The following is a 49,971-nucleotide window of genomic DNA, read 5'->3' as shown; positions in this document are numbered from 1 at the left end:
AACAGTCGGGGATTACAAAGTTAATTACACCACATACGTTTAGACACTCGTTCGCGACTCATCTTTTGCAATCAGGAGCAGACATTCGCACAGTCCAAAGTCAACTGGGTCATTCAGACGTTAAAACCACTCAGATTTATACTCATGTTTTACAGCAAGGCGCAAACGGTGTTGTTAGCCCTTTGAGCAAAATTTTCTAGCTTATTTTGGGGCATTTTCGATTTAGGAATGGCAGCGTATCGATTACGATCGCTGCCATTTTAGTATGATACTTTAATACTCAGTATGAATCTTTATTACTTGGTATGAGACTTTATTACTCTCTCACAGTTATCCATCAACGATTACGTTGCTTGGAATTTATACTTGTTACTTTATCGCCTTTAAAGGTGACAGATACCAAGTATTCGCCGCCAATATCACCTTGCAATCGATAAGACCAAATTTCGGTTTTCTTACCAGCAAAGCCATCTCCTTTGTCTACACCGATGCTTTGCACATCCTTCATTAACGGCTCACCCAGCTTATCAAGTATTTCTATTTTATTCATACCAGTATAAACCAGGTCGCCATCCGCCAAACGGAAGCTTTGCCCAGCAAGCGCCATAGCGCTGCAAAAAATCAGCAATAAGTAGATGACGTTTTTCATACACTCTCCTTGTAGATAAAAATCAGCATAAAAAAAGCCCGTATAAGAATAGCTTATACAGGCTTTTTTTATCTAGGATCAATTACAGAGCGGCTTCAAGCTCAGGTAATACCTCGAATAGATCCGCAACCAGACCATAGTCGGCCACCTGGAAGATAGGTGCATCCGGGTCTTTGTTGATGGCCACAATCACCTTAGAGTCTTTCATACCTGCCAGGTGTTGAATGGCACCACTAATACCCACGGCAATGTAAAGGTTAGGAGCAACGATTTTACCCGTTTGACCAACCTGCATATCGTTAGGTACGAAACCTGCGTCTACCGCGGCGCGAGAAGCACCAATGGCGGCACCTAGCTTATCGGCAATACCTTCAAGCAGTTTGAAGTTCTCACCGTTTTGCATACCACGACCACCCGAGATGATCACATCGGCAGCGGTAAGTTCAGGGCGCTCAGACTCGGTCTGCTCTTTTGATACAAATGCGCTGTTGCTAGAGGCAATCACATCAGCAATGGCTTCAATCGGTGCGCCGCCGCCCTGCTCGGCAATATCAAAGGCACTGGCACGTACGGTGATGATGTGCTGAGACTCCAACGACTTAACCGTAGCAATGGCATTACCGGCATAAATCGGACGCTTAAAGGTTTCGGCATCGATTACGTCAATAATGTCCGATACCTGTGCTTTATCCAGTAACGCGGCAACACGTGGCATCATGTTTTTGCCTGTGGTGGTGGCGCTGGCGAAGATATGGCTGTAATCAGCGCTTAGCTTAACCACTAGGTCGGCACAATTTTCCGCAAGTTGATGCGCGTACTCAGCGCTGTCGGCTACCAGAACGCGGCTTACGCCACTGATAGTGCTTGCTCTTGAGCCGCAGCCTCCAAGCCTTCACCAATCAGAAGTAGGTCGATATCGGCGCCAACTTTAGCGGCCGCATGCACTGTTTTTGCCGTTTCCGGCTTTAGTTGACCGTATTCGTGTTCAGCAATAACTAATGATTTCATGACACCACCTTCGCTTCATTCTTCAACTTACTGACCAGGGTTGCTACGTCTTCAACGATCACACCACCTTGGCGCTGACTTGGCTCTTCAACGCTTACCAATTGCACGCGAGGGGTAAGATCAACACCCATGTCGGCTGCATTTTTAACATCCAACGGCTTACGTTTAGCCTTCATGATGTTAGGTAAAGATGCATAACGAGGCTCGTTCAAACGCAGATCCGTTGTCACTATCGCCGGCAGTGTGAGTGCCACGGTTTGCAGACCACCGTCTACTTCACGGGTCACATTCACCTTTCCGTCGTTTAATTCTACTTTTGAGGCGAAGGTGCCTTGCGGCCAACCGCGCAGTGCTGCCAGCATTTGACCTGTTTGGTTATTATCGGCATCAATACTTTGCTTACCTAAAATCACCAAATCTGGCTGCTGTTCGTCAATGACCTTATCAAGCAACTTGGCCACATGCAGTGAGTCCAGCTTATCTTCAGTTTCGATATGAATAGCGCTATCAGCACCCAAGGCTAATGCGGTACGCAGTTGCTCTTGAGCGGATTTATCACCAATAGTGACGGCCACTACTTCAGTCGCTTTACCCGCTTCTTTTAAACGTATGGCCTCTTCGATGGCAATTTCACAAAATGGGTTCATCGCCATTTTTACATTGGCCAAATCCACATCACTTTTATCGGCCTTAACGCGTACTTTTACGTTGTAATCGATTACACGTTTAATGGGCACTAATACTTTCATATATGCTCCTAATAGAGACGCAGGAAGGTGGGAATACGGCTAAAACCCGCATAATCACTATTTTGACACCACAACCTGACGTTAACGTAAACTTATTTATTTTGATGAAATCAGCGTACTTCCTGTTGACGTAAACGTCAACCTAAAATAACCTTGGAGCACTATCTTTTGTGTAACGATTAATTTGCATTTCGTAACACTTTGACCGTCATCAATAGCAGGGGATTATTATGGTAGAACGTGAGACCATGGAATTTGACGTGGTGATCGTAGGCGCAGGGCCTAGCGGCCTTGCCAGCGCCATTAAACTTGCGCAGCTTGCACAAGAACAACAACAAGAATTAATGATATGCGTGGTAGAGAAAGGCTCGGAAGTCGGTGCCCATATTCTCTCCGGCGCCGTATTTGAAACCAAGGCCCTTGACGAGCTGTTGCCAAATTGGAAGGAGCTAGGCGCTCCGGTAACCACAGCAGTGACCGAAGATGAGATCTATTGGTTCAACGACGAGAAAAGCGCCAAGTCCCTGCCCCACTTTATGGTTCCTAAAACCTTCCATAATAATGGTAACTACATTGTTTCCATGGGTAACGTTTGTCGCTTTTTGGCCGAGCAAGCCGAGCAGCTTGGGGTAGAAATTTTCCCTGGCTTTAGTGCCCATGACCTTATTATCGAAGACGATACGGTTAAAGGCATTATTACCGGCGATATGGGTCTGGACAAAGACGGCAACGAAAAGCCGGGCTATATGCCGGGCATGGAACTGCGCGCCAAGTACACCATCTTTGCCGAAGGCTGCCGTGGTCACCTGGGCAAGCAGTTAATCAATCAATTCGCCCTGGATGCGAACAGCTCGGTGCAGCATTATGGTATCGGCTTTAAAGAAATCTGGCAGATAGATGCGGATAAACACCACGAAGGTAAAGTAATCCATGGTACGGGTTGGCCTTTATCCGGTGATACCAGCGGCGGTGCATTTATGTATCATGCCGAAGAAAACCAGGTCGTGGTTGGTTTAATCGTGGATTTGAACTATTCAAACCCACACCTAAGTCCATTTGATGAATTCCAGCGCATGAAGCATCATCCGGTGTTTGCCGATGTCCTTAGCGGCGGTAAGCGCCTGGCTTATGGTGCCCGCGCCATTGCCAAAGGCGGTTTGCATTCTTTACCTAAGATGCACTTCCCTGGCGGTTTATTGGTAGGCTGTGATGCCGGTACCCTGAACTTTGCCAAGATCAAGGGTAATCACACGGCGATGAAATCTGGCATGCTAGCCGCAGAGAGCATATTTGCAGCCCTGCAAGCGGGTCAAGAACACACAGAACTGACGGATTTTGCCGAGCGTTTTAAAGCGTCCTGGTTGTATGATGAGTTATACCGCTCGCGTAACTTTGGTCCGGCCATGCACAAGCTGGGTAAGTTCTTTGGCGGTGCTTATAACACCCTAGATCAAAACCTGTTTGCCGGTAAATTACCCTTCACCTTTAAGGATAATACGCCGGATTACGCCACCTTGTTACCGGCTGCTCAGGCGCCAAAAATCGACTATCCAAAACCGGATGGTCAGCTAAGCTTCGATAAATTGTCGTCGGTATTTTTATCCAATACCAATCACGAAGAATCGCAGCCTTGTCATCTTAAACTTAAAGATGCCAGTATCCCTATCAAGGTGAACCTGGCCCGTTATGATGAACCGGCACAGCGTTATTGCCCGGCGGGTGTTTACGAAGTGGATAGCACCGAAGGCGAGCCTAAATTTGTGATCAATGCGCAAAACTGTGTGCACTGTAAAACCTGTGATATTAAAGACCCGAGTCAAAATATCACCTGGGTAACACCAGAAGGCGCTGGCGGTCCAAACTATCCAAATATGTAATACCAATTCACTTAAATAGCTAATCATTCTAGCGGGCTAAATATCATGCTCACGGCGTTGGAATTTTTCGATGTAGAATAACTACATAAGAAAAATTCCGCCTTGTGATCATCTCATTTATCCAGCGCTATCTCTGATCACATACCTAACAGAATTGGTATAAACCTTTTCTACATCCTAAGTTGCAACTGGGGCGTCAGCCCCTTTTTTGTGCCCAAATTCAAACATTTACTATACTATTAATAAGCACTTACGCAGTCGAGGAAGAACAATGCCACAACAATCAGTGACCTTTCGCTTTTTAGCCGAGCCCACCGACGTCAACTTTGGCGGCAAGGTGCATGGCGGTGTGGTAATGAAATGGATAGATCAGGCCGGTTACGCCTGTGCCGCTGGTTGGAGCGGTCATTATTGTGTGACCGTGTCAGTGGCCGGGGTCAAATTCAGCCGCCCTGTACTTGTTGGCCAACTGATTGAGGTTGAGGCCTGTATCGCCCACACCGGCAAAACCAGTATGCAAATATTTATTCAGGTGCGCTGTGGCGACCCAAAAACCCAGCACATGGTGGAAACCAATCATTGCGTGATCAGCTTTGTCGCCATGGATCAAGCCGGCTACCCGGTAGAAGTCCCCGAGTTTGTCGCCAAAACCACAGAGCAAAAACGCCTCGAAGCCTATGCCATACGGATGAAAGAAATCGCCATAGAAACGGAAAACCTGCTGCAGCAAACCACGGACAAGGGTTAACCCTCAGGGTCCGCCCTCAGGGCTAGCCTTAATATTGTCGCTGGCACCTAAGGCTCGCGCCAGCCCTTGAATTTAACCGGCGCCGCCGATACACTGGCGCGCTTATTTAACACCTAATAGTATTGCCGTGACCACATCTTTTGCCATCGACGCCATAGGCCATATCCGCTCACCCTATAAACAAAAGTTTGCCATTCCCAGGCAGCCACGCTTAGTGGATACCGCTCGCGCCCAGTTGGTGCTGACGGGCGAGTTTAATCACGAAGAATTTGTGCGCGGCATTGAAGAATTCACCCATATCTGGGTGTTGTTTCGCTTTCATGAAACCGCAGATAAAGGCTATTCGGCCTTGGTGCGCCCGCCCCGTTTAGGCGGTAATGCGCGCAAAGGTGTGTTTGCCACCCGCGCCACCTTTCGCCCCAATGCCATAGGCATGAGTGCGGTGGAGCTGCTTGGTGTTGATTATGCAAACGGCCAAGTCACATTACAGCTCGGTGGCGTCGACCTGCTTGATGGCACTCCGGTGCTGGATATTAAGCCCTACCTGCCTTATTCCGACGCTCTGCCCGATGCCAGCGCCGGTTTTGCCGACACCCGCCCGCAAACTCAGATGACGGTCAGTTTTTCCGAGCAGGCTCTGGCCTTTATCGCTACCCTTGATCCGGCGTTGCAACTAGAAACCTTTATTACCCAAGTGTTGCAGCAGGACCCACGTCCGGCCTATAAGAAAAACAAAGAAGGGACGCAAAGTTACGGCATGACCTTGTATGATTTTAATATTCGCTGGCAGGTTGACGGCGAGCATAATCATGTCGAGCAAATATCGCCACTTTAGCGCTTTGCCCACGGGCGCAGCGCTGCTAAACTAGCGCCCATATCTATTTACTAATAACAAAACGGAACCTTCATGCGTACCAGTCAGTATTTACTTGCGACCCTGAAAGAAACGCCTTCAGATGCCGAGGTGGTAAGCCACCAGCTTATGCTTCGCGCCGGGATGATCCGCAAATTGGCCTCGGGCCTGTACACCTGGCTTCCGACCGGGGTAAAAGTACTTAAGAAAGTAGAAAACATTGTTCGTGAAGAAATGAACAAGGCCGGCGCCATCGAAATGCTGATGCCCATTATCCAACCCGCCGAGCTATGGCAGGAGTCGGGTCGTTGGGAGCAATATGGCCCCGAGCTACTACGTATTGAAGACCGTCATAATCGCCCGTTTGCCTTGGGTCCGACACACGAAGAAGTGATCACAGATTGCATTCGTCGTGAAGTAAGCAGCTATAAGCAGTTACCTATCACCCTGTATCAAATTCAAACCAAGGTGCGCGATGAAATTCGCCCGCGCTTTGGCATCATGCGCTCACGCGAGTTTATGATGAAAGACGCCTACTCTTTCCACCTAGGCGAAGAATGTTTGGCGCAGACCTATGAAAAGCTGCACCAGGCTTACTGTAATATCTTCGACCGTTTGGGTCTGGATTACCGCCCTGTATTGGCCGATACCGGCTCTATCGGCGGCAGCTTCTCGCATGAGTTCCACGTACTGGCCGAGTCTGGTGAAGACGCCATCGCCTTTAGTGACGGCAGTGATTACGCCGCCAACATCGAAAAGGCAGAGGCCTTGGCTCCTGTTGATGCACGCCCTGAGCCAAGTAAAGAGCTGCAAAAGTTCGACACCCCTAATGCCAAAACCATTGCCGAGCTAAAAGAGCACTATGGTGTTAAACCACACCGCGGCGTTAAAACCCTGTTCGTTTACGGCGAAGAAAACGAGCAAGGCGAGCGTGGTCTGGTAGCCCTAGTATTGCGTGGCGACCATGAACTGAACGAATTGAAAGCCGAAAAGCTGGCCGGTGTGTTCTCACCGCTGGAAATGGCCAAAGAAGAAGACATAGTAGCCACCGTTGGCGCTCGTCCTGGTTCACTTGGACCGGTAGGCCTTACTGTGCCAATCATTGTTGACCGCAGTGCGGCAGTAATGGCTGACTTTGTTGCCGGTGCCAACAGCGATGATGTGCACTACAGCGGCATCAACTGGGACCGCGATGTAACTGGCTATGAAGTTGCCGACATCCGTAACGTGGTTGAAGGCGATCCAAGCCCTTGTGGTCAGGGTACCCTGAGCATTAAGCGCGGTATCGAAGTGGGTCATATCTTCCAGCTTGGAACCAAATACTCAGAAGCAATGAATGCCGGCGTGTTGGGTGAAGACGGTAAAAACCAAATCATGACCATGGGTTGTTACGGTATCGGCGTTAGCCGAGTGGTCGCCGCTGCCATCGAGCAGAATAACGACCAGTACGGCATTATCTGGCCTAAGAATATCGCCCCGTTCGAGGTTGCCATTGTGCCTATGAATATGCACAAGTCACACCGTATTCCTGATATTGCCGAGCGTTTTTATAGCGAGCTGCAACAAGCGGGTGTGGATGTGTTGTTCGACGACCGTAAAGAGCGCCCGGGCGTAATGTTTAACGACATGGAATTGCTAGGTGTACCTTATACCCTGGTTATTGGCGAGCGTAACCTAGATAACGACGAAGTTGAGCTGAAAAACCGCCGTACCGGTGAGAAAACCATGCTTAAAATCGACGATGCGGTGGCCGCTATTGTTGCCCAGCTGCAACAAGACTAGGTCGCAAGGCGCAACTAAGTAAGCAAAAGAAAAGCCAGTCTCAGGACTGGCTTTTTTAATGTCATTGATAGTCTCGATAAAACTCCCACATATCGACCTTGGTGCCATCATCCAAGACACAATACTGTCGCCGATTAGCAGCTCTACCTTCACTTAGGTAATGTCCGCCCTGCTCAACGCAAAAGCGTATCGCTGGATTGCCCATATCGCCCGGCTGCAATTCGGTGGCTGGCTGCTGCTCGCAAGCGGCAACAACACACAGTGACACTAGCATTATAACTACACGCATCTGTGCCTCCTTAATCCTTGGTATTACCACATCAAATTTTGCAGCTAACGCAAATTGACTAACTCCTGTTATTTATTTCTTATTGCTTTAATACCGATACATCGGGTGCCAATGCCGTTACACGAATTTGCACTCGATAAAACTGAGCCCCTTCTTCGGGCACCTTGATATTAAACACATGACTTTTAAGATCCGTACCTTGATAATAGCTTAAACGTAACTGTTCGCCATGGTAGCTGTGCGCCGGGAATCCCGTGCCGCACTGGGCTGCAGTATCAACATGAGTGCAACTGACATGAGCCGTGCTGCCTTCTAACACCGCCAGCTTAACGTCCCTCAATGCCACCCCGGTGCGGTTAATAAAGTCGACACCGACAAATGCGTCGCCGCTACTTACAGTGGACTTGCATCCTCCGAGAAAGAACAACAATAGCAGCACCAGCATTGTCATGGATTGTTCTTTTTTTAGACTTCTTATTGTCATTCGCGCCTCCTAGGCTGGATTCTATTACTCTGGGATGAACCTGATTATGGATACGAATAAGCGCACCTACTACCGAGCCGTTTTTATATCAGATGTACACTTGGGCTACAAAGACTGTAAGGCTCAATATCTATTGGACTTCTTAAACAGCATAAAGTGCGACCGACTTTATTTAGTCGGTGATATTGTCGACCTTTGGTCGATGAAACGTCGCTTTTTCTGGCATCCCAGCCATTACCATGTGCTTGAAGCCCTAAAAGCCAAAGCCGATGAAGGCACTCGCGTTATTTATGTGCCGGGCAACCATGATGAAACCTTTCGCCGTTACGACCAGGACACCCTTATGGGGGTGGAAGTGCATCGTCAGTTTGTGCATACCACGGATGACGGCAAGCGCTTTTTAATTCTCCATGGGGATGATTTCGACTCGGCGACCCGCTACAACAGGCTGATCCGAGTCGCAGGCGATGCCGCCTATGACTTTTTGCTGTTTTTAAATCGCTGGCATAACCGTTTTCGCCGCCTCTATGGTGGTAATTACTGGTCACTGGCATCTTGGATCAAGGCGCGGGTTCATAAGGCGCAGGCGGCGATAACCGCGTTTGAAAATGCCGCTATCCATGAAGCTAAGCGCCAAGGGTACGACGGAATCGTGTGCGGCCATATACATCAGCCGCAACTACGTGTCAGCGATGGCATCATTTATTGTAATGACGGCGATTGGATAGAAAACTGCACTGCCCTAGTCGAAAACGAGCATGGTCGCATGGAGCTGCTACACTGGTCTGATACACAGCATGTGGTGGCAACCAACACCCTTGCTGAAGTGAACAGTAAGGCGGCTTAAATTAACCTTACCTTGGCCTGATTTGATCCGTCAAAAATGGCCAAGGTTGCATCTCACGGCTAATTAACGTACTAATAATTGTTCACTATAACGACAATAATGGAAGTGAATCTATGTCTGACGAGCAATTATCCACGCAAAAAAGCGTGGCCGGAGACGCCAAGCTGGATACTGCGTTTTTCGGTCACCCAAAAGGTCTGCAAACCCTGTTCTTTACCGAGATGTGGGAGCGCATGAGTTATTACGGCATGCGCGCCATGTTGGTACTATTTATGACCGCCTCCTTGCAACAAGAAGGCCTGGCCTTCACCGTCGCCTCCGCCGCCGCTATTTATGGCTTATACACGGGGGCTGTGTACTTTTTAGGCCTGCCCGGTGGCTGGATCTCAGATCGCCTCCTCGGCGGACAAAAAACAGTGTGGTACGGCGGCATTATTATTATGTGCGGCCATATTATTCTCGCCATTCCCCACCCCAGTTCCTTCTTTATTGGCTTGATTTTTGTAGCCACAGGTACCGGTCTCTTAAAACCGAATATCAGCGCCATGGTCGGCCAGCTTTATCAAACCGAAGATGAACGCCGTGACAGTGGCTACGCCATTTACTACATGGGCATCAATATCGGCTCCATGATAGGGTACGGCGTATGCGGCTACTTTATGGAAAATGTCGGCTGGCATTGGGCCTTTGGTGCGGCCGCCGTGGGCATGGCCTTAGGTCTGGTGCAATACCGAATGAGCCAGGGCTATATTGCCGGCATTAATGACAAGCCCGCCAATCCACTGTCGGCCAAAGGCGCGTCCTTGGCCTGGACCATCATAGGCGCCTTTATCACTATTGTCGCACTCACGGTTGTCGCCGGTTATCAGGGCTGGTTGGTGATCAATCCGGTTGCCTTAGCCGGCTCAGTGGCTATCGTCTTTACCATCACCTTCTTTATTTATTTTGGCCATATCTATTTTATGGGTGAGCTCAGCGACAGTGAAAAACAGCGGATGTGGGCGCTGTTTTTGGTGTGTGTGGCCTCTGCCTGTTTTTGGTCTGGTTTTGAGCAAGCGGGCTCATCGCTTAACTTATTCGCCCGTGACTACACTGACAGAATGTTAGGCACGTTTGAAATCCCTACCGCCTGGTTCCAATCGGCCAACTCGATTTTCATTATTATTTTGTCGCCGTTTTTCGCCGCCCTGTGGATTAATATGGCCAAACGCATGATCACCCCTTCCTACAGTGTAAAATGCGCCGTAGGCTTGATTATCATGGCATCGGGTTTCTTAGTGATGTTTTTTGCCGCGCAATACGCCGCAGACGGCTTAAAAGTGGCGCCTTACTGGCTTATTACCACCTACTTCCTGCACACCGTGGGGGAACTCTGTTTAAGTCCGGTGGCCCTCAGTGCCGTAAGTCGCCTCTCGCCAGCCCGCTATGTTGGCCAAATGATGGGGGTCTTCGTACTGACCTATTCCATCGGCAATATTATCTCGGGCTTATTGGCCGGTTCTTTCGACCCGGAAAATGTCCAGCAAATCCCAGGCTTATACATGCAAATCGCGCTATTTAGCATAGGGGTGGGTATTGTTCTGGTGCTGATTAACTTTAAAGCCAAGTTTTGGGAGCGCGCCAACGGCGGTAACGAGCCCATGCTTGATGACAACCCCAGTGAACAGCCCGCAGAGCAAAAAGTGTAATTAATAACCAATCTAACTAGGCCTCTGAATTCAGAGGCCTTTTTCATTGCAAAAGCAAGCAAGGCGCGGTTTAGTGGCCCAACCAGTCACATAAAAATACACTCTGTTACGCATAAGTATGAATTGTTTTGGCATATTAGGTATCATTGCCCCGAATTTTTATGCAGTATCAGGTAGTAGTATATGAACTCCTCTCACCAAGTCCTTGGCGCCAGCGCCTCGGCAACAGCAAGTTCATGGAATCGTCATGACACCCATTGGCTGCTTAGCCTTTTTGGCACCGCCGTCGGCGCGGGTATTTTATTCTTACCCATCAATGTAGGCTTAGGAGGGTTTTGGCCCTTAGTGATTATGGCGTTGGCCGCCTTCCCCATGACCTACCTAGCACACCGAGGCTTGGCCCGCTTCGTGCTCTCGTCAAAGAAGGATGACAGTGATTTTACCGATGTGGTGCAGGAACACTTTGGTGCCACCGCAGGGCGCCTTATCTCCCTACTCTATTTTCTATCCATCTTCCCGATTCTGTTGATCTATGGCGTAGGCCTGACCAATACGGTGGATGACTTTATCGTCAATCAGCTCGGTATGGACTCACCGCCGCGTGCAGTGCTCTCAGGTGTCCTGGTGGCGGCCATGGTAGCTGTGATGTTAGGCGGCGAGAAGCTGATGTTGCGGGCCTTCGCATTTTTGGTTTACCCCCTAGTGGCGGTATTGTTCGGCCTATCCCTGTACCTTATTCCCAACTGGCAAATGCCGTCAATGGACATTAGCAGCGCCCCTGAGCTGGCGACCAACCTCTGGCTAGCGGTTCCTGTGATCGTTTTTTCATTTAGCCACGCCGCCGCAATTTCCAGCTTTGCCAATGCCCAGCGTCGCCACTACGGTGAACATGCTCGCGCCAAATCAGACAAGATCTTAAAGTACACGGCCATTATGCTGATAAGCTTTGTCCTGCTGTTTGTGTTTTCCTGCGTGTTTGCACTATCAAGCGAGGAGCTGCTAGCGGCCAAGGAAGCCAATATTTCAGTGCTTTCTTATTTGGCGAATACCTATAACAACCCGCTGCTTGCCTATGTTGGCCCGCTGGTTGCCTTTGTTGCCATTACCTCATCTTTCTTCGGCCACTTTTTGGGTGCTCGTGAAAGCTTTAATGGCCTGGTAGTAAAACACTCGTCATTAAGCTATCGCGGCGCCGATAAACTGGGTGTGGCCTTGATGTTTGTAGCGATTTGGATTTGTGCCATCTATAACCCCAGCATACTGGGAATGATGGAAGCGATTTCCGGCCCTATTATCGCCATGATCCTCTTTATCATGCCCATGATTGCCGTTTATAAGGTTCCAGCACTGGCGCAGTATCGCGGTAAGTTGAGTACCTTGTTTGTACTGCTAGTGGGCGCACTGGCAGTGTCTGCTTTGGTATATAGCCTGTTGAGTTAATTTAAATTTGCTCAATGCTTTAAAAAAAATCCACCCGCATAGCAGGTGGATTTTTTATTTGTAAGGCTTAAATTCAATTAGAAATTAACCGTTACTTCCGGTGAACAGTTTTGCGTACCGGACTCGCAAACCTTGTAGACGAAAGAGCCACCGCCACCGAAGGAGTCGGTATAGGCGCCATCATTGGCCGTGGTAAAGGTTACCGTGTCGCGGTTTTTGGTGCGATACACATCCACATTACTGCCGTTTGCATTGCTCCAGGTTAAATCCACATAACGCGTGCCTCTGGAGGCATAACCGGATGCCTGCAAGGTAATGTCGCTGGTAGCGCCGCCGGTGACGGTGACAACTTGCGTGCTGCTATCCGACGCGCCATCATTATCCGTCACTGTCAGTGTTACATTATAGCTGCCATCGGCGCTGTAATTGTGGGAGGTCGCCTGGCCACTGCCCGTGCTACCATCACCAAAGTCCCAGCTGTAGCTGCTGATGCTGCCATCGCTGTCGGAGCTAAGGCTGGCGTCAAAATCACAGCTCAGATCCGTGCAGCTGTAGCTGAACTCACTGGTTGGCGGCGTATTGGGCGTGCCGCCGCCATCATAGTTACCGACCAGAGACACGCCGGAGAAGCTGCTGTAACCCAGTACCATTACGTAATAGTTGCCTGTCTGTGGCGAGGTAAAGCTACAGCTTTCATTGTTACCACTTGAATACGGACGACAATCGTAACTGCTGGCGGTAGGCTTAGAGCCAAACTTAACATAGAGGTCAGCATCGCCGCTGCCACCGGACATATCGAACACCAGGTTAGATGCGCCAGAGGGCACGGCCATCTTGTATTCAAATGCATCACCGCTGGCTCCAGCAAGATTCTCTACCGGCACGCCGTTAACTAAATCTTCTGGCTCTGGAGGCTCAGGGAGATTGCCAACGTCACAGCCATCGGCAAACAGGTCAAACATCGCCTTAGCCTTGACTATGCCCCAGCCATAATTGTTATCTCTTCCTGCGCTGCCACGGTCTTCTGCTGACAGTGCCATGGCGGTACGCACCTGATCGTTGCTACAACTTGGATAATGGCTCCATACCAGCGCGGCGACGCCAGCCACATGAGGGGTGGCCATAGACGTGCCACTCCAGGCCGCATAACTGTTATTCGGCAAGGTTGAATTAACTGCCACACCGGGCGCGGCGATCTCCACCTGGCTGTTGTATTGGGAGAAGTTGGCTTTATTACCGTTAGAGTCCACCGCAGCAACCGACATCACGGAATCATAGGAGGCCGGATAAGACATGCTGCTGTTACCGTCATTACCTGCCGCAGCGATAGAAAGCAGACCATTGGCGTGGGCATTATCAAATGCCGCTTGCTCGGCACTGCTTGAGCCGCTGCCACCCAAACTCATGCTGATCACCTTGGCGCCGGCCGCCATACATTGATCGACCGCTGCGACCAGATCCGAGCCATAAGCCCATTGGCCGTTACTATTGAATACCTTGACCATATGCAGGCTTAAATTACCGCTGGGGTTCACACCCACAACCCCGGTGCCATTACCGCCTAGAGCAGCTATGGTGCCCGAGACATGGGTGCCGTGGCCATGACCATCCTCATACCAGTTGCCGGAATTATAGTTATCATACCCATCATCCCCGGTTACGCCGGTATTGGGCAGGTCTTCATGGCCAAGGTCGTAACCGGTATCCATGATACAGACCTTCATATTTCCGGTAAGGGCATCACTGACTTGATCCGCCTGAACCATAGAAATGCCATAGGGTGTGCTTTCGGCCATCAAATAGCGCTTTTGATCGACCTCGATAAACTCTATGTCTTTTCTGCTCTTAAATTGTTTAGCCGCTTGCGCAGGAAGCGTAACGGCAACGAGTTGATGCTTGTCGAGTTCACGCTCAACCTTACCTCGACTATTGCTTAGCGCCGTCATTACCGAGGCTTTTTGACCTGGTTTGAATTTTACTATGTAGCGTTGCTCTTCATTGGCCGCCTGTGCGGTGCCTGCAAGTGATAACGCAGACAGTACTGCAGACACAACCAGGGGTCGTTTTATTTTCAGCATAGATGGATTCCTAAGATAGATTTATAAGTTTTCCTTCATCGGGCCGGGTTAACTGGAACCTCTTGCGCTAACTCAACCCTGCTATTCGCCACTTATGTTTACGGCTTTTTGTTAATATAAAGTGAACAAATATCGAACAGAGTATAGCAGGCGATTTTATAGGCGAAAGAAATCGGCGTATAAATTGTGCATTTTTTAGGAACTAAGGCGGGAGGCAGAAGGAAAAGACATTCAGATTAGCAACCGAGCAGTACGCAAAAAAGTACCAGAACCTAAATCAGAAAAATCATATTGCAATGGAATGTCTATGGGGTATCGGTGGCCTATTCACGTCCTTGTGAATATTCAGTAATGAGCGGCTAGAATACGCTTTTTAACGCAAATAGCGTCTGCCCCAGTGCCGGGACGTTGGCACAGATGGGGATTAGCCGTAAAGTCAGAGGCCACAGATGCCCTGGTACATGGGCTAATGACTGCTTACTAAACTCCAAAGGATAGTCAAAATAAACCAGTAAATAGAGCACGTTAGCCAGACCAATGCGATAGCCATTTAATTTATACTCACTTTGATCCTTAAGCACTAAGGCTAGCTGATTCACCGAGGACCTCGCCCCAGAGCTGCCCACATCATGGTCGTGAGTCAAGCTGTAGTAAACCTTTACCTTGGCAATATCCTGGCGAGATAAAACGGCCGTTTTACTTAACTGAGCACATGCCAATGGGCTTATCTCAATTTGCTCGGCACTCAAAGTCAGCAACTTTTTCTTATCGGCGCCAAAGGTACGCCAAAAGACAATGCGCTTAAGCACCAAGACGCCAACTAAGGCCGGAAAATAGATAAATACAAATGCCCTAGGACCAAAAAAAGGCTCAAGGATAAAAGGCAGCGGCGCTAACGCCAGTACCATAAAAGCAAACAGCCATTCCTTTTTTGGCGACAGCGTTGCCAGCAGCCTAAGTAATGGCAGCTTAATAACACTGTGCGGGGAAAGCCCCTTTTGCCCTTTAAAATGGACGTAGGAAAACCACACAGGATCGGTGAGTTCAAGCTTCATAATTGAATTAACAGTTAATTTAAGACATTCATCATGACCCAACGGCCACCGATTTGCGCAAACTTACACTGCCCGCTTTTAACAGCATCCTTTTTATCGACGCGGCTGGTATCAAACGAATAATTGACCCAAATCTCTTCGTCGTAATTATACTTTTCTGCATTTTCGCGCGTATCTTGATAGATGCTGGCTTTGGCATTTTCGATCACTTGTACGTCTTTGGTACGAAAATTTCTAATACCCTGATAGCTACCCTTGGTGTAATAGGTGTGGATTTTTGCCAGATATGGCGTCATGGCCTGTTCTTCTTCTGGATTCAAATCTCTCACCAGCGGCTTTAACAAGGCTGCATCATTATTTTTGACTGCCTCGGCTGCTTTTACGCAATTTTCAATTGGTACACTATAATCCGATGCCTCAACGCCAAGTGATAAAAAAGCCATTATCCCCAATAAGTTAATTATCTTCATGCTTCTTCCTTAATCTAAATGCAGTGAATCATTCTCAAGAGATCCACTCGGTTAAAAATACTTTATTAATGATGCAAGGATTACCCCAATAACCGCAATTACTGCGCCAATACGCACATGCACCATGATCGGCATCGCCAGTTTATTTGAACGCTCCAGAGATACCGGATAATGCCAATGTGTAAGAGCTAGCAATAATGCCTGTGCATTCACACTCATCCCTGTCAGCGCAAGGGTATCACCTTGATCAGTATAAAAGGTTACATCAACTACATAAGCATGATTTAGGTTTTGCTGCCCCAAGCTTGCGTTTTCTATGTCTGGCTTACCAACAATATAATAGTTCCATTTCACCACAATACGTTTCACCTGCTCTTTATGCAGTTCCCGTGCTTGCTTGTCTGTAAACAACAGCGCAGGTAGAAATAAATGGTCTTCCTTAACAACAATATCACTACAAGGATAAGCGGCTACAAAGTAATGCTTATTGCAGATATAAGCTCGTGCTAGCTAATAACTGAGGTAGGTTAAAGCGATAAATACACAGGCAGCAACCCAATTTCCCGAAGATGCTGTCAAGCCAATTGTCACCAAAGCGAAAATTCCGGCCGTCACCCAAGGGGTTAAAACTTTGTCTTGTGGTAAGGGCATGGCAAAGCGCGCTATGGTGTGTGTTGGTTTTATTTCCTTACCAAGAGCGCCTAATGGGAAAATATCCGTTACAGTCTCTTTTGTGTCATTGGCTTGTAGTCCCTTTGTGTTCTGAGTAGGTCTGTGAACGCTGTATTTAAGGCCCGAAGCGCTGAGCAACTCCATCGTCTGCTGTGCTTGGTGTAAGCATGAAAAAGATAAGATCTTAATTTCACCGTTTCCATTTTTATAAGTAATGGCGAGATCATTCTTATGTTGCCGTTGGCTGAAAGTTAGCTCTGTGATGGAGGTCAAGGGAATAGAGCGTTCATAAATAACACAGAAAGTCTTGCCAAAAAAACTAAACTGACTTCGAATCACCAATGCCTTTGCCTGCAACAATAATCGTTGTTGAAACGCAAATAAAAAAGCCACAAATAGTGTATTAATCACAATTGCGGTTATATCTTGGCTGAGCACACTAAATAAAATCAACACAACGAAGGGGGCCGCAGCCCCCTTTGCTACCCATTCATTTATAGATGTTATTTGCTGGGTATTTTTCACTGCTACTCCTTAACTCTTAATGACATCCGCATGTTTTTTAATCGGTAAAAGTAGGGGGACGCAAAACAAACCGGCGGAATGCTCCGCCGGATTTATACATATATTAATGAAGAGACGCGATGCCCCCTTAGCATTATTTTCTATATATCAAGTACCCACTTTGTGGTGCCTGGCAATTGCTCAAAAACACAGCTTTCGACATAACCAATATTCTTATTTCCAGCGCCATTATTATCCCACTTCACAATAACTTGGGCGGTATCACTTGGCGTCTCCTGAGACAAGGACACCGAGCGCTGCACATATGCTCCGGCCTCATCTAGGTGACGCCTATGCTTGGCGGCGACTTTCTTAAGCTTTTGTGCCATTTTTGGCTTAAGGGATCCTTTGAACTTTTCTTCAACAAAGGTCCACATTAAGTCCACCTTATTGTCACGCATAGCATTTCGCCACGTGTGGCATTTTTCGATAAAAACGTCGGCTTGGTTATTTTCGGCTGCAAACTCCACATTGGTACTGTCTTGGGCGGCTAGGCTCAGGCTCAAAGGTAAAAGCGCAACAAGGCTGAGTCGAAGTGTATTCATCTATTGCTCCATGCTTATATATTCAAATGAATAAAAACTAAAAGAAAATCAAAAAATAATACCAAGCATCAAGCTCGCGGCTCATTTAAAGCTGCCCTTTTGCCAGATACTGCGTCATGGCCTGTTCTTCTTCTGGATTCAAATCTCTCACCAGCGGCTTTAACAAGGCTGCATCATTATTTTTGACTGCCTCGGCTGCTTTTACGCAGTTTTCGATAGGTGTAGAGTAATCTTGAGCTGCAGCGCTAAACGAAGTAACGGCCATCAGTGCCAGTAATAAGTTTCCTTTCATTTTATTTGTCCCTTGAAAGTTTATTAATGTGAGTGGCTTAGCTCTATGACCAAGATTAAGCAGATAAAATTATTACTTAGGTTGAAGTACTAATTTCAGTTTGCTATCAATCCAGGCTTTCTAAATATTCCACAATATCCAGCGTGGCTTGGGTTATATCTTTAGTGACATATCCGCTTGGCAAGGCTAACTGGCCGTCCTGTGTCTTATCCCATTTGAGCTCTTTTAAGGTCAACATATAACCCGCATCCAGATCTTCTATACGTTGTGGAATAGCGTCATGAAAATAGGTAAATTGGCGAAGAAACTCATCCAGATTGTCACTTAACCCCAGCCCAGACTGGGGTAACAGCATTTGCTCCTTTAAACGCTTTTTCAGCCAAGCTAATTGAGCGGCGCTAACAGGTGCCTGGATGCCGCCTTGCGTCTCAACTTTGTACACCACGAAATCGTCACGAATACCATCAAATTGCCCAGCCTCGGTGGAGTTAAACACAACCGAACTGGGATCATTGCTAGGGTCTAATGACATTTCCCAGATATCCTGCTTAGTAAGAGAGCCCGTTTGTGACGCCATTAAGGCTAAATCTTGCTCACGGATAGCCGCAAAGGCCGCATAATCGCGAAAATAGATGAGCTTACTGGCATGAATTACAAAATACGTCCCCGTCGATGCCTTGGTGATTTGCGACAGATTAATATCCTCGAACTTGTAGTGATTAGCTATTTTAGTGTCACTGAGATGCAGAGCAGCCTCACCAACTATTTGCTTTTCCTCGTCAGTAACAGTGTAAACCAGTGATAAGGACTCTGTGGCGAGTAAGGGTGTAGAAAAAATGAGTAAAGATATTAGAGCTAGAGATAGGCGCATATTCATAATCCTTTGATCCTGCAATCCTGTGGCATTAGATGTTAACAAATTTATCGGGCTTGTAAAACCGAGCGAGCCACTGGGGCTCGCTCATAACTCCTTATCGGAACAACACTTCTTCGCGATTAAACCAGTAGGTACAGAAGGCCAGTAAGGCACCGGCAAGTACCACTGTGGCGACAAATATCAAACCGACCAATCCCATATCTACGGTACCTTTAATGATCTCCTTAATCGCCAAACAAATATTAGTAATGGGGATCAAGGCAGTTTTCGCGTTTAATTCCATGTTCGGCATAATCGCAACGATAATGGGAATAAATACTAAAAACGACAGCGGCGACATATAGTTTTGTGCCTCTTTAAAGCTGCGCGCATAGATGGAGATGGTCAGTGCCAACGAGCCAAAAATAGCGGCAACAGGAATAAGCAGCAATAGAATAAGCAACAAATCCGATACCATAACGCTGCCAAAGGCTTCTTTGAGCATATCCAACTCGATAAATTGCCCTGCTAAGGTTAACCAGAGGCCAAAACTGAGCACAGTTACCATGGCACTGGTGATGCCACTACAAAACACAGTTAAGAACTTACCCAGTACCACTTGCGTACGTGACAAAGGAGTTAGTAGCAAAGTTTCCAGCGTCCCGCGCTCTTTTTCGCCCGCACCCAAGTCGATCGCCGGATACATGGCACCAGTTAATACCAGAGGTAAAAGTAGATAAGGAATATAGGCACCTATCTTCTCGCCAAGGTTTTCTCTTTGATCCGCGGTGTTCACCTTGGTCAACTCAATAGGCTGAAGCAGGGCTTTTTGCGCCTCAATATCAACCCCTAGCGCTACCAGTTTGGCGCTTTGCAGCCGCTTGGCGTAATTGTCGGCCACTGCTTTAAGGTTGGTAAATAAGAAATTAATAGTCTGGGCATCATTAAAGATCACCTGCCAGTTACTTTGCTCTCCACTTTCCAATGCGCTTTGAGCATCGGCGGGAATATAAATACCTACATCTATATCACCGGCTTCTACGGCTGCTTTTAAGTCGTCCACACTGGTATAAGTATGTTCTTTTTCAAGTGATTTAAAGCTCTTGTGAAAAAACACTTCCTTGGCAAAGGGTTCAGCGTATTGCGCATTAACTATGGCGTAGGTGTGCACCTTTTGCTCCGCTTCCAAGGCCGCCTTAGAAGCCAAAAAGCCGATTAGCGCAAAAATAACAGGGAAGATCAGTAGCGGCAAAGCGACAACAAACATCAGGGTTTTTCTATCACGTAACAGCTCTTTTATTTCCTTTAAAAATACTTCAAACATGACGATGTTCCTCAAGAATATTCATAAACGCCTGGTTTAACTCCTCACTTCGGCCTTGTTGTTTAAAGGCCGCCAAGGTGCCATCAAAACAGGTGAGCCCCTGGTCAATCACAGAAACGCGGTCACACAGCAACGCCACTTCGTCGAGGTGATGAGTTGAGAACACCACGGGTGTGCCCTGCTCTTTTAGGCTTTTAATAAAATTGATCACCGTTTGTGTGGTCATAATATCCAGGCCCGTGGTCGGCTCATCCAGGATCACCACCTTAGGTCTGTGCACCACGGCGCGGGCAATATTGGTTTTTTGCTTCATGCCGGTGGAGAGATTATCGGCACGTTTATCCAAAAAGCTGTACATATCCAGCAGGGTAAACAGCTCATCGCATCGTTGCTTAAGCTCGGCCCCTTTCATGCCATGCAATTTGGCAAAATATTCGACATTTTCTTTGGCGGTCAAACGACCATAGAGCCCGGTTGAGCCGGATAAAAATCCGATAGCCTTACGCCCGGCCAAAGGTTTCCTCACTAAATCAACGCCACCGACTTCGATACTGCCTTCATCCGGTTTAAGCGCCGTAGAGAGCATACGCAAGGTGGTGGTTTTACCGGCGCCGTTAGGTCCAAGCAGGCCCAAGACTTCACCTTGTTCGCAATGAAAATGCACATCACGGACGGAATGAAAATAATCTTTTTCTTCGCGTGGGTCTTGCTGTGTCTCGCTGATCCCTTTTTTATGATCCTTGGTGAGCTTGAACTTCTTCTTAAGCCCGTTCACGCTTATCATTTGTTATTCTTCCTTCGTTTTGGCCTAAAGTAGTCGGTATTGGCATAAAAATCGGCGTTATTATTGTCCTCATACCATTGCGGCACCCCCAGTAATGGCAGTGGCGACATGGCTGAGTTATCCGCCAACACCCTATCTGTCGCTATCATCTCATAGAGGCGCTCATCTAGGTAGTTGTATTGGCTCGCTAAATCTTTACAAAATATATCAGGACTCACAGGCACAAACAGGGCTTTGCCGGTTAAGCCTATAAAGGGCTGGGTCAGCATTTCATAATTCGCATGGCCAAAGGTATAAGCACGGATTTCGCGCTGCCACTGCTCGCGGCGCGTCACGAACACCTCATGCCATTGGTGCTCACGAAATGCCTCAATCCAACTTGAGTCCGTCACCGCTAAGATCACCGCACATTCGTCGAACAGCGTCAGGGCATTGCGCATCTTGCTGCGCTGGGTGCCCTGCTGAGCCGCCATTTCATCGATATGCAAACGATTCAACAAGGCCTTGGTTTTTGGAAACAGGTGCCACATAAAGGCACCAAAAAGGTCGTGCCAGTTATGCTGACGGGTCGGCACCTTGCCGGTTTCATAAATAAAAGACTCGTAATAACGCCCATCCTGTTCAAACTCAGCGTTATCAATAAACTTAAGAGGCACTTTATTAGCGTTAACTAAAGTGTGGCGATTAAGCTGGTCCAAGGTCGGCCAATCCGTAAATTGGTCCAGAGCAAAAAGCGCATTTAAATGGGCGAAGGCGCCGCTTTGCAAACAGGCGGTCTGCCAGTGTTCAAAAGGGGTAAAACGTTTCATTACTGCGATTATTAGGCGTAAATTTTGCGTAGTTTAGCGCAAAAACTGGTTTAATTTTACCGCTATCCTTATACTGGCTGGGTCTTATAGCAATGAAACCAATAATTATGAAACGCTATTTTCCTTTGACTCTAGTCAGCGCGGCTATTCTTGCCGGCTGTGCGAGCACACAGATCAGCAACCAGGATGTAATGGCTGGTTGGAACAGTATCAATGCCGAGCAATTGGCCACGCATGTCAAAACTCTAGCCTCTGATGAATTCGGTGGCCGTGCCCCTTCTTCTAAAGGCGAAGAGCTAACCTTGGCTTATTTAACCGAGCAATTTAAAGCTCTGGGTTATCAGCCGGGTAACGGTGACAGCTTTTTACAACAAGTGCCTTTGGTCTCTATCGAAGCCGATGCCAATATGGCCCTGCACATTGGTGGCAAAGACTACCAATACAAAAAAGACATGGTGATGGGCACCAGCCGTATCAGTACCAAAGAAAGCATTAAAGATTCCGAGCTAGTGTTTGTTGGCTATGGTGTGAATGCCCCAGAATACAAGTGGAACGACTACGAAGGCCTGGATGTGAAAGGCAAAACCGTGGTTATGCTGGTGAACGACCCTGGCTTTGCCACCAAGAATCCGGAACTCTTTACCGGCGATGCCATGACCTACTACGGCCGCTGGACATACAAGTTTGAAGAAGCCAGCCGTCAAGGTGCCGCCGGCGCCATCATAGTGCATGAAACCGCACCGGCCTCCTACCCTTGGTCCGTGGTTGAGAACTCTTGGAGTGGCCCACAGTTTGGCTTCCAAAAAGACAACAACAATATGGACCGCGTTGCCGTTGAGGGCTGGGTTACTGTAGATGTGGCCAAGGAGCTATTCACCAAGGCCGGTCTTGATTTCGAGCAGGCCAAGCAACGTGCCGCCGAGGGCGCCTACCATGTGGATATGGGTGACCTGACTGCCAGCGTTGAGGTAAACAGCGAAATCAAAAAGTCGGTCTCGTACAACTTTATCGCCACCCTCCCGGGCAGTAAAAAGGCGGACGAGCACATTATCTACTCGGCCCACTGGGATCACCTGGGTACGGATAAAAACCGTAAAGGCGACCAGATTTATAACGGTGCCCACGATAACGCTACCGGCACAGGCGGCATGATTGAAGTGGCCGAAGCCTTCACTAAGTTACCGCGCCACCCAGATCGCTCCATCACCTTCTTGGCGGTCACCGCCGAAGAGCAAGGCCTGCTGGGCGCCAAATACTATGCCGCTAATCCGATTATTGCCACAGACAAAACCGTGGCCAATATTAATATGGATAGCTTAAACCTGCTTGGTAAGGTTAAAGATGTCAGCGTCGTTGGCATGGGTAAATCTGAGCTCGACGATATGCTAGGTGAAGCCGCGAAAATGCAGGAGCGCACCATTTCCGGCGATCCTAAGCCAAGCTCCGGTGGTTACTACCGCTCGGATCACTTCGCTTTTGCCAACCTGGGTGTTCCAGCCATGTACGCTGGCGGCGGCAGTGAAGCCCGCGACGAAGAAACCGCTCAATACCGTAAGCGCATGAGCCTGGTACTGCGTGGTTGTTATCATCAGCCTTGCGACCGTTACCGCGATGAGTGGGATCTTTCCGGCGCGGTACAAGACCTGCAATTGTTCTATAAGGTGGGCTTTGATATCTCGCAACAAGAGCAATGGCCAAAATGGTATGCAAATTCTGAGTTCCAGCGTAAATGAGATAAGAGATAACTGTGAAATATTCCCTAATTTCATTTCTAGGGAATATTTCATTGTTAATTAGCTTTATAATTTAAAAATAGCTCCACAATATCTACATTTTAACGCTTCAGCCTTGATAGATTCAGCGCAATCAGGACACTTCTTTGTCAACTCATTACACTGCTCTATTTTTTGATAGGTTACGACTAACTTACCCTCTGGCTTTACTATAATTGCATATATCCAAATAAATAACCCCAAACCCCAGAGCGGCAGTAAAACAAGCCCTAAAAGAAATATACCCGCTCCCCTTTTTCCTTCTTCATAAGACTCCGATACCACCTCATAGCCCTGTGCCAGATTTATAGACTTGGCTTTAGCGTAACGTCGTTTGGCAACCAAGAGATTTCCAGAATAGATTTTTACTATTGTGTTTTCCATATGAAGCTCCCAATGTATAAAACATCCCCTTTAAAACATAATAGGCAGGAGTGACCCGCGAATTCAACTCCGAAGTACATTACTCGTTAAATTAAACTACTCTGCTTAATCCCTAATATATTATGACTGCTTTTTGAATTCACACTCAATGTAATTAGTTTTTTCTACTGTCGTCAGTAAATCGATACGTTTTTACTGGCCTGCCGAAGCAGAGGATGGAAGCCTCTTACACGGTTGCATTAAACTTATTGAATGAGGGAAGATAACTGACATCTAAGCGGTTAGCCTATCTGACGTTAATTAATAAAGAGAGCTTCATTTTAGTGTCGCTCTCTTGTGAAAAACTGCTTGTGACTGGTAATAACATATGTCTATATAGCAACTACAAGGTACTACCAACAAGCAGTTGATTTATTTTTTCACCTTTTAACTACAGATGTTACATTCTTTATCTGAATTCAAGCTTACGTACACTTTAAGCTAAGCCATTAATTTCTTTTGGATTTGCTCCGTGGTCGTTGTCACCGTCTTGGCTATCTTGTACGAAGAAGATAAGAAGTACGATAAAACCGATAATCGGTAAGAAGTATAGTAATTGCCACCAACCTGAACGGCCAGTGTCATGAAGACGACGCGCACCGATTGCCAAGCTTGGGATCAATAGCGCAAGCGAGTAAATCATACCGACAAACACTGTACCTAGTACGCTATCAATTACTAGTGCAGCGACATAAAAAATGATGTAGAAAAGGATGAACATCCAATAGCCTTTACGGCGAGTACGGCCAGAAAAATCAGCGTATCGCTTTAGCGCTTCCATAAAATATTCCATAGCAGATCCTATATATTATTGTTAATTCCAATGTGCGAATTAGTTTCTAGCTCGCATATTTACCTTAAGAACAAAGGCTTATGAGATGATAATTCAATCCTCGCATAAAAAAAACCAGCCGAAGCTGGTTTTTCATAACAGGAACAACTGGTTAGACCAGTTTTAGCTCATCGCCATCAACATTTTTGTCGGTTGCTCTAGGTAGTCTTTCCACAAGTTGTTGAAGCGGGCAATGGTGCCGCCATCGATTACGCGGTGGTCGCCAGACCAGCTAACCTGCATAATGGCACGAGCCTCAACTTCGCCCTTGGCGTTAAAGCGCGGCAAATGCTGCAGCTTACCCAGGGCCACAATCGCCACCTCAGGCTTGTTGATAATAGGCGTCGCCGTAGTACCGCCGATGGCGCCGATATTCGAAATCGAAATGGTGCCAGACTTAAGATCCGCCGGCGCTACACGACCTTCACGGGCACTTTCCGTCAGACGCGTTACTTCGTTAGCCACATCAACAATAGACTTGTTCTGTACCTGCTTCACGTTTGGTACCAATAGACCCAATTTAGAGTCAACGGCCATACCAATGTTGTGATCGTCAAAATACGTTAATTCGGTGCAATCATCATTCACCTGGGCGTTAAGTATCGGGAATTCCTTCATCGCCAATGACAATGCCTTGATGAAGAATGGCATCATGGTGAGTTTCACACCTTGTTGCTTATACTCTTCTTTTAGGCCACCGCGCAGGGCGATCAGATCGGTCAAATCGATTTCATCACTGTAGGTGAAATGCGGAATAGTCGACACCGAGCGCACCATCTGCTTGGCCATTGCCGCCTTCATGCCCTTAATCGGCTCGACGCGTGTACCACCGCTTACCACAGCTGCAGGTGCTGCGCTTGCTTGCTCTGCAGGCTTAGCGGATGCACCACCGGCAATAAAGCGCTCGATATCTTCTTTGAATACACGACCATTTTTGCCTGAGCCAGGAACCGTGCTGATATCCACATCCAGTTCACGCGCACGACGACGCACCGCAGGTGAAGCCAGGGCTTTACCTTGGGCTACAGGTTCGCTTGATGGCTTATCGGCATTGGCTGTTTGTGCTGGTGCGGCTGCTTGAACAGCGGGAGCCGCAGCAGTGTTTGCAGCATTCGCTGATGAACCGGCGATTTCCATCTGGAATAATGGGCTGTGCACCTTGGCAATATCACCTTTTTGGTAATACAGCTTCATCACCTTGCCATCGTACTTGGCGGGGATCTGTACCAAGGCCTTGTCGGTCATTACGTCGCAGACGGGCTGGTCTTCTTTGATCTCATCGCCTTCGCTGATAAGCCACTCAACCACTTCACACTCGACGATACCTTCACCGATATCCGGCAGGATAAAGTCTTCAAGGGCCGAGCCTTGAGCAGCCGGCGCTGGTTGGGTCGCTTGTTCGGCAACCGGCGTTGCAGCTGCGCTGCTTTCCTCACCAGCCACATCCATGGCAAACAAGGGTGCATGCACCTTGGCGATATCGCCCTTGGCGTAGTAAAGCTCGGTGATCACGCCATCATGTACTGCGGGGATCTGAACCAGCGCCTTGTCCGTCATAACGTCACAAATTGGCTGGTCTTCTTTAACCTCATCGCCCACGGCGACTAGCCATTCAACCACTTCACACTCGACGATACCTTCGCCGATATCTGGTAGGATAAAATCTTTAGCCATGCCTGTCCCCTTAAAACTCAACCGCGTTTTTAATCGCCTCGAATACCTTTAAGGCATCTGGGATATATTCTTTTTCTAATGCCAACGGATATGGAGTATCAAGACCACATACGCGCGCAATCGGCGACTCCAGGTGCAAGAAACACTCTTGCTGAATGGTGGCAACAATCTCGGCACCAAAACCATTGGTAATAGGTGCTTCGTGACTAACCACCAAACGGCCGGTCTTCTTCACCGAGTTGGCAACGGTTTCTACATCCCAAGGCAAGATACTGCGAAGGTCGATTAGTTCAACGCTAATGCCCTGCTCTTTGGCTTTCTCGGCAGCAGCACTGATGATTTCCATCTGTGCACCCCAGGCCAGCACGGTTACGTCTTTACCTTCTTGCACAACCTCGGCCTTGCCAAGTTCGATGCTGTAATCCTCTTCTGGTACTTCACCTACCGAAGCACGGTATAGGCGCTTAGGCTCAAAGAAGATCACTGGGTTGTCGTCTTTAATGGCCGCACGCAGCAGGCCCTTGGCCTGATACGGGTCGCGTGGCACAACGATTTTCAAACCCGGGGTATGAGCAAAGTAGGCTTCCGGTGATTGCGAGTGATAAAGACCACCGGCAATACCACCACCGTACGGAGTACGAATGGTCAGGTTGCCCACATTAAATTCGTTACCACTGCGGTAACGGAACTTCGCTGACTCGTTAACGATTTGGTCAAAGGCCGGGAAGATATAATCGGCAAATTGAATTTCGGCAATGGCCGGCGCACCGAATGCGGCCAAACCATTGGCGAAACCGGCAATACCCTGCTCGGTTAGCGGGGTATTGAAAACACGGTGCTTACCGTATTTTTCCTGCAATCCAGAAGTGGCGCGGAACACGCCACCAAAGTAACCCACGTCTTCACCAAAAATACAGGCATGATCATTCTCGGCCATGGTGATATCCAGGGCTGAGTTAATGGCATGGAGCATATTCATTGTTTTCATTATTTGATTCTCCCTGCTGTAATTGGGTAAGCGTCCGGGTACTTCTTAATATGAGATTTCAATTGCTCATATTGCGCCTGTAGGCTTGGAATTGGCGTGTCATATACATCACTGATCAGATCTTCAAGCGGTGGCTTGGCCACTTTCTCGGCAACTTTAAGAGCATCCAGGATCTGTTCACGTACCTGCTCTTTCACCTTCTCGTCTTCTTGCTCGTCTAACCAGCCTTGAGCCACAAGCCAGGTACGGAAACGCGCAACTGGGCAATTTTCGCGATAGCTCGCTTCTTCATCTTTCGAGCGGTAACCACTTGGATCGTCCGACGTTGAGTGCGCGCCAAGACGATACGCCAAAGATTCGATGAGTACCGGCTCACCGGTTTTGGTTGCATGCTCACGAGCGGTTTTGGTCGCCGCATAGACGGCAAGGGCATCACCACCGTCAACACGAATGGTTTTAATGCCATAACCCACACCGCGTGAGGCGATACCGTCGCCGGCAAATTGTTCTTCCGCCGGGGTAGAAATCGCATAACCATTGTTACGGGCAAAGAAGATCACCGGGGCCTTATGCACCGCCGCCATGTTCAAACCGGCGTGGAAGTCACCCTCTGAGGCTGCACCTTCACCGAAGTAACAGATGGTAATGTTATCGATTTCGCTATCAAGCTCGCCGCTTTGCTTGTTGATATGCTTAATTTTTTGGCCGTAGGCATAACCGCTTGCTTGCGGAATTTGCGTGCCCAGCGGCGAAGAGATGGTCATATAATTCAATTCGTTAGAACCATAGTGGATCGGCATTTGACGACCCTTACCCAAGTCCTTCTCATTGGAGAACATCTGATTCATGAACTGTTCGAGGGTAAAACCACGGTAGCGCAATGCCGCTTGCTCGCGGTATTGGGCCATGATCATGTCGTTATCGTCTAGCGCCGCAGCACTGGCGGTTACCGCCGCTTCTTCACCAAGACATTGCATATAGAAGCTTACACGGCCTTGACGTTGTGCCGCTTGCATACGCTCATCCAGGGCGCGGATAAAGCGCATGGTGTCATAAATTTTTAGTGCCGTATCTTGATCGATTTCAGGCACGGTGGCGCCTTCGCTTACAGTACCTTGCTCATTAAGGACACGGTAAGTGGGTATATTAAGCGCGTGGCTGTCAATGAACGCTAGTTCGTGACTGATATTCAACGAAACGTTATTGGGGTTAGTCATAACCTTCCCTTCTCTTGTTGTCATGTCACTAGGCACAGGTTTGTTATTGTGGCTTCTGCGTGGGCGAAAAATTGAAATAAACAATTCAACCGCAGTGAATATGCAGAATAATATTTCTACACATGGTGCCTAGTTTAAATTATGCTGCCGCCACTTTACGTCAACGTAAAGGCTTATTCAACTAATCATAGTCGAATAATTGCATCATTCATAACATGGGGTTGGCAAGTTCGGTGTACGCCTCATAACACACTGTAATAGTTGAATATTATGAGGCGAAGTGGTCAGATCAGATAAATTCGTCGGACAATTCGGTGGGGATAACGGTCAGTAAAGCACGCTGCCCCAGGGCCACCTTAGCGTTAGGGAAAATAATGGCTTCTCCCTCAACTTCGGCGCGTATTTCTTCACCACCATCGTGGCCAAGTAACTCACCTTTAGCAAAGCCCGTGAAGTTAGGCACATCGTCAGAAAAGGTGAAGAAGAAGTCTTCATGATGGCGATTAATGGTGCGATACACAGAGAATAGCTCAACGTCTTCTGCACGCAGTGGCGGATAGCTCACCTCATTTTGGCTGATCAAGTTCGCCAAGGTCACCTTGGTCTTTTCAAAGCGGGCCATATCGTTTTCACCAAATGGGCGCACCTTACCCAATTCAATGGTAAAGGCATCGGCACCAAAGTGACGCGATGAGAAATAGCTAAAGGTAGAGGCTGGCTCGGCCATGAGTAACACGGTTTGTACGCCACAGCTTAGTAAGAACTGCAGCTGTTCGCGCTTGTGCGGTTTGCCGTGTAAATAGGGGTAAACGGCAAACTTTTCATTTTTTGAGTCGCGAATCGCGGTATGCAGGTCATAATGGGCGCGATAACGGCCCTCGCCTGGCGCTGTAAAAAACGCTTCCACATATTCTTCGAGCTTTTTCGCACGCTCACGCTCTGGGTTGGTTACCTCGCCAACGCTGTGTTTGCCACAAAACAGGCGATTAAGGTTTTCATCAACAAAACGCTCGCCAATATTAATGGACTTGGGATTGCCAAAGATAAACATTACGCGATGAGTCAATTCCAAGGTACCGGCAATAATAGCGCGGATCAGCTGATCGCAGATTTCAATGGGCGCAGTTTCGTTGCCGTGCACGGCGCTGGAGAAGATAAAATCCTTGTGGCCACAGTCCTTCGGCTCGAATTGGATCACCCCAGTGTCAAGGACCTTTACATGAGTACCATTATCAAGAGTGAACTGCTCTGGCGCCAAAGTGAATTCATTTTCTCGGGTAATGCCGAGGAAGTCGCCACTTTGCTGAAGACGTTGTAAATACATAATACACCTTCTCGATGTGCTGCCACCGTCTGGTGGCAAAGTTTAGATAGCAAAAAGCCAGTCAAACGACTGGCTTTATATAAAAATTGGGATTAAGCAATGCTGGCGTTAACCAGCTCAACGGCGGCTTGTTCTAATTGCGCCAAATGCTGCTCGCCCTTAAAGGATTCAAAGTAGATTTTATAGATATCTTCGGTGCCCGAAGGTCGCGCCGCAAACCAACCATTTTCGGTGACCACCTTAAGGCCACCGATAGCGGCATGATTGCCCGGCGCTTCGGTCAACTTAGCGATGATAAGTTCGCCAGCCAACTCGGTGGCCTTGATATCCTCACCACTAAGCGCTTTAAGCTTTTGTTTTTGCTCAGAATTTGCAGGAGCATCGATGCGTTTGTAAAGCGGCTCACCAAACTTGGCGACCAAGTCGCGATAATACTGCGACGGCGATTTGCCGGTCACCGCCAAGATCTCAGCGGCCAACAGGCCCATGATAAAGCCGTCTTTATCCGTACACCACGCTGAGCCGTCGATGCGTAAAAACGCCGCGCCGGCACTTTCTTCACCGCCAAAACATAAAGCACTGCTGTGCAGACCCTCTACAAACCATTTCATGCCCACCGGCACTTCAACCAGCTCTTTGCCATGGCTGGCCACCACCTTGTCGATAATAGCGCTTGATACCAAGGTTTTACCCACTTTAACGTCTGCCGGCCAGTCACGATGCGTTAACAGGTAGTCGATAGCCACAGCCAGGAAGTGGTTAGGGTTCATCAAACCATCTTTGGTCACTATGCCGTGACGGTCATAGTCCGGATCGTTGCCTATACCTATATCGAATTTATCTTTAAGGCCGATAAGATTGGTCATGGCGTAAGGTGACGAGCAATCCATACGGATTTTGCCGTCCTTGTCTTGCGGCATAAAGGCAAAACGCGGATCAACTACATCGTTCACTACGGTCAGGTTCAGACCATAGTGTTTGGCGATTAGCGGCCAGTAATTGATACCCGAGCCACCCAGCGGGTCAATGCCTAAGCTAATGCCAGATTTGGCGATAGCCTGCATGTCCACAACGTTGACAAGATCTTCCACATACGGGGTTTGCAGGTCCACATACTTGATAAAACCGGAACGCACCGCCTTTACATAAGGAAACAGCTCGACTTCAACTAGGTCTTCCGCCAGCAGTTGATTCGCTCTGTCTTCAATCCATTTGGTGATTTCTGTGTCCGCCGGGCCGCCGTTAGGCGGATTGTATTTAAAGCCACCATCCTCAGGAGGATTGTGTGACGGCGTTACCACTATGCCATCAGCTAATTCGCTTGGGTGCGCCTTATTATGGCTGACCACGGCGTGGCTGATCACCGGCGTTGGCGTGTAGTCTTCCCCTTCCTGGGTAATAATCTGCACTTCATTGGCAACCAAGACCTCAATGGCGGAATTAAACGCCGCCTCTGACAAGGCATGGGTGTCTTTGCCCAGGAACAAGGGACCGAAGATATTGTTTTGTTTACGGTAATCACAAATAGCCTGGGTAATGGCGAGAATATGCGATTCATTAAACTGGGTATTTAAGGAGCAGCCACGATGGCCCGAGGTACCAAATGCCACACGCTGTTCAGGGTATTGCTCAACATCGGGCTCGTGCAAATAATACGCACTCATCAGTTTAGGCACATTAATTAGCTCTGACTGAGGAGCGGTTTTTCCAGCGTTTGGGTGAACGGCCATGCTTGGTTCCTTATAGATAGTCGCGAATGATTTCAGCTTGTTCTTTGCTATAACCTAGTTCCAACGCCACTTCATGCAGCATCATTTTCTTGCGCGTGGTGTTAGAGTTGGTCATGACCCAGTAGGGGCTGTCGTCTATATTCTTTGGATTCAGGCTGCTGCCGCTGGCTTGGAGCTCTTCTTTGCTGGTAGCAAAGTAGCGACGATCACGACCCTTGATATTCAAAACACGCTCAAAGGTGCCCTTGTGACTGCGATGAAACGCTGCCAGAATAAATAAGAAGCGACCCACCACACCTTTTTGCATCGCCAGCTCTTCTTTATTCAGAATATCGAATACAGAGCCCTGATCACTGGCCTGCTCTTTTGCTGGTGCACTTGGTGCAGGTGAGGCTGTTTCGGTCGTTGCCATAGCTGGCTTGTCTGTCGAGGCAACTGGCGTTGCGGGCGCTGGGACCGAGTCGGCACCGGCATTGTGCAGATTCAATAAACGACGCAAAATAGTGGAGGCACTCTCGCCAATACTTTGGGTGTTACTGGCGATATATTGATATAGCTCGTCGTCTATTTCTATTTTTTTCATGATATTCCTGTCATTACTGCCGTGTCTTTCACGCATGGCAGAATTATACCCAAGTTAAGTGAATAAGCTAGGGCATACAGATCATCATATCGGCATTATCATGCCTGTTGAATCACCATCAAGGTTGCAAAAAGGCCCTTAGCTCGGGCACAATTCCTGCGTTTTTCTAACCCCAAATTGGCATATCTATGTTACTTAATTATGAACAAAGCGGATTAAGTGCCACACAGGCACCGAGCGTTATCGTTATCCATGGCCTGTTTGGCTCACTCGACAATTTAAAGGTGGTTGCCCGGGCACTGGGCGAACACTTTCATGTAGTTAATGTGGATGTGCGCAACCACGGCCGTTCATTCCATAGCAAGGATATGAATTATCCGGCCATGGCCGATGACATTATCGCCCTGCTCGCACACCTGGGCATTGAAAAAGCGCATTTGGTTGGCCACTCCATGGGCGGTAAAGTCGCCATGCAGGTCGCGCTCACTAAACCCGAATGCGTTGATAAGCTTGTGGTTTTAGACATTGCGCCGGTTGCCTATCACTCCCGTCATGACGCCATCTTTAAAGCATTACAGGCAGTGGCCAACAGCGCCGTACACTCGCGCAGCGAAGCCGATGCACTGATGAGCGAATATATAGATGCTATGGGCGTGCGTCAGTTTTTGGCCAAGAGTTTAAGTAAAACAGACGCCGGGACGCTGAACTGGCAATTTAACCTGCCAGTTCTCAGTGCAGAATACCCGCAAATCCTCGGAACTCCAGTTGCAAATGATTCTTGTTTGTGCGATACACTCTTTATCAAGGGCGGTGACTCTGATTATATCGAAGCCGCGCACCGCGATGAGATTATGCGCTTGTTTCCCAAGGCCAAGGCCAAGGTGATTCAAGGTGCTGGGCACTGGTTGCACGCGGAAAAACCGGTGGCGGTTAATAAGTCCATAGTTGATTTTTTAACTCGTTAATCCATATCAATAAATTAAAGTGCTAAAGGCACTATACTGATGTGAGTCGAAACGCGCATTATGCCTAAATTATTCATTTTTTATGTGCTACAATGCGCGCCGTTTTCCAAATAGGTAGCAGTAAATGGTCGACCAATTTATAAATGGACTGGATACCCTTGGGTTATATTTTGGCCTTGCTGGCATCTTCTTCTTTATCGGCATGGCTATTCAAGACGTTTTGAAAAAAGGCAATGTGCCTAAATTTGGCCGCTACGTGGTATGGCTTGTATTATTTTTAGGCTGTTCCGGCTTTATCGCTAAGGGCCTGATCCAGGTGTTTTGGCAAGGAGCAGGTGTGGGTTAACCATGGCCAAGTCAGAGCAAGATAGAACGACACTCGATTTATTCGAGTACGAGCGACGTCCGGGTCGTCCGAAAACAAACCCGCTCCCACGGGAGTTACAGTTAAAAGTAAATAAGCGAAATCAGCTTAAGCGCGATAAAGCGCGAGGCTTAAAACGCGTCGAATTTAAAGTTTCATCACAGCTGTATCAAGCACTAAACGATATGGCGGATGCGCAAAATATTAGCCGCAGTGCGTTGATTGAAACCATTTTGCAAGAACGATTGGCTATAGATACATAAAAGGTTATTTATTCATGGCAAGTGTAGGTATATTTTTTGGTAGCGACACGGGTAACACTGAACACGTAGCAAAAATGATCCAAAAAGAGCTCGGCAAGAAATTGGTCGCCGTGCACGATATCGCAAAAAGTAGTAAAGAAGAGATCGCAGAGTTTGACCTGCTGCTATTTGGTATCCCTACTTGGTACTATGGTGAAGCTCAGTGTGACTGGGATGACTTTTTCCCTGAACTAGAAGCCATCGACTTTGAAGGTAAACTTTGCGCCATCTTCGGTTGTGTGATCAGGAAGACTATGCCGAGTACTTCCTTGACGCCATGGGCATGATCAACGACATCATCACCGAGCGTGGTGCCATCGTTGTCGGTCACTGGTCTACCGAAGGTTATGACTTCGAAGCGTCAAAAGGCATGATTGATGACAACCACTTTGTGGGCCTGGGTATCGACGAAGACCGCCAGCCAGAGCTTACCGAGCAACGCGTGAAGCAGTGGTGCGCACAAATTCATGAAGAAATGTGCCTGGCCGAATTAGCAGACTAAGTCTTTGCTGGGCAAGTTTAACTTGGCTTTACACTTGCCCTCGAAGCACGTTATTGTTAATTTTTAAATGCGTCGCGCGCACCAAGGCAAAGTCCGCCTCAGGTGCACAAAAAAGAATCATAATTGAGAACAAGTTGAATGACTGATCATAACCTAGAGCTCAAAAAAGCAGGCCTCAAGGTCACGCTTCCGCGGATTAAAATTTTGGAGATCCTCCAATGCCCTGATAACCAACATATCAGCGCCGAGGATGTCTATAAAATCCTGCTCGATAACAGTGAAGAAATCGGTCTGGCAACTGTGTATCGCGTCCTAAACCAGTTTGACGATGCCGGCATCGTTACCCGCCACCACTTTGAAGGCGGTAAATCAGTGTTTGAGCTTGCGGGCTCGACCCACCACGATCACCTGGTGTGTTTAAAATGTGGTCGCGTAATCGAATTCGAAGACGAGATGATCGAACAGCGTCAGCTTGAAATCGCCAACAGCAATGGCATTAAATTAACCAACCACTCACTTTACCTGTATGGCGAATGTGTGGACACGGATGCCTGTAAGCAATACGCGTTAGAAAACGGCTAAACAGCCATTTTCGCTGACATTAAGCCTGCCCAGCGCAGGCTTTTTTGTGCCTGTTTTTAAGATGTTGATAATGCGGCATTAAGGTGTTTTGCGTGGGTTGCGGTTATTTCCAACCTTGAAGCCATTGCTCTTGGCTTTTCAATTCAGTCCAGTCTATTAAATACTCGTTCTTAGACAGAACTGCTTCCAATTTACAGGAAATCACAGCACCCTCCTCGTCGAACTCAATTTCTGATACTAAGAAATGCTTTTCTCGATTCATCGGCTTAACTGCTGTCCACTTACTATGGTGTAATTTAGCCGGGTTAATGCGATTCATGCCCACTCCATAACATTGTGACTGTATTTGCAAACAACGTGTTTTACGAAGGTCTTAAGAATAAAGTTCAGTAATTTTGAACCTTATTAGAGAGAATACCTTATACCGTGGTGCGGACGCATGTTAGGCGATATAGCTTTGTGCCAGCACTTAAGCTGTTTCATTTTCTGCGATGCGCTCAAAGCGAAAATAGGCAAATTTCTGCACCCTTTGGGCCGGGGTGATATGCTCCTCTGTTCGCTCCTCAAGCAGCCTGAACTCCGGCCCAAGCTCAGCTATCAGCTTTGCAGCATCATATTGAACTATAGGCAATCCGCTGCATTTTTCAGGGCCACCGATTGCAAAAGCAGCAATAATTAGATGACCGCCCAGGCGCAGAGTTTTTTTCAACGCCCCCACGTAACGCTGACGCTCTGCAGCGTCCGTTAAGAAGTGGAACACCGCCCGGTCGTGCCAAAGTGCAACCCGACTATCCGGCGAGAAAGCGGTAACGTCAGACTCAAGCCAATTGACCGCGCCGGCTTTTTCTCCCAGACGCTTTGCCGATTTAGCCAATGCCGCACCGGATATATCCAGAACGGTAAGATTTGTGAACCCCTGATCGATCAGTTGGTCGACCAGCACCGACGCTCCCCCACCTACGTCTATGATCGGAGCAGAGGGTTCGAGATGACTGTTGGCTATGAGTTCAAGGGAGAGGGCCGGCTTTGCTTGAAACCAGCTGACTTCAGTCACTTCTTTGTGCGCATAGACGTTTTGCCAATGAGCCTTTCTATCAAACTCTTGCACTTACCCCTCCAGAATGAAATTGGTCTTCCCCATCAAAAGTAGCACAAGCCCGTTGTTTGGCGTCCTTTGGTTTCGGCGCTTGTTATGTGCACTTTTAATATGACTTTGGCTCATATGATTTAGGCTCGGGAAGCAAAGGAGGTGTTGAATCAACATAAGTTAAAAATGACTGCCACAAAACAGCCGTTCTTTGATAAGTTAATTCTAATTTGCAACCCAGCCCCATAGCAGTCCTGATGGTGCCATCACGCCAAGTGTCATAAACTGCTCCACAATGTGCTTCGCGATAACTCAACCAGGCGTCCTGGCCTTTTTGAATTGCAGTTGCTGAGACATTGTCTTGTGCATATCTCTCTAGGCTCTTCGCCAAGTACTTAGCCATTGCCTTCTCAGCCGCCACCAGATCTTTATGCATACACTGGTTAATCGCGAGTGTCGTCCACGCTTTTTCGCAGTCTACTGCTTCCTCAGCGAAAGCGAACAAAGGGATAAAAAGTAACAGGGGCACTAATTTTTTCATTGCTTCTCCATGTGCGTATAACTCCGCGCTCTGCGGCAAATTTGGAGCGCAGCGGACGATTTGTCCGGCTGCAGCGCCTTGTTAAGGCTTGCCATATCTCCGCATGATTGAATCCGCAAGGTGACTCCCTGCGCTAACTAATCGAGCCAATACCCTTATGTTTTCCTTACACTGTTCATCTTCTACGGGGGATGGGTAGTTCATGGTGTGATCTATTTCCCCCCACACTTCTTCTAACAGGGTCCGAACTTGAACCTCACATGTTATTGGGCTTCTTTCATTTGGCTTTAAAACATAGTGGATGCTCGTGTAGAAACTGTCCTTTTGTTGAGTTTGTATTTCAAGAGAGTTAAAGAATTTATTTGAATCTGGATCCCAAGTATATGCTTTTGGATCTTCAAATAAGCAGAAATCACCGTCCTCGACTTTTTTCATTATCTCTTTATGGATAGTTTCAAACTGTTCTTGATGTAGGTGAAGAACTCGAACGCCCGCCATGTCTGTAATTCGATCAAACAAATTACCCCCATTAATAGGGCCCAGCTGTTCCGGTTCTGGCTTTTTCTCATCTTCCTGATTTTTTCGTTCGACCTTTTCAATAAGGTGCTCCACATCTTTTAACCTATGGCGAATCGAATGCACAACACCTTTTAGTGACCGAGCCTCGAAAAAGCTCCTCACAGTCTTGTAGAATAACTCAAGAGAGTCAAAATTCTTATCATAGACATTAAGAACGTCTTTGTATTTTTCTTTAAGCTCCTGACCCATTAGTCATCCAACCCCTCTAATCTACTTAGAAGATCCTCTGCGAAGGAATGATAGAGAGCTCGTTTTTCGAAATACATCTCACGATTACCCGATATAGTAGGCCTGTCCGTAGAGAGTAAGTTTGTTTGATTTGGGACTTCCCAGATGGGCACTCTATATTTCTGCGCCATTGATGGAAGGGTATTGTGCGAGTGCATAACAGACTTATTGCCTATAGGTGAACCAATAACCTTTTCGTCTAAGTGGTCATAACATTCTGCAGGTATATGCGTTTTTATTGAACTCGGCAGTCGATTTACGTATGAATAATGTGCTGCTGCAAGATCAAGCTCATTTTGACCAGTATATTTCTTTGCATTGTAGATTGTGAAGCCAAGAAATTTTACAAAGCTCTTTGGAAATACAGCTCGTTTTTTGTCAGGTAGCAGGCTATACATCGTTTCAAATTGATTTTTCCAGGTTTTAAGTGCTTGGCCGATATTGGTAATACCGAATGTTGAGAACATGTCCGGCATACAGGGCACAAAGAAACCAGTAGACATCGATATGAGAATTCTGTTTAAAATTCCCAAACTCGGAGATGTATCAATTATTACGTATTCATAGCCGTATTTATCTCCTGCTTCTAGACAAATATTTCTAATGCTTGTTATTACTCTTAGAGCTTGAGGTTCGCCTAGAAATGCATCGCTCCAAGATTTTGATATTTTGTCTTCATAAGAGTGAAGGCTTAATCGACCGGGAATCAACCCTAAATTATCATTGATTTCATAGACGCTTCCCAAGCTGAATGACTCAAATACACCATCTTCAATCGGCTTAAGTAAACAATGAATTGATCTTGGTTTCTCGACGAATTTTTCAAAGGATTCACCTGATTCTTCCAAGGCAGATTGGAAATCCTCAATGTATGGCTCTTCCTCTGTCCAAAGCTTTTCCAATTCCTCAGGAGAAATGCATTGTAGAGTCAAATTAGATTGAGGATCGAGATCAATCATTAACGTTTTCTTACCCATCTCTGCCAAGGCACAAGCCAAGTGAAAGCTCAGGGTAGATTTACCTACACCACCTTTGTTGTTAAATACTGATACGATCTTCAATTAATATTCCTCACTTGATAATTAGTGTGCCTTAACAGCTTATTAGTGCGAATTCCCAGTTAAGGAAGTCATCCACAACCCTAACCTTTCCCACCAATTAAATTTTTATTCAATAATAGCAATAAGTTATCAGGTGTTTTGTTCACACGCAATCGAGAAACGAGCCAGAAAAAACGTGCCTTCACTTATTCGAGCCTTGCGTGGCTGGCTATGTAATCTATTTTTGCCACTTAATATCGGTAACCTATCTCTTATTACCACATAATCGAGCCGTTTTTGTGTATTACATAGCGTGCCAAAACAAGCACAATTGACGCGTTTTTACTTATCCGCGTTTTTGAGAATGTGGGGAGAAAGTCTTGTTATGACACCGAGCCGAGCATATGTTCGCCCCGGTGTCAGAATCGGAAATAAAAGGTATGGCTGTGCAATACTAAAGCGCTTTAGCCGCCATAAAGCTCGCTTAAATAGGCTTTGGCGGCCTCATGCCAGCTAAAGCGACATTCTCTGGCATTTGCGCATAGCTGTTGCCAGCGCTGGGGCTGATCTTTGTGCATGTCCAGAGCGCGAGTAAGGCACGCCAGTAACTGCTCACCTTGCTCTGCTGGGCTGTCGCCATTAAATACAAAGCCGTTCTCTCCTTCTTTGACCGTATCCTTTAAGCCACCAACACCGTGCACCAGGCAAGGTGTGCCGCTACGCAGGGCCATCATCTGGCTGATACCACAGGGCTCAAACGAGCTTGGCATAAAGAAGAGCTCACACAGCTCATAGATGGCGTCGCTAAGCGCCAGGGAGAACCCATTGATAAAGAGGAAGTTATCATGTCTGGCCATGGCTTGAGTCAGGAGCTGCTCATAATAAGAGTCGCCAGAGCCGAGCATAATAAAATGCTTTTGTTCTTTGGCCAGTTCATCAAGCACCGCATTGATAACCAGGGTTCCAGGCGCAGGCGTTGCCAAAGGCTGTGCCAGCAGTGCGACCTTTTGCGACGTCACCCGTCCCACCGAACCCAACCAGGGCTTAATTTGCAACTGCTGCCATTGCTGCATGCGTACATGGGCAATATAGTGGCCGCTACTCAGCTGTGGCAGCTTGGCCATGGCCGCAAACAGCGCCTGCTGCGTTAATGGCCAAAGCGCCTTAGGCGGATAAGAAGCGGCTTCTTGTTCATAATCGCAGCCGTTTAATATGCCAACCAAACGACCTTGCTGATGGGCCTTTTGCAACTCACCCTCTAAGCCCTCACCGCCGATAAAGCCCCGCTCTGGGTCGCTCGGTTGCAATACTTCCTCAACATACGTTGGCGACACCAAGTGAATTTTATCGCACAAAGTAATGGCCGCACGCATCGGGTTATAGCAATGCTGATAGTGAGGATCGCAGATTTGCTGTCCGTCGTAACCCAACCAGGGAAACCAGGTTTGCAGCGATGACTCATCGCCGCTAAACGGGCGCGTGCCCTGCAGCGCCAAGTTATGCACGGTATAAACGGTGCGCAACCCTTGCAAGCACTCATACTGAGGCGCAAACGCCCTTAGCACCGCCAAGGTGGCGCTGTGCCAGTCATGCAGATGCAGCACATCCAGTTCGCCAAAGGCACCCTGCTTTATCGCCTCGGCCACCCCCAAACAAAATAATGCGAACTTGCTGGCATCTGCAGCAAAAGGGCGATTATCCGTGTCATTGTGATACACCTCGGCGCTATTAAGCCAAGGATGACTGAGCACATAGTGAGTGACCCCCTGCGCCACCAGCACCCGATATAAACTTAAGGTCAATTGATGGCCGGCAAAGTTCACCGAGTATTGACCGCAAAGCGTGCGCTCGGCCAGTGTCAGACAGGCGTACTCAGGAAGCACCACCTGCACCGACGTAGCTGATGCACTCTTGATACGGGCCAAGGCTGTTGATACCTCGGCAACCACATCGGCAACGCCGCCCACCTTGGCGCCGCTGATGGCGGCGCTTTCGCTACTTACAAATAATACTGCACTCATAACAACTAGGCCCTTTGCTGCGCGCCGCTGTTGGTTTTGGCCGCCAAGGCCGCGAGCATATCTCTGGTCACCAGCACGATGCCGTTTGTTGATACCCTGAAACCGTTGGCGCGATCCTGCTCGTGATCTAGGCCTATGTGTAAGCCCGCCGGTATCTTACAGCTGCGATCGATAATCGCCCTTTTGATCCGGCAATTGCGGTTTACCACAACTCCGGGCAGCACCACGGCCTCTTCAATTTCACAGTAAGAATGCACATAGACATTGGAGAACAACAGGGATTTACGCACCCTTGAACCGGAAATAATACAGCCGCCTGAAACCGTGGAGTCCACCGCCATGCCGCGGCGTTCGTCATCATCGAAGATAAATTTTGCCGGTGGCAGTTGCTCCTGATACGTCCAAATAGGCCAGCTAGGGTCGTAAAGGTCAAGCTTTGGCTCTGGCGATACCAACTCCATATTCGCCTCCCAGAAAGAGTCCAATGTACCCACATCACGCCAGTAAGGCTGACCAGACATATTCGGGTCGGTAAAGGGAAAGGCAAATACCTTATGCTGGTCGATAATGGCGGGGATAATGTCATGGCCGAAGTCACGGCCCGAGCCCGAGTTTTGCGCATCCTTGTGCAACTGCTCAAACAGGAACTCGGTATTAAACACATAGTTACCCATCGAAGCCAAACAGCGACCCGGTTTACCTGGAATTTCATTGGGCACCGGAGGCTTTTCATCAAAGCGACGAATTTGATTATGTTCATCCACCGTCATCACCCCAAAGGTATTGGCAGCGTCCTGGCTGTCCACCTCGATGCAACACACAGTCATATCGGCGCCGGTTTCAACGTGCTTGGCTATCAGTGCGCCGTAGTCCATGCGATAAACATGGTCGCCGGATAAAATCATCACGTAGCGAGGCAGTTCATGGCGAATAATATCCATGTTCTGGAATACCGCATCGGCGGTGCCACAATACCATTCGTCGCCATAACGCTGCGATGCCGGTAAAATCTCCACCGACTCACCCAGTTCCTTTTTAAAATGCCCCCAAGCGCGCTGCACATGGCGAATAAGCGAGTGCGACTTATATTGTGTTGCTACCCCCACGCGACGAATACCCGAGTTTATGCAGTTTGACAGCGGAAAGTCGATAATTCTGTGTTTGCCGCCAAAATACACCGCAGGCTTGGCGCGCCAGTCGGTTAGCTCGTGCAAACGCGAGCCTCGGCCACCGGCGAGGATCAGCGCATAGGTATCACGGGTCAGATTACTAATATAGCGATTGGCATAACTGGGCATACTATTCTCCTTGGGGTGTAGTAATCGGGTTTAGGCGCCAAATCTCTTGGCTGTATTGGGCAATGGTTCGGTCGCTGGAAAACGGGCCGGATGCGGCGGTGTTAAGCACACTCATTTGCGTCCAACCTTGGTTATCCTGGTAAGCCTTGGCGACGCGCTCTTGCGCCTGGCAATAATCGGCAAAGTCGTAGCAAGTGAGCCAAGGGTCGGTGTCGCTATAGAGCGCCGCCAGAATCGAGTCGAAAATCCCCGGCTCACAGACATTGAAATGACCGCTTTTCAGCAGCGCCAAAACAGCACTTAAATTCTTATCACCGGCGATAGTGTCGCGTGCATTGTAATTTTTGCGAATGGCATCAACCTGCTCAACCTCGGCGCCGAACACAAAGAAATGCTCGCCGCCAAGGGCTTCGCGCATCTCCACATTGGCGCCGTCCAGGGTGCCTATGGTAATGGCGCCGTTCATCATAAATTTCATATTGCCGGTGCCGGATGCCTCTTTCCCTGCGGTAGAGATTTGCTCGGACAGATCCGCCGCCGGACAGATGGTTTCCATGGCGGTAACATTGTAGTTAGGCAAAAATGCCACCCTGAGCCAGGGCTTGGCTTTGGCATCATCATTGATGGTCGCCGCTACATTGCTGATCAACTTAATAAGCTGTTTGGCCATAAAATATCCCGGCGCCGCCTTACCGCCAATGAGTACGCAACGCGGCACCATATTGTCGGTATCGCCATCGCAGATGCGCCGATACAGATGAATAACATGAAGGATATTAAGCAGCTGGCGTTTATATTCATGAATACGCTTAACCTGAACGTCAAACAGCATATTGGCGTCAAATTCCACGCCGCACTGCGACTGCACCAGGGCGCACAGGCGCTGCTTATTGGCTTGCTTAACCTCTTGCCACTGGGCCAGCAACTGTGGCTCATCGTAATAACGGCGCAGTTTACTGATCTCGCTAAAGTCATCCTGCCAGTGTGCGCCAATCTTACTGGTGATCAGCGCCGCCAATTGCGGGTTACAGTGCATCAACCAACGTCTGGGGGTCACACCATTGGTCTTGTTATTGAATTTATGTGCCCATAACTCGTAGAAGTTTTTAAACAGGTTTTGCCTGAGTAACTCACTGTGCATCGCGGCAACGCCATTGACCGAGAAGCTGCCAACAATGGCCAGATACGCCATTCGCACCTGTGGCTCTGTGCCCTCCTCGATTAACGACATTTCCCTTTGCTTGTCGTTATTGCCGGGCCAACGTTTTGCCACTTCTATTAAGAAACGGGCATTGATTTCATAGATGATCTCAAGCAGGCGCGGCAATAGACGGGCAAACAGGGCTACCGACCATTTTTCCAAGGCTTCCGGCAGCAAGGTGTGGTTGGTGTAGGCCATGGTTTGTGTGGTGATGTCCCAGGCCTGCTGCCAATCGAGCTCGTGCTCATCAATGAGCAAACGCATCAGCTCGGCCACGGCTATGCTGGGATGGGTGTCATTAAGCTGGAATACGTGATAATCGGCAAACTCGGTGAAATCATCGCCGCGGCGCTCAACCCATTGTTTTATTTTGTCCTGCAAGGACGCACTGCAGAGGAAATATTGCTGACGCAGGCGCAATTCCTTGCCGTTTTCCGAGGCATCATTGGGGTACAGCACCATGGAGATTTGTTCGGCCAGGTTTTTCTTCGCCACCGCCTCGGCATAACCACCGGCATTAAATTCACTTAAATCGAATTCATCGGTGGCTTCACTTTTCCACAACCTGAGGGTGTTGACCACGTCATTGCCATTACCGGGCACAGGCACATCATAAGGCACGGCAAAAACATCATGGGTGTCTACCCACACGCGATGGCTGCGCCCCTTGGCATCCTTAAATACCTCAACATGGCCGAAGAACTTCACCCGCACCGTTTGGTCCGGTGCCGGCAGCTCCCAGGGGTGGCCCTCATGCAGCCAGTGATCTGGTTGCTCAACCTGATAGCCATTATCCAAACGCTGGTTGAACATGCCATATTCATAGCGAATGCCATAGCCGGTGACTGGCAGGGCCATGGCCGCACAACTATCGAGAAAACACGCCGCAAGGCGTCCCAGGCCACCATTTCCTAGGCCTGCGTCATGCTCAGCATCGGCCACATGTTCAAGCTCGGCGCAATAGTTTGCCAGTGCGGCCCTGACCTCATCGGCCAAATCGAGATTTAAAATGGCGTTATTGAGGCTGCGACCAATCAGAAATTCCAAGGATAAATAAGACACGCTGCGTTTATCGGCATTATCATTGCGGGTATGGCGCATGCGAGCCACCAATCTATCTCGTATGGTCAGCGCCAATGCCTGATAAAGATAATGCTGGGATTCGCCGACCTTGTCACGGCCCAGGGTGTAATGCAGATGCCGGGCTAGATCAACGGCCAGGGTTTGGCTGTCGAGCAAGGGGGCTTCTTGCCAATCATAGGGTTGGCATTGGGGTGCAGGTTTAGTCATGCTGAAGGTCTCACTATTTGCGGCCATGGAATATTGCTAAACACCCAGCTGGAGCCGGGGCTTAAGGTAAATTTGTCGCCTTGATGCATTGCTGGCATGGCGCTGCCGTAACCCTGGGTATCACAGTCACTGCTGAGCACACAGTGCCAACGCCCGCGCTCCTCCGTAAGCGCCTCTGAGCACAAGCCCAAGGGCGGCAAACACAACTCACACTCGCTGCCACCACGGTGCAACACTAAGGTCAGACACTGCTGGCGGTCATTGTCGATCAGGGTGTAGATCAGGGTATGCAAACTGGTATCGTGCCAATCCTGGGTTTGCATCTGGCGGCCATCGGGACGATACCAAAGCACAGTAAAGCGGGGATCATCCGGATGGATATGCCTGTCGAGCGTGAAAATGGCGAAGTAGCGGCGCACCGTCAGTAGTTCGCTGATAAAACTCGCCAAGGGATGATGGCTGTTGTAGTCGTGCCAGGCCAACCAGCTAATGGCGTTGTCCTGACAGTAAGCATTATTGTTGCCGCCCTGAGTATGGCCCAGCTCACTGCCGGCGCTGAGCATGGGCACGCCTTTAGAAAGTAAGAGGCTAAGCAGCAGGTTCTTTTGTGCCTTAAGGCGGCGTGCCTTGATTTGCGGGTCCTGGCTATGACCTTCAACACCATAATTACAGCTGTAGTTGGCACTGTGACCATCACGGTTGTGCTCGCCATTAGCCTGATTATGTTTGTGTTCATAACTGACCAAGTCGGCCAAGGTAAAACCGTCGTGACTGACGATAAAATTAATGCTGCTGCTCGGGGGACGATTGACGAAAATATCCGCCGAGCCATGCAGGCGTTTGGCCAGCAGCCCCAGCATATCCGCATCACCGCGCCAAAAACGGCGCACCACATCGCGGTACTGATCGTTCCATTCCCGCCAGGGCGGCGCAAAAGCACCGAGCTGATAGCCGCCCGGGCCTATATCCCAAGGCTCAGCAATCACCTTGGCACGGCGCAATACAGGGTCTTGAGCAAGACATTGAAAGAAACTGTGGGCGGCTTTAAACCCCCGTTTATCGCGACCAAGAATGGGCGCTAAATCAAAGCGAAAACCATCAACACCCAGCACCTGATACCAGTATCGCAGGCTATCGAGCACTAATTGCAAGGTTTGTGGGCGCTCCAGCGCCAGGGTGTTGCCGCAGCCGGTGTCATTAATGTATTGACCCTCAGCATCAAGACGGTAGTACACCTGATTATCAAAACCGCGCAAATGGCAGCAAGGTCCGAGTAAGGCGCCTTCACTACTGTGGTTGTAAACCACATCGACTATCACCTCCAGTCCATGGCGATGCAAGGTGGCAACCATTTCAGTAAACTCATGCGTGGGATTATCCAGGGCATACCCCTTATGGGGCGCAAAATAGCTTAAGGTGTTGTAACCCCAATAATTGCTCAGCTCCAAGGGCGCTAAAAATGGCTCGCTAATAAACTGCTGCACCGGCATCAGCTCAACAGAGGTGACGCCAAGCGCCTTTATATGCTCGATAAAGGCATCTTCGCTCAGAGCCGAAAAGGTGCCCCTTTTGGCGGCGCTGATACCCGGGTGACGCGCTGACCAACCCTTAACATGGCACTCATAAATAACGGTTTGCGACCAAGGGATCTGCGGGCGCTTCCCGGCATAGGGAGTTCCCTGAAAGACCTTGGATTTAGGCATAAGATGAGCGTTATCCAAAGGGCACAATACCCCCTGCTCGTCTATGGCACGATGGCGCACACTGGGCTGAAACTCGCCATAAAGCGCGTAGCTATAGGGGTCGATAAGGAGTTTATTGGCGTTATAGAGTTGCCCCTTGTGGGGCGCAAATGGACCATGAACCCGGTAACCGTAGAGCTGACCTTCATAAATCCCATCGATTTGCACGCACCAAAGTCCGGCTTCACCGCGATACAGCTCCACCCGAGCCACTTCGCTATGGCCGGAATTATCATACAGGCACAGGGACACGGACTCGGCATGCTCGGCAAAGACGCAGAAATTCACGCCTTCGGCGTTGACCGAGGCGCCCAAGATATCTGTGTTGCCGTTACGGGTTAGCCACTGCATCCGCATCGCACTCCCACAACAAATAAATGCTGGCCAGAGGCCCCAGACTTAATTGCAGCGAATAAGACTCCTGCAACCAGGGCACGGGCTCGGCCTCAATAAACGTATTTTCATCCTCAATAACGGCTACACCACTGCCGTCATAGGCTTGGTCGTCGCTGTTAAGTAACACCCTGTATTTGCCCGCTGCAGGCACGGGTAAGCGAAAATCATGGTGCACCTGAGGAGTAAAGTTATGCACGCAAATCACCTTTTGGCCGCCATCCTTAGCCGTGCGCACAAAGCTGAAAATACTGTGGGCACTGTTATCGCCATCAAGCCAGGTAAAGCCGCTGGGGTCGCGGTCGTTATCGTGCAAGGCCCGGTATTGGCGATACACCAGGTTTAAATCACGCACCCAGTCCTGGATACCTTGATGACTGGCGTGCACCAGTAAATCCCATTGCAAGGAATTGTCATGGTTCCACTCGTCATGCTGAGCAAACTCACCGCCCATAAAGAGAAGTTTTTTACCCGGGTGAGCCCACATAAAGCCGTAATAGGCGCGCAGGTTAGCGAATTTCTGCCACAGATCACCGGGCATCTTATGTAACAACGAGCCTTTGCCGTGTACCACCTCGTCGTGGCTCAGCGGCAAAATAAAGTTTTCGCTAAAGGCATAGACCAGCGAGAAGGTCATTTCATGGTGATGATATTGGCGATAGATGGGGTCAAGCTGCATATATTTGAGCGAGTCGTTCATCCAGCCCATATTCCATTTATAACCAAAACCCAGGCCTCCATGCTCTACGCTGTTAGTGACCCCGGGCCAGGCGGTGGACTCTTCCGCCACCATCATGATCCCCTGATTGCGGGCATAGCAAACGCTGTTGATCTGCTGCAAACAATCTATGGCGCCGAGGTTTTCGCGACCACCAAATTTATTCGCCAGCCATTGACCGTTTTGCCGGCTGTAATCTAGGTATAGCATGGAAGCGACGGCATCTACACGCAGGCCATCCACGGCAAATTGCTCCAGCCAGTAAGTGGCATTTGACACCAAGAAGCTGCGCACCTCCTGGCGGTCATAATTGTAAATATAGGTGTGCCAATCCGGATGGAAGCCTTGGCGGGTATCCGCATGCTCATACAAGTGGGTGCCGTCAAAACGGGCCAGACCATGGCTGTCACCGGGAAAGTGACCGGGCACCCAATCGAGCAGCAGGCCGATACCCGCAGCGCGGCACTGGGCACAAAAGTAAGCAAAGTCCTCGGCACTGCCAAAGCGCGCACTCGGTGCAAACAGGCCTATACCCTGATAGCCCCAGGAGCCGTCGAAGGGATATTCGCTGATCGGCATCAATTGAATATGGGTAAAGCCCATTTCTTCTACATAGGGCAGCAACTGCTCCGCCAGTTGACGATAGGTTAAATACTCATTGTTTTCACCGCGGCGCCAGGAGCCCAGGTGCACCTCATAGATGCTAATGGCCGCATCAATGGCATTGCGCTCGCTGCGCTGCTGATAATAATCTGGGCTGAGCGGCACAAGTGTTGGTATTTGCGCAACTACCGAAGCGGTGGCCGGCGGTTTTTCCATGGCCAGCGCATAAGGGTCGGCTTTTACCAGGTGCTCGCCCAGCGCGCTGTAAATGGAGAATTTATAACAGCTGCCCACTGGCACTGAGGGAATAAAAATGGCCCATACGCCGCTGTCATCAACACGACTTAGGGGGTGTTGACGCTTATCCCAATGGTTAAAATCGCCAATCACGCTGACCGCCTGAGCATTAGGTGCCCAGACACTAAAGCGTACGCCACTAATTCCGTCGATATCCATGGGGTGCGCGCCTAAATGACGCTGCGCCTGCTGCTCTTGGCCCTGGCGAAAGTAAAAAAGGTCGGCGGCACTCAATCCCAGCCCCAGGCTAAACACATCCGCTTCCTGGCGCTCTAAATGCGGGTAACGAACTTGCAGCTCATAAGGTTCGAATTGCGCCTGGCTGGGCGCCAAAAACAGATCCGAATCGCCATAACGCTGTGCCTGAATTGTGCCCGATGCACACACCACAGCCACGGATTCGGCGCCGGGTTTATAGGCAAGGATAAACCAGGCCCCCTCGATACACTGATGACCCAATAGCTGGCGTGGCTCGCCCACTTTAGCCTGCTCAAGGGCCGCGAGGGCTGCATCTAAATTAACCGGAAACTCTACTTTCTTTGCGCTACGTGCCATTTCTAGTTCTACCTAATTGCTGAAGAAGGGACGCCCGACGCGCCAAAATCGCACCGCCCTGGGTGCTTAGTTGTCGCCGCCAATTGGGATATTGAGTATGGGTGCCGGGAACATTAACCGCCACCTGCTGGTTATCCAGGTCGTCCAGTTGCAGGGTCAGCAAGCGGCTAGGCCCTTTGGCCAACACCCGACACAAGGCCGCATATACTTCCTCACTTGTGGATTCTTGACTGTGAACCTGGTTATGCTTAGCGAGCAGCGCTAACAACTGCTCACGCAGCAGCTGCCTTTGGCGATATAAATCTTGTACTTGCTCTACACTAACGAGCTGCAGTTTTTGCGCCTGTTCGATATCACCACCTTGCCACCAGGCGGCGAAGGGCGGCAAATCGTGATTGCTTATCATCAAGAGGGTCTGCTCGGGCAAATGCTCAGGCGCCCAAAAGCCATGCTGGTCGCGACAAAAATAGAAGACGGTATTGGTAAGCACTTGAGATTGGGCCAGCGCTGTTTGCACCTGCGGCGGTACCACACCCAGGTCTTCGCCAATCACAGCGCAGCGATATTGATGACTGAGGATTTTCACCGCTGCCAGCAACTCTTCAAATGGGTAATACACATAGCAGCCCTGTTGCTCGCCCTCTTTTCCTGCTTGCTCTGACAGGCACCACCATAAACGACGCAGCGCCATCACATGGTCGATACGCAGCGCCCCAACATCGCGCATATTGGCGCCAAGCAGGCTTTTAAAGTAGCCAAAGTGCTCCCTTGCCATGCGTTTGGGGTGAAGTGCCGGCATGCCCCAGTTTTGTCCTTGACGGGCAAAGGGATCCGGCGGCGCGCCTATCTCGGCGCCCTGAGTAAAGTGCGATTGATACTGGCGATATTCGCCGCTAGCGCGCGTAACACCCACGGCCAAGTCGTTAATAAGCCCTATGCGCATGCCGCTGGTGATGGCCAGTTGCTGGCAATGTTTGCGTTGCAACCAGGCCTGCCACTGCCAATATTCATCCTGTTCACTGCTGTAGGTTGGCAAGGTATCCAGAGCATCGCGCTGGGCGTATTGAAAATGCTTAAAGGCGCGACGACGCTCATCACAGGCGGATGCACAAAAATTCGTATAGAGACGCTGGAGCAAGGGCCATTTCAAGGCATACACCTGCTCGTAATCGAGCCAGGGGGCACTGGCAAGGCTTTGATATTGTTCATGCGCCTCGCTCAAGGCTTGGCGAAGCCCTTGATCGCAATCTTCACTGA

General features: G+C 48.8%; 47 protein-coding genes and 2 pseudogenes (1 of these 49 running past the window's edge). 14 read left to right on the top strand and 35 right to left on the bottom strand.

Features of this window, described 5'->3' with window-relative positions; translation table 11 throughout:
* Positions 1–200, top strand: a 200-nt coding sequence (locus C2M24_RS05725) for a tyrosine-type recombinase/integrase (RefSeq protein WP_158677933.1), incomplete at its 5' end; no start/stop codon positions are given.
* 137 nt (positions 201–337) lie between these two features.
* Here C2M24_RS05725 and C2M24_RS05720 read toward each other — a convergent pair.
* The 3 genes and pseudogenes from C2M24_RS05720 to C2M24_RS05710 all read right to left on the bottom strand — a co-directional run bounded on the left by C2M24_RS05720 (position 338) and on the right by C2M24_RS05710 (position 2,406).
* On the bottom strand, positions 338–649 hold the full coding sequence (locus tag C2M24_RS05720) for a DUF2845 domain-containing protein (RefSeq protein WP_105199917.1): 312 nt from the start codon (positions 647–649) through the stop codon (positions 338–340).
* A gap of 82 nt (positions 650–731) precedes the next feature.
* Positions 732–1,657: pseudogene (locus C2M24_RS05715) on the bottom strand (electron transfer flavoprotein subunit alpha/FixB family protein).
* Entirely contained in the window at positions 1,654–2,406 is a 753-nt protein-coding gene (locus C2M24_RS05710; RefSeq protein ID WP_105199915.1) for an electron transfer flavoprotein subunit beta/FixA family protein, read from the bottom strand. Before C2M24_RS05710 ends, C2M24_RS05715 begins: the two are co-directional and overlap by 4 nt.
* Before the next feature lie 230 nt (positions 2,407–2,636).
* On the opposite strand from C2M24_RS05710, the gene C2M24_RS05705 reads away from it, so the two are divergent.
* The 4 genes from C2M24_RS05705 to C2M24_RS05690 all read left to right on the top strand — a co-directional run bounded on the left by C2M24_RS05705 (position 2,637) and on the right by C2M24_RS05690 (position 7,666).
* Positions 2,637–4,283, top strand: coding sequence for an electron transfer flavoprotein-ubiquinone oxidoreductase (locus C2M24_RS05705; protein ID WP_105213614.1), 1,647 nt, complete (start codon positions 2,637–2,639; stop codon positions 4,281–4,283).
* Positions 4,284–4,554: 271 nt separating this feature from the next.
* Positions 4,555–5,031, top strand: coding sequence for an acyl-CoA thioesterase (locus C2M24_RS05700; protein WP_105213613.1), 477 nt, complete (start codon positions 4,555–4,557; stop codon positions 5,029–5,031).
* A gap of 127 nt (positions 5,032–5,158) precedes the next feature.
* Positions 5,159–5,866, top strand: coding sequence for a tRNA (N6-threonylcarbamoyladenosine(37)-N6)-methyltransferase TrmO (tsaA, locus tag C2M24_RS05695; RefSeq protein WP_105199912.1), 708 nt, complete (start codon positions 5,159–5,161; stop codon positions 5,864–5,866).
* A gap of 72 nt (positions 5,867–5,938) precedes the next feature.
* Positions 5,939–7,666 (top strand): proline--tRNA ligase, encoded by a 1,728-nt coding sequence (locus C2M24_RS05690; protein WP_105213612.1) that lies wholly within the window; start codon positions 5,939–5,941, stop codon positions 7,664–7,666.
* Positions 7,667–7,727: 61 nt separating this feature from the next.
* Here the strand turns inward: C2M24_RS05690 and C2M24_RS05685 are convergent, their stop codons facing one another.
* Together C2M24_RS05685 and C2M24_RS05680 are read right to left on the bottom strand one after the other, a co-directional pair.
* The gene (locus C2M24_RS05685; RefSeq protein WP_105199910.1) at positions 7,728–7,955 is read right to left on the bottom strand and encodes a DUF333 domain-containing protein; all 228 of its coding nucleotides are present in this window, start codon (positions 7,953–7,955) and stop codon (positions 7,728–7,730) included.
* 79 nt (positions 7,956–8,034) lie between these two features.
* A complete protein-coding gene (locus C2M24_RS05680) occupies positions 8,035–8,439 on the bottom strand; it encodes a hypothetical protein (RefSeq protein ID WP_158683700.1) in 405 nt (134 codons plus the stop codon).
* 46 nt (positions 8,440–8,485) lie between these two features.
* Here C2M24_RS05680 and C2M24_RS05675 point away from each other — a divergent pair, with 46 nt between their 5' ends.
* The 3 genes from C2M24_RS05675 (at position 8,486) to C2M24_RS05665 (ending at position 12,414) form a co-directional block, all read left to right on the top strand.
* Entirely contained in the window at positions 8,486–9,286 is an 801-nt protein-coding gene (locus C2M24_RS05675; RefSeq protein ID WP_105199927.1) for a UDP-2,3-diacylglucosamine diphosphatase, read from the top strand.
* A 113-nt stretch (positions 9,287–9,399) separates the two neighbouring features.
* Complete coding sequence (locus tag C2M24_RS05670; protein ID WP_105213610.1) at positions 9,400–10,974, top strand: peptide MFS transporter; 1,575 nt, start codon at positions 9,400–9,402, stop codon at positions 10,972–10,974.
* A gap of 183 nt (positions 10,975–11,157) precedes the next feature.
* On the top strand, positions 11,158–12,414 hold the full coding sequence (locus tag C2M24_RS05665) for an aromatic amino acid transport family protein (protein WP_105213609.1): 1,257 nt from the start codon (positions 11,158–11,160) through the stop codon (positions 12,412–12,414).
* Between the two features lie 77 nt (positions 12,415–12,491).
* On the opposite strand, the gene C2M24_RS16275 is transcribed toward C2M24_RS05665, so the two are convergent.
* From C2M24_RS16275 to C2M24_RS05610, 11 genes are all read right to left on the bottom strand, one after another.
* Complete coding sequence (locus C2M24_RS16275; protein ID WP_158683699.1) at positions 12,492–14,492, bottom strand: S8 family serine peptidase; 2,001 nt, start codon at positions 14,490–14,492, stop codon at positions 12,492–12,494.
* Between the two features lie 359 nt (positions 14,493–14,851).
* The gene (locus C2M24_RS05655; RefSeq protein WP_105213608.1) at positions 14,852–15,547 is read right to left on the bottom strand and encodes a hypothetical protein; all 696 of its coding nucleotides are present in this window, start codon (positions 15,545–15,547) and stop codon (positions 14,852–14,854) included.
* A 14-nt stretch (positions 15,548–15,561) separates the two neighbouring features.
* A complete protein-coding gene (locus C2M24_RS05650; RefSeq protein ID WP_105213607.1) occupies positions 15,562–16,017 on the bottom strand; it encodes a hypothetical protein in 456 nt (151 codons plus the stop codon).
* A 51-nt stretch (positions 16,018–16,068) separates the two neighbouring features.
* Entirely contained in the window at positions 16,069–16,386 is a 318-nt protein-coding gene (locus C2M24_RS05645; protein ID WP_158683698.1) for a hypothetical protein, read from the bottom strand.
* Positions 16,387–16,527: 141 nt separating this feature from the next.
* Positions 16,528–17,214: a hypothetical protein gene (locus C2M24_RS05640; protein WP_105213605.1), complete on the bottom strand. Its 687-nt coding sequence runs from the start codon at positions 17,212–17,214 to the stop codon at positions 16,528–16,530.
* Positions 17,215–17,354: 140 nt separating this feature from the next.
* Complete coding sequence (locus tag C2M24_RS05635) at positions 17,355–17,798, bottom strand: hypothetical protein (RefSeq protein ID WP_105213604.1); 444 nt, start codon at positions 17,796–17,798, stop codon at positions 17,355–17,357.
* Between the two features lie 85 nt (positions 17,799–17,883).
* On the bottom strand, positions 17,884–18,090 hold the full coding sequence (locus C2M24_RS05630) for a hypothetical protein (RefSeq protein WP_105213603.1): 207 nt from the start codon (positions 18,088–18,090) through the stop codon (positions 17,884–17,886).
* Between the two features lie 106 nt (positions 18,091–18,196).
* On the bottom strand, positions 18,197–18,961 hold the full coding sequence (locus C2M24_RS05625; RefSeq protein WP_158683697.1) for a hypothetical protein: 765 nt from the start codon (positions 18,959–18,961) through the stop codon (positions 18,197–18,199).
* A 100-nt stretch (positions 18,962–19,061) separates the two neighbouring features.
* Positions 19,062–20,270 carry an ABC transporter permease gene (locus C2M24_RS05620; protein ID WP_105213601.1) on the bottom strand — a complete coding sequence of 403 codons (1,209 nt, stop codon included), beginning with the start codon at positions 20,268–20,270 and terminating at the stop codon, positions 19,062–19,064.
* Positions 20,263–21,054, bottom strand: coding sequence for an ABC transporter ATP-binding protein (locus C2M24_RS05615; protein WP_105213600.1), 792 nt, complete (start codon positions 21,052–21,054; stop codon positions 20,263–20,265). The genes C2M24_RS05620 and C2M24_RS05615 overlap by 8 nt, the downstream gene beginning before the upstream one ends.
* Entirely contained in the window at positions 21,051–21,863 is an 813-nt protein-coding gene (locus C2M24_RS05610; protein WP_105199884.1) for a DUF3025 domain-containing protein, read from the bottom strand. Before C2M24_RS05610 ends, C2M24_RS05615 begins: the two co-directional genes overlap by 4 nt.
* 107 nt (positions 21,864–21,970) lie before the next feature.
* Here C2M24_RS05610 and C2M24_RS05605 point away from each other — a divergent pair, with 107 nt between their 5' ends.
* Positions 21,971–23,596 (top strand): M28 family metallopeptidase, encoded by a 1,626-nt coding sequence (locus C2M24_RS05605; protein WP_105213599.1) that lies wholly within the window; start codon positions 21,971–21,973, stop codon positions 23,594–23,596.
* Positions 23,597–23,662: 66 nt separating this feature from the next.
* Here C2M24_RS05605 and C2M24_RS05600 read toward each other — a convergent pair whose 3' ends face one another.
* From C2M24_RS05600 to seqA, 8 genes are all read right to left on the bottom strand, one after another.
* Positions 23,663–24,019 (bottom strand): hypothetical protein, encoded by a 357-nt coding sequence (locus C2M24_RS05600; protein ID WP_105213598.1) that lies wholly within the window; start codon positions 24,017–24,019, stop codon positions 23,663–23,665.
* A gap of 475 nt (positions 24,020–24,494) precedes the next feature.
* Complete coding sequence (locus C2M24_RS05595) at positions 24,495–24,851, bottom strand: DUF805 domain-containing protein (protein WP_105213597.1); 357 nt, start codon at positions 24,849–24,851, stop codon at positions 24,495–24,497.
* A gap of 162 nt (positions 24,852–25,013) precedes the next feature.
* On the bottom strand, positions 25,014–26,564 hold the full coding sequence (locus C2M24_RS05590) for a dihydrolipoyllysine-residue acetyltransferase (RefSeq protein ID WP_105213596.1): 1,551 nt from the start codon (positions 26,562–26,564) through the stop codon (positions 25,014–25,016).
* A gap of 10 nt (positions 26,565–26,574) precedes the next feature.
* Positions 26,575–27,552, bottom strand: a complete 978-nt coding sequence (locus C2M24_RS05585; RefSeq protein WP_105189631.1) for an alpha-ketoacid dehydrogenase subunit beta — start codon at positions 27,550–27,552, stop codon at positions 26,575–26,577.
* Positions 27,552–28,769 carry a thiamine pyrophosphate-dependent dehydrogenase E1 component subunit alpha gene (locus C2M24_RS05580; RefSeq protein ID WP_105213595.1) on the bottom strand — a complete coding sequence of 406 codons (1,218 nt, stop codon included), beginning with the start codon at positions 28,767–28,769 and terminating at the stop codon, positions 27,552–27,554. Before C2M24_RS05580 ends, C2M24_RS05585 begins: the two co-directional genes overlap by 1 nt.
* 289 nt (positions 28,770–29,058) lie before the next feature.
* Positions 29,059–30,093 carry a succinylglutamate desuccinylase gene (astE, locus tag C2M24_RS05575; protein WP_199775694.1) on the bottom strand — a complete coding sequence of 345 codons (1,035 nt, stop codon included), beginning with the start codon at positions 30,091–30,093 and terminating at the stop codon, positions 29,059–29,061.
* Between the two features lie 92 nt (positions 30,094–30,185).
* Positions 30,186–31,823, bottom strand: coding sequence for a phosphoglucomutase (alpha-D-glucose-1,6-bisphosphate-dependent) (pgm, locus tag C2M24_RS05570; RefSeq protein ID WP_105213594.1), 1,638 nt, complete (start codon positions 31,821–31,823; stop codon positions 30,186–30,188).
* 10 nt (positions 31,824–31,833) lie between these two features.
* Positions 31,834–32,406: a replication initiation negative regulator SeqA gene (gene seqA / locus C2M24_RS05565; protein WP_105199878.1), complete on the bottom strand. Its 573-nt coding sequence runs from the start codon at positions 32,404–32,406 to the stop codon at positions 31,834–31,836.
* Positions 32,407–32,594: 188 nt separating this feature from the next.
* On the opposite strand from seqA, the gene C2M24_RS05560 reads away from it, so the two are divergent.
* The 5 genes and pseudogenes from C2M24_RS05560 to fur all read left to right on the top strand — a co-directional run bounded on the left by C2M24_RS05560 (position 32,595) and on the right by fur (position 35,121).
* Entirely contained in the window at positions 32,595–33,371 is a 777-nt protein-coding gene (locus tag C2M24_RS05560; protein ID WP_105199877.1) for an alpha/beta fold hydrolase, read from the top strand.
* Between the two features lie 124 nt (positions 33,372–33,495).
* Positions 33,496–33,717 carry a DUF2788 domain-containing protein gene (locus tag C2M24_RS05555; protein ID WP_105199876.1) on the top strand — a complete coding sequence of 74 codons (222 nt, stop codon included), beginning with the start codon at positions 33,496–33,498 and terminating at the stop codon, positions 33,715–33,717.
* A 2-nt stretch (positions 33,718–33,719) separates the two neighbouring features.
* Positions 33,720–33,998 (top strand): LexA regulated protein, encoded by a 279-nt coding sequence (gene ybfE / locus C2M24_RS05550; RefSeq protein WP_105199875.1) that lies wholly within the window; start codon positions 33,720–33,722, stop codon positions 33,996–33,998.
* Between the two features lie 14 nt (positions 33,999–34,012).
* Positions 34,013–34,539, top strand: a pseudogene (gene fldA, locus C2M24_RS05545) (flavodoxin FldA).
* Between the two features lie 138 nt (positions 34,540–34,677).
* On the top strand, positions 34,678–35,121 hold the full coding sequence (gene fur, locus C2M24_RS05540; RefSeq protein WP_105213593.1) for a ferric iron uptake transcriptional regulator: 444 nt from the start codon (positions 34,678–34,680) through the stop codon (positions 35,119–35,121).
* A gap of 103 nt (positions 35,122–35,224) precedes the next feature.
* On the opposite strand, the gene C2M24_RS05535 is transcribed toward fur, so the two are convergent.
* The 11 genes from C2M24_RS05535 to malQ form a co-directional block, all read right to left on the bottom strand.
* Entirely contained in the window at positions 35,225–35,440 is a 216-nt protein-coding gene (locus tag C2M24_RS05535; protein ID WP_105213592.1) for a TIGR02450 family Trp-rich protein, read from the bottom strand.
* A gap of 150 nt (positions 35,441–35,590) precedes the next feature.
* A complete protein-coding gene (locus C2M24_RS05530) occupies positions 35,591–36,229 on the bottom strand; it encodes a class I SAM-dependent methyltransferase (protein WP_105213591.1) in 639 nt (212 codons plus the stop codon).
* Positions 36,230–36,323: 94 nt separating this feature from the next.
* Entirely contained in the window at positions 36,324–36,749 is a 426-nt protein-coding gene (locus tag C2M24_RS05525; protein WP_105213590.1) for a lysozyme inhibitor LprI family protein, read from the bottom strand.
* 81 nt (positions 36,750–36,830) lie between these two features.
* The gene (locus tag C2M24_RS05520; protein ID WP_105213589.1) at positions 36,831–37,517 is read right to left on the bottom strand and encodes a RelA/SpoT domain-containing protein; all 687 of its coding nucleotides are present in this window, start codon (positions 37,515–37,517) and stop codon (positions 36,831–36,833) included.
* Positions 37,517–38,617, bottom strand: coding sequence for a ParA family protein (locus tag C2M24_RS05515; RefSeq protein ID WP_105213588.1), 1,101 nt, complete (start codon positions 38,615–38,617; stop codon positions 37,517–37,519). The genes C2M24_RS05520 and C2M24_RS05515 overlap by 1 nt, the downstream gene beginning before the upstream one ends.
* Positions 38,618–39,060: 443 nt before the next feature.
* The gene (locus tag C2M24_RS05510; protein WP_105213587.1) at positions 39,061–40,617 is read right to left on the bottom strand and encodes a glycogen synthase; all 1,557 of its coding nucleotides are present in this window, start codon (positions 40,615–40,617) and stop codon (positions 39,061–39,063) included.
* A gap of 5 nt (positions 40,618–40,622) precedes the next feature.
* Entirely contained in the window at positions 40,623–41,915 is a 1,293-nt protein-coding gene (gene glgC / locus C2M24_RS05505) for a glucose-1-phosphate adenylyltransferase (RefSeq protein WP_105199866.1), read from the bottom strand.
* A 1-nt stretch (position 41,916) separates the two neighbouring features.
* Positions 41,917–44,406 carry a glycogen/starch/alpha-glucan phosphorylase gene (locus tag C2M24_RS05500; protein ID WP_105213618.1) on the bottom strand — a complete coding sequence of 830 codons (2,490 nt, stop codon included), beginning with the start codon at positions 44,404–44,406 and terminating at the stop codon, positions 41,917–41,919.
* Positions 44,403–46,499 (bottom strand): glycogen debranching protein GlgX, encoded by a 2,097-nt coding sequence (gene glgX, locus C2M24_RS05495; RefSeq protein WP_233999502.1) that lies wholly within the window; start codon positions 46,497–46,499, stop codon positions 44,403–44,405. The genes C2M24_RS05500 and glgX overlap by 4 nt, the downstream gene beginning before the upstream one ends.
* Positions 46,480–48,714: a 1,4-alpha-glucan branching protein GlgB gene (gene glgB, locus C2M24_RS05490; protein WP_105213585.1), complete on the bottom strand. Its 2,235-nt coding sequence runs from the start codon at positions 48,712–48,714 to the stop codon at positions 46,480–46,482. The genes glgX and glgB overlap by 20 nt, the downstream gene beginning before the upstream one ends.
* A protein-coding gene (gene malQ / locus C2M24_RS05485) for a 4-alpha-glucanotransferase (protein ID WP_105213584.1) crosses the window boundary here: on the bottom strand, positions 48,704–49,971 show its 3' portion. The gene runs 766 nt beyond the window's last position; the window shows 1,268 of its 2,034 coding nt (coding positions 767–2,034); the start codon falls outside the window, past its right edge; the stop codon is at positions 48,704–48,706. The genes glgB and malQ overlap by 11 nt, the downstream gene beginning before the upstream one ends.

It is taken from the genome of Pseudoalteromonas sp. T1lg22 (assembly GCF_002964645.1).
In the GTDB taxonomy this organism is placed as follows: domain Bacteria; phylum Pseudomonadota; class Gammaproteobacteria; order Enterobacterales; family Alteromonadaceae; genus Pseudoalteromonas.
The sequence above is the reverse complement of the archived record's forward strand: the minus strand, read 5'-3'. Positions and strand labels throughout refer to the sequence as shown.

What these genes read in the sequence shown, in the direction of transcription:
- C2M24_RS05720 (WP_105199917.1), bottom strand. Translation starts at nt 649, where the DNA reads ATGAAAAACGTCATCTACTTATTGCTGATTTTTTGCAGCGCTATGGCG.
- C2M24_RS05710 (WP_105199915.1), bottom strand. Translation starts at nt 2,406, where the DNA reads ATGAAAGTATTAGTGCCCATTAAACGTGTAATCGATTACAACGTAAAA.
- C2M24_RS05705 (WP_105213614.1), top strand. Translation starts at nt 2,637, where the DNA reads ATGGTAGAACGTGAGACCATGGAATTTGACGTGGTGATCGTAGGCGCA.
- C2M24_RS05700 (WP_105213613.1), top strand. Translation starts at nt 4,555, where the DNA reads ATGCCACAACAATCAGTGACCTTTCGCTTTTTAGCCGAGCCCACCGAC.
- C2M24_RS05690 (WP_105213612.1), top strand. Translation starts at nt 5,939, where the DNA reads ATGCGTACCAGTCAGTATTTACTTGCGACCCTGAAAGAAACGCCTTCA.
- C2M24_RS05685 (WP_105199910.1), bottom strand. Translation starts at nt 7,955, where the DNA reads ATGCGTGTAGTTATAATGCTAGTGTCACTGTGTGTTGTTGCCGCTTGC.
- C2M24_RS05680 (WP_158683700.1), bottom strand. Translation starts at nt 8,439, where the DNA reads ATGACAATAAGAAGTCTAAAAAAAGAACAATCCATGACAATGCTGGTG.
- C2M24_RS05675 (WP_105199927.1), top strand. Translation starts at nt 8,486, where the DNA reads ATGGATACGAATAAGCGCACCTACTACCGAGCCGTTTTTATATCAGAT.
- C2M24_RS05670 (WP_105213610.1), top strand. Translation starts at nt 9,400, where the DNA reads ATGTCTGACGAGCAATTATCCACGCAAAAAAGCGTGGCCGGAGACGCC.
- C2M24_RS05665 (WP_105213609.1), top strand. Translation starts at nt 11,158, where the DNA reads ATGAACTCCTCTCACCAAGTCCTTGGCGCCAGCGCCTCGGCAACAGCA.
- C2M24_RS16275 (WP_158683699.1), bottom strand. Translation starts at nt 14,492, where the DNA reads ATGCTGAAAATAAAACGACCCCTGGTTGTGTCTGCAGTACTGTCTGCG.
- C2M24_RS05655 (WP_105213608.1), bottom strand. Translation starts at nt 15,547, where the DNA reads ATGAAGCTTGAACTCACCGATCCTGTGTGGTTTTCCTACGTCCATTTT.
- C2M24_RS05650 (WP_105213607.1), bottom strand. Translation starts at nt 16,017, where the DNA reads ATGAAGATAATTAACTTATTGGGGATAATGGCTTTTTTATCACTTGGC.
- C2M24_RS05635 (WP_105213604.1), bottom strand. Translation starts at nt 17,798, where the DNA reads ATGAATACACTTCGACTCAGCCTTGTTGCGCTTTTACCTTTGAGCCTG.
- C2M24_RS05630 (WP_105213603.1), bottom strand. Translation starts at nt 18,090, where the DNA reads ATGAAAGGAAACTTATTACTGGCACTGATGGCCGTTACTTCGTTTAGC.
- C2M24_RS05625 (WP_158683697.1), bottom strand. Translation starts at nt 18,961, where the DNA reads ATGCGCCTATCTCTAGCTCTAATATCTTTACTCATTTTTTCTACACCC.
- C2M24_RS05620 (WP_105213601.1), bottom strand. Translation starts at nt 20,270, where the DNA reads ATGTTTGAAGTATTTTTAAAGGAAATAAAAGAGCTGTTACGTGATAGA.
- C2M24_RS05615 (WP_105213600.1), bottom strand. Translation starts at nt 21,054, where the DNA reads ATGATAAGCGTGAACGGGCTTAAGAAGAAGTTCAAGCTCACCAAGGAT.
- C2M24_RS05610 (WP_105199884.1), bottom strand. Translation starts at nt 21,863, where the DNA reads ATGAAACGTTTTACCCCTTTTGAACACTGGCAGACCGCCTGTTTGCAA.
- C2M24_RS05605 (WP_105213599.1), top strand. Translation starts at nt 21,971, where the DNA reads ATGAAACGCTATTTTCCTTTGACTCTAGTCAGCGCGGCTATTCTTGCC.
- C2M24_RS05600 (WP_105213598.1), bottom strand. Translation starts at nt 24,019, where the DNA reads ATGGAAAACACAATAGTAAAAATCTATTCTGGAAATCTCTTGGTTGCC.
- C2M24_RS05595 (WP_105213597.1), bottom strand. Translation starts at nt 24,851, where the DNA reads ATGGAATATTTTATGGAAGCGCTAAAGCGATACGCTGATTTTTCTGGC.
- C2M24_RS05590 (WP_105213596.1), bottom strand. Translation starts at nt 26,564, where the DNA reads ATGGCTAAAGATTTTATCCTACCAGATATCGGCGAAGGTATCGTCGAG.
- C2M24_RS05585 (WP_105189631.1), bottom strand. Translation starts at nt 27,552, where the DNA reads ATGAAAACAATGAATATGCTCCATGCCATTAACTCAGCCCTGGATATC.
- C2M24_RS05580 (WP_105213595.1), bottom strand. Translation starts at nt 28,769, where the DNA reads ATGACTAACCCCAATAACGTTTCGTTGAATATCAGTCACGAACTAGCG.
- astE (WP_199775694.1), bottom strand. Translation starts at nt 30,093, where the DNA reads ATGTATTTACAACGTCTTCAGCAAAGTGGCGACTTCCTCGGCATTACC.
- pgm (WP_105213594.1), bottom strand. Translation starts at nt 31,823, where the DNA reads ATGGCCGTTCACCCAAACGCTGGAAAAACCGCTCCTCAGTCAGAGCTA.
- seqA (WP_105199878.1), bottom strand. Translation starts at nt 32,406, where the DNA reads ATGAAAAAAATAGAAATAGACGACGAGCTATATCAATATATCGCCAGT.
- C2M24_RS05560 (WP_105199877.1), top strand. Translation starts at nt 32,595, where the DNA reads ATGTTACTTAATTATGAACAAAGCGGATTAAGTGCCACACAGGCACCG.
- C2M24_RS05555 (WP_105199876.1), top strand. Translation starts at nt 33,496, where the DNA reads ATGGTCGACCAATTTATAAATGGACTGGATACCCTTGGGTTATATTTT.
- ybfE (WP_105199875.1), top strand. Translation starts at nt 33,720, where the DNA reads ATGGCCAAGTCAGAGCAAGATAGAACGACACTCGATTTATTCGAGTAC.
- fur (WP_105213593.1), top strand. Translation starts at nt 34,678, where the DNA reads ATGACTGATCATAACCTAGAGCTCAAAAAAGCAGGCCTCAAGGTCACG.
- C2M24_RS05535 (WP_105213592.1), bottom strand. Translation starts at nt 35,440, where the DNA reads ATGAATCGCATTAACCCGGCTAAATTACACCATAGTAAGTGGACAGCA.
- C2M24_RS05525 (WP_105213590.1), bottom strand. Translation starts at nt 36,749, where the DNA reads ATGAAAAAATTAGTGCCCCTGTTACTTTTTATCCCTTTGTTCGCTTTC.
- C2M24_RS05520 (WP_105213589.1), bottom strand. Translation starts at nt 37,517, where the DNA reads ATGGGTCAGGAGCTTAAAGAAAAATACAAAGACGTTCTTAATGTCTAT.
- C2M24_RS05510 (WP_105213587.1), bottom strand. Translation starts at nt 40,617, where the DNA reads ATGAGTGCAGTATTATTTGTAAGTAGCGAAAGCGCCGCCATCAGCGGC.
- glgC (WP_105199866.1), bottom strand. Translation starts at nt 41,915, where the DNA reads ATGCCCAGTTATGCCAATCGCTATATTAGTAATCTGACCCGTGATACC.
- C2M24_RS05500 (WP_105213618.1), bottom strand. Translation starts at nt 44,406, where the DNA reads ATGACTAAACCTGCACCCCAATGCCAACCCTATGATTGGCAAGAAGCC.
- glgX (WP_233999502.1), bottom strand. Translation starts at nt 46,499, where the DNA reads ATGCAGTGGCTAACCCGTAACGGCAACACAGATATCTTGGGCGCCTCG.
- glgB (WP_105213585.1), bottom strand. Translation starts at nt 48,714, where the DNA reads ATGGCACGTAGCGCAAAGAAAGTAGAGTTTCCGGTTAATTTAGATGCA.